The sequence below is a fragment of the Bradyrhizobium sp. genome, assembly GCF_035309285.1.
Taxonomy (GTDB): domain Bacteria; phylum Pseudomonadota; class Alphaproteobacteria; order Rhizobiales; family Xanthobacteraceae; genus Bradyrhizobium.
Genome location: NZ_DATGFH010000004.1, coordinates 55,590 through 99,303 on the forward strand (window position 1 = coordinate 55,590; position 43,714 = coordinate 99,303).

The 43,714-nt window shown below is 63.1% G+C and carries 54 protein-coding genes and 1 pseudogene (1 of these 55 running past the window's edge); 28 read left to right on the forward strand and 27 right to left on the reverse strand.

Going from position 1 to position 43,714, the window contains the following annotated elements; genetic code table 11:
- The 3 genes from VKR55_RS01340 to VKR55_RS01350 all read left to right on the forward strand — a co-directional run.
- Positions 1–295, forward strand: the end of a protein-coding gene (locus VKR55_RS01340; RefSeq protein WP_324398989.1) for an ArgE/DapE family deacylase. It extends 983 nt beyond the left edge of the window; 295 of the gene's 1,278 nt are visible here — the last part of the coding sequence; its start codon lies beyond the left edge, outside the window; its stop codon occupies positions 293–295.
- Positions 296–442: 147 nt separating this feature from the next.
- Entirely contained in the window at positions 443–841 is a 399-nt protein-coding gene (locus VKR55_RS01345; protein ID WP_324398990.1) for a PaaI family thioesterase, read from the forward strand.
- A gap of 129 nt (positions 842–970) precedes the next feature.
- Positions 971–1,591, forward strand: coding sequence for a GNAT family N-acetyltransferase (locus VKR55_RS01350; protein WP_324398991.1), 621 nt, complete (start codon positions 971–973; stop codon positions 1,589–1,591).
- Between the two features lie 61 nt (positions 1,592–1,652).
- On the opposite strand, the gene VKR55_RS01355 is transcribed toward VKR55_RS01350, so the two are convergent.
- Both VKR55_RS01355 and VKR55_RS01360 read right to left on the reverse strand, forming a co-directional pair.
- Entirely contained in the window at positions 1,653–1,958 is a 306-nt protein-coding gene (locus VKR55_RS01355) for a hypothetical protein (RefSeq protein WP_324398992.1), read from the reverse strand.
- Positions 1,959–2,144: 186 nt separating this feature from the next.
- Positions 2,145–2,816: a DUF2161 domain-containing phosphodiesterase gene (locus VKR55_RS01360; RefSeq protein WP_324398993.1), complete on the reverse strand. Its 672-nt coding sequence runs from the start codon at positions 2,814–2,816 to the stop codon at positions 2,145–2,147.
- A 133-nt stretch (positions 2,817–2,949) separates the two neighbouring features.
- Here VKR55_RS01360 and VKR55_RS01365 point away from each other — a divergent pair, with 133 nt between their 5' ends.
- Positions 2,950–3,297 (forward strand): GrlR family regulatory protein, encoded by a 348-nt coding sequence (locus VKR55_RS01365; protein WP_324398994.1) that lies wholly within the window; start codon positions 2,950–2,952, stop codon positions 3,295–3,297.
- A gap of 6 nt (positions 3,298–3,303) precedes the next feature.
- Here VKR55_RS01365 and VKR55_RS01370 read toward each other — a convergent pair whose 3' ends face one another.
- Positions 3,304–3,984, reverse strand: coding sequence for an SDR family oxidoreductase (locus VKR55_RS01370; RefSeq protein ID WP_324398995.1), 681 nt, complete (start codon positions 3,982–3,984; stop codon positions 3,304–3,306).
- 114 nt (positions 3,985–4,098) lie between these two features.
- Between VKR55_RS01370 and VKR55_RS01375 the strand changes: the two genes are divergently transcribed.
- Positions 4,099–4,797, forward strand: a complete 699-nt coding sequence (locus VKR55_RS01375) for an SGNH/GDSL hydrolase family protein (RefSeq protein ID WP_475386205.1) — start codon at positions 4,099–4,101, stop codon at positions 4,795–4,797.
- A 100-nt stretch (positions 4,798–4,897) separates the two neighbouring features.
- The gene (locus VKR55_RS01380) at positions 4,898–5,095 is read left to right on the forward strand and encodes a hypothetical protein (protein ID WP_324398997.1); all 198 of its coding nucleotides are present in this window, start codon (positions 4,898–4,900) and stop codon (positions 5,093–5,095) included.
- A 24-nt stretch (positions 5,096–5,119) separates the two neighbouring features.
- On the opposite strand, the gene VKR55_RS01385 is transcribed toward VKR55_RS01380, so the two are convergent.
- Together VKR55_RS01385 and VKR55_RS01390 are read right to left on the reverse strand one after the other, a co-directional pair.
- The gene (locus VKR55_RS01385; protein ID WP_324398998.1) at positions 5,120–5,863 is read right to left on the reverse strand and encodes a tyrosine-protein phosphatase; all 744 of its coding nucleotides are present in this window, start codon (positions 5,861–5,863) and stop codon (positions 5,120–5,122) included.
- A 205-nt stretch (positions 5,864–6,068) separates the two neighbouring features.
- The gene (locus tag VKR55_RS01390) at positions 6,069–6,281 is read right to left on the reverse strand and encodes a DUF2735 domain-containing protein (protein ID WP_324398999.1); all 213 of its coding nucleotides are present in this window, start codon (positions 6,279–6,281) and stop codon (positions 6,069–6,071) included.
- Between the two features lie 542 nt (positions 6,282–6,823).
- Between VKR55_RS01390 and VKR55_RS01395 the strand changes: the two genes are divergently transcribed.
- The 7 genes from VKR55_RS01395 (at position 6,824) to VKR55_RS01425 (ending at position 13,318) form a co-directional block, all read left to right on the forward strand.
- The gene (locus tag VKR55_RS01395; RefSeq protein WP_324399000.1) at positions 6,824–7,858 is read left to right on the forward strand and encodes a glutamine synthetase beta-grasp domain-containing protein; all 1,035 of its coding nucleotides are present in this window, start codon (positions 6,824–6,826) and stop codon (positions 7,856–7,858) included.
- 179 nt (positions 7,859–8,037) lie between these two features.
- A complete protein-coding gene (locus tag VKR55_RS01400; protein WP_324399001.1) occupies positions 8,038–8,664 on the forward strand; it encodes a substrate-binding domain-containing protein in 627 nt (208 codons plus the stop codon).
- Positions 8,665–8,774: 110 nt separating this feature from the next.
- Complete coding sequence (locus VKR55_RS01405; protein ID WP_414642280.1) at positions 8,775–9,596, forward strand: tetratricopeptide repeat protein; 822 nt, start codon at positions 8,775–8,777, stop codon at positions 9,594–9,596.
- Between the two features lie 99 nt (positions 9,597–9,695).
- Positions 9,696–9,845, forward strand: a complete 150-nt coding sequence (locus tag VKR55_RS01410; RefSeq protein ID WP_324399003.1) for a hypothetical protein — start codon at positions 9,696–9,698, stop codon at positions 9,843–9,845.
- Positions 9,846–9,922: 77 nt separating this feature from the next.
- Entirely contained in the window at positions 9,923–11,545 is a 1,623-nt protein-coding gene (locus VKR55_RS01415; protein ID WP_324399004.1) for an ABC-F family ATP-binding cassette domain-containing protein, read from the forward strand.
- Between the two features lie 69 nt (positions 11,546–11,614).
- On the forward strand, positions 11,615–12,490 hold the full coding sequence (locus VKR55_RS01420) for an MBL fold metallo-hydrolase (protein WP_324399005.1): 876 nt from the start codon (positions 11,615–11,617) through the stop codon (positions 12,488–12,490).
- A gap of 6 nt (positions 12,491–12,496) precedes the next feature.
- Positions 12,497–13,318: an aspartate dehydrogenase gene (locus VKR55_RS01425; protein WP_324399006.1), complete on the forward strand. Its 822-nt coding sequence runs from the start codon at positions 12,497–12,499 to the stop codon at positions 13,316–13,318.
- Positions 13,319–13,368: 50 nt separating this feature from the next.
- On the opposite strand, the gene VKR55_RS01430 is transcribed toward VKR55_RS01425, so the two are convergent.
- The 7 genes from VKR55_RS01430 to VKR55_RS01460 all read right to left on the reverse strand — a co-directional run bounded on the left by VKR55_RS01430 (position 13,369) and on the right by VKR55_RS01460 (position 21,430).
- Positions 13,369–13,617 carry a hypothetical protein gene (locus VKR55_RS01430; protein ID WP_324399007.1) on the reverse strand — a complete coding sequence of 83 codons (249 nt, stop codon included), beginning with the start codon at positions 13,615–13,617 and terminating at the stop codon, positions 13,369–13,371.
- Between the two features lie 125 nt (positions 13,618–13,742).
- A complete protein-coding gene (locus tag VKR55_RS01435) occupies positions 13,743–14,711 on the reverse strand; it encodes an alpha/beta hydrolase (protein WP_324399008.1) in 969 nt (322 codons plus the stop codon).
- Between the two features lie 1,210 nt (positions 14,712–15,921).
- The gene (locus VKR55_RS01440; RefSeq protein ID WP_324399009.1) at positions 15,922–17,703 is read right to left on the reverse strand and encodes an adenylate/guanylate cyclase domain-containing protein; all 1,782 of its coding nucleotides are present in this window, start codon (positions 17,701–17,703) and stop codon (positions 15,922–15,924) included.
- A gap of 463 nt (positions 17,704–18,166) precedes the next feature.
- Positions 18,167–19,213 carry an HD-GYP domain-containing protein gene (locus tag VKR55_RS01445; protein WP_324399010.1) on the reverse strand — a complete coding sequence of 349 codons (1,047 nt, stop codon included), beginning with the start codon at positions 19,211–19,213 and terminating at the stop codon, positions 18,167–18,169.
- A gap of 95 nt (positions 19,214–19,308) precedes the next feature.
- A complete protein-coding gene (locus VKR55_RS01450) occupies positions 19,309–19,605 on the reverse strand; it encodes a PilZ domain-containing protein (RefSeq protein ID WP_324399011.1) in 297 nt (98 codons plus the stop codon).
- Entirely contained in the window at positions 19,605–20,735 is a 1,131-nt protein-coding gene (locus VKR55_RS01455) for a DUF2336 domain-containing protein (protein ID WP_324399012.1), read from the reverse strand. The genes VKR55_RS01450 and VKR55_RS01455 overlap by 1 nt, the downstream gene beginning before the upstream one ends.
- Before the next feature lie 101 nt (positions 20,736–20,836).
- Positions 20,837–21,430 carry a hypothetical protein gene (locus tag VKR55_RS01460; protein ID WP_324399013.1) on the reverse strand — a complete coding sequence of 198 codons (594 nt, stop codon included), beginning with the start codon at positions 21,428–21,430 and terminating at the stop codon, positions 20,837–20,839.
- Between the two features lie 48 nt (positions 21,431–21,478).
- Between VKR55_RS01460 and VKR55_RS01465 the strand changes: the two genes are divergently transcribed.
- A complete protein-coding gene (locus VKR55_RS01465) occupies positions 21,479–21,907 on the forward strand; it encodes a helix-turn-helix domain-containing protein (RefSeq protein WP_324399014.1) in 429 nt (142 codons plus the stop codon).
- Positions 21,908–22,003: 96 nt separating this feature from the next.
- Here VKR55_RS01465 and VKR55_RS01470 read toward each other — a convergent pair whose 3' ends face one another.
- Entirely contained in the window at positions 22,004–22,246 is a 243-nt protein-coding gene (locus VKR55_RS01470) for a hypothetical protein (RefSeq protein ID WP_324399015.1), read from the reverse strand.
- Positions 22,247–22,478: 232 nt separating this feature from the next.
- On the opposite strand from VKR55_RS01470, the gene VKR55_RS01475 reads away from it, so the two are divergent.
- Both VKR55_RS01475 and VKR55_RS01480 read left to right on the forward strand, forming a co-directional pair.
- Positions 22,479–23,462, forward strand: a complete 984-nt coding sequence (locus tag VKR55_RS01475; RefSeq protein ID WP_324399016.1) for a DUF2778 domain-containing protein — start codon at positions 22,479–22,481, stop codon at positions 23,460–23,462.
- Positions 23,463–23,479: 17 nt separating this feature from the next.
- Positions 23,480–23,737 carry a hypothetical protein gene (locus tag VKR55_RS01480; RefSeq protein ID WP_324399017.1) on the forward strand — a complete coding sequence of 86 codons (258 nt, stop codon included), beginning with the start codon at positions 23,480–23,482 and terminating at the stop codon, positions 23,735–23,737.
- A gap of 97 nt (positions 23,738–23,834) precedes the next feature.
- Here VKR55_RS01480 and VKR55_RS01485 read toward each other — a convergent pair whose 3' ends face one another.
- Positions 23,835–24,218, reverse strand: a complete 384-nt coding sequence (locus VKR55_RS01485) for a hypothetical protein (protein ID WP_324399018.1) — start codon at positions 24,216–24,218, stop codon at positions 23,835–23,837.
- Positions 24,219–24,412: 194 nt separating this feature from the next.
- On the opposite strand from VKR55_RS01485, the gene VKR55_RS01490 reads away from it, so the two are divergent.
- From VKR55_RS01490 to VKR55_RS01515, 6 genes are all read left to right on the forward strand, one after another.
- Positions 24,413–25,198: an SDR family NAD(P)-dependent oxidoreductase gene (locus VKR55_RS01490; RefSeq protein WP_324399019.1), complete on the forward strand. Its 786-nt coding sequence runs from the start codon at positions 24,413–24,415 to the stop codon at positions 25,196–25,198.
- Between the two features lie 147 nt (positions 25,199–25,345).
- Positions 25,346–25,531, forward strand: coding sequence for a hypothetical protein (locus tag VKR55_RS01495; protein ID WP_324399020.1), 186 nt, complete (start codon positions 25,346–25,348; stop codon positions 25,529–25,531).
- A gap of 138 nt (positions 25,532–25,669) precedes the next feature.
- The gene (locus tag VKR55_RS01500; RefSeq protein WP_324399021.1) at positions 25,670–25,990 is read left to right on the forward strand and encodes an EthD family reductase; all 321 of its coding nucleotides are present in this window, start codon (positions 25,670–25,672) and stop codon (positions 25,988–25,990) included.
- 199 nt (positions 25,991–26,189) lie between these two features.
- Positions 26,190–27,035, forward strand: a complete 846-nt coding sequence (locus VKR55_RS01505; RefSeq protein WP_324399022.1) for a CmcJ/NvfI family oxidoreductase — start codon at positions 26,190–26,192, stop codon at positions 27,033–27,035.
- A gap of 108 nt (positions 27,036–27,143) precedes the next feature.
- Complete coding sequence (locus VKR55_RS01510; protein ID WP_324399023.1) at positions 27,144–28,316, forward strand: acyltransferase; 1,173 nt, start codon at positions 27,144–27,146, stop codon at positions 28,314–28,316.
- Between the two features lie 131 nt (positions 28,317–28,447).
- On the forward strand, positions 28,448–28,810 hold the full coding sequence (locus VKR55_RS01515) for a cytochrome C (RefSeq protein WP_324399024.1): 363 nt from the start codon (positions 28,448–28,450) through the stop codon (positions 28,808–28,810).
- Between the two features lie 9 nt (positions 28,811–28,819).
- Here VKR55_RS01515 and VKR55_RS01520 read toward each other — a convergent pair whose 3' ends face one another.
- Entirely contained in the window at positions 28,820–29,725 is a 906-nt protein-coding gene (locus VKR55_RS01520) for a hypothetical protein (RefSeq protein WP_324399025.1), read from the reverse strand.
- A 147-nt stretch (positions 29,726–29,872) separates the two neighbouring features.
- Positions 29,873–30,757 (reverse strand): hypothetical protein, encoded by an 885-nt coding sequence (locus tag VKR55_RS01525; protein ID WP_324399026.1) that lies wholly within the window; start codon positions 30,755–30,757, stop codon positions 29,873–29,875.
- A 214-nt stretch (positions 30,758–30,971) separates the two neighbouring features.
- Here VKR55_RS01525 and VKR55_RS01530 point away from each other — a divergent pair, with 214 nt between their 5' ends.
- Positions 30,972–31,202: a hypothetical protein gene (locus VKR55_RS01530; RefSeq protein WP_324399027.1), complete on the forward strand. Its 231-nt coding sequence runs from the start codon at positions 30,972–30,974 to the stop codon at positions 31,200–31,202.
- Positions 31,203–31,286: 84 nt separating this feature from the next.
- Here the strand turns inward: VKR55_RS01530 and VKR55_RS01535 are convergent, their stop codons facing one another.
- The 3 genes from VKR55_RS01535 to VKR55_RS01545 all read right to left on the reverse strand — a co-directional run bounded on the left by VKR55_RS01535 (position 31,287) and on the right by VKR55_RS01545 (position 32,521).
- The gene (locus VKR55_RS01535; RefSeq protein ID WP_324399028.1) at positions 31,287–31,676 is read right to left on the reverse strand and encodes a hypothetical protein; all 390 of its coding nucleotides are present in this window, start codon (positions 31,674–31,676) and stop codon (positions 31,287–31,289) included.
- A gap of 78 nt (positions 31,677–31,754) precedes the next feature.
- Positions 31,755–31,958 carry a hypothetical protein gene (locus VKR55_RS01540; RefSeq protein WP_324399029.1) on the reverse strand — a complete coding sequence of 68 codons (204 nt, stop codon included), beginning with the start codon at positions 31,956–31,958 and terminating at the stop codon, positions 31,755–31,757.
- A 137-nt stretch (positions 31,959–32,095) separates the two neighbouring features.
- Positions 32,096–32,521: a COG4315 family predicted lipoprotein gene (locus VKR55_RS01545; protein WP_324399030.1), complete on the reverse strand. Its 426-nt coding sequence runs from the start codon at positions 32,519–32,521 to the stop codon at positions 32,096–32,098.
- Positions 32,522–32,775: 254 nt separating this feature from the next.
- Between VKR55_RS01545 and VKR55_RS01550 the strand changes: the two genes are divergently transcribed.
- Positions 32,776–33,024 carry a hypothetical protein gene (locus tag VKR55_RS01550; RefSeq protein WP_324399031.1) on the forward strand — a complete coding sequence of 83 codons (249 nt, stop codon included), beginning with the start codon at positions 32,776–32,778 and terminating at the stop codon, positions 33,022–33,024.
- A gap of 393 nt (positions 33,025–33,417) precedes the next feature.
- The gene (locus VKR55_RS01555; protein ID WP_324399032.1) at positions 33,418–34,683 is read left to right on the forward strand and encodes a DUF2066 domain-containing protein; all 1,266 of its coding nucleotides are present in this window, start codon (positions 33,418–33,420) and stop codon (positions 34,681–34,683) included.
- Positions 34,684–34,740: 57 nt separating this feature from the next.
- Here the strand turns inward: VKR55_RS01555 and VKR55_RS01560 are convergent, their stop codons facing one another.
- From VKR55_RS01560 to pdxY, 4 genes are all read right to left on the reverse strand, one after another.
- Entirely contained in the window at positions 34,741–34,908 is a 168-nt protein-coding gene (locus VKR55_RS01560) for a hypothetical protein (RefSeq protein WP_324399033.1), read from the reverse strand.
- 11 nt (positions 34,909–34,919) lie between these two features.
- The gene (locus tag VKR55_RS01565) at positions 34,920–35,150 is read right to left on the reverse strand and encodes a DUF6894 family protein (RefSeq protein WP_324399034.1); all 231 of its coding nucleotides are present in this window, start codon (positions 35,148–35,150) and stop codon (positions 34,920–34,922) included.
- Positions 35,151–35,392: 242 nt separating this feature from the next.
- Positions 35,393–35,800 (reverse strand): hypothetical protein, encoded by a 408-nt coding sequence (locus tag VKR55_RS01570; RefSeq protein WP_324399035.1) that lies wholly within the window; start codon positions 35,798–35,800, stop codon positions 35,393–35,395.
- A gap of 84 nt (positions 35,801–35,884) precedes the next feature.
- The gene (gene pdxY, locus VKR55_RS01575; RefSeq protein WP_324399036.1) at positions 35,885–36,745 is read right to left on the reverse strand and encodes a pyridoxal kinase PdxY; all 861 of its coding nucleotides are present in this window, start codon (positions 36,743–36,745) and stop codon (positions 35,885–35,887) included.
- Positions 36,746–36,846: 101 nt separating this feature from the next.
- On the opposite strand from pdxY, the gene VKR55_RS01580 reads away from it, so the two are divergent.
- Together VKR55_RS01580 and VKR55_RS01585 are read left to right on the forward strand one after the other, a co-directional pair.
- Entirely contained in the window at positions 36,847–37,116 is a 270-nt protein-coding gene (locus tag VKR55_RS01580; RefSeq protein ID WP_324399037.1) for a DUF2312 domain-containing protein, read from the forward strand.
- A gap of 229 nt (positions 37,117–37,345) precedes the next feature.
- Positions 37,346–38,008 carry a methyltransferase gene (locus tag VKR55_RS01585; RefSeq protein WP_324399038.1) on the forward strand — a complete coding sequence of 221 codons (663 nt, stop codon included), beginning with the start codon at positions 37,346–37,348 and terminating at the stop codon, positions 38,006–38,008.
- A 41-nt stretch (positions 38,009–38,049) separates the two neighbouring features.
- Here the strand turns inward: VKR55_RS01585 and VKR55_RS01590 are convergent, their stop codons facing one another.
- The 3 genes and pseudogenes from VKR55_RS01590 to VKR55_RS01600 form a co-directional block, all read right to left on the reverse strand.
- Positions 38,050–39,102, reverse strand: coding sequence for an alpha/beta hydrolase (locus VKR55_RS01590; RefSeq protein ID WP_324399039.1), 1,053 nt, complete (start codon positions 39,100–39,102; stop codon positions 38,050–38,052).
- Positions 39,103–39,205: 103 nt separating this feature from the next.
- A complete protein-coding gene (locus tag VKR55_RS01595) occupies positions 39,206–39,601 on the reverse strand; it encodes an MAPEG family protein (protein WP_324399040.1) in 396 nt (131 codons plus the stop codon).
- Positions 39,602–40,514: 913 nt separating this feature from the next.
- Positions 40,515–40,736, reverse strand: a pseudogene (locus VKR55_RS01600) (lytic transglycosylase domain-containing protein); the annotation flags it as partial.
- Positions 40,737–40,972: 236 nt separating this feature from the next.
- Here VKR55_RS01600 and VKR55_RS01605 point away from each other — a divergent pair.
- Entirely contained in the window at positions 40,973–42,511 is a 1,539-nt protein-coding gene (locus tag VKR55_RS01605) for a WD40/YVTN/BNR-like repeat-containing protein (RefSeq protein ID WP_324399042.1), read from the forward strand.
- A gap of 237 nt (positions 42,512–42,748) precedes the next feature.
- Here VKR55_RS01605 and VKR55_RS01610 read toward each other — a convergent pair whose 3' ends face one another.
- A complete protein-coding gene (locus tag VKR55_RS01610; protein ID WP_324399043.1) occupies positions 42,749–43,546 on the reverse strand; it encodes a transglycosylase SLT domain-containing protein in 798 nt (265 codons plus the stop codon).
- Positions 43,547–43,714: the final 168 nt, after the last annotated feature.

Below are 43,714 nucleotides of genomic sequence, written 5' to 3' on the forward strand. Positions count from 1 at the left end.
ATGGTCCGGCTTCCTGTCGGAGGGCTATGATCTGAAAGATTCCGCCGAGCCGGAAAGCGCCTTCGCCAAAGCCTATGACGCCGTCTATGGCGGCGCGGTGCCGGAGCGCGCCTTCACCGCGCTCACCGACACGCGCTTTTATGGGCTGAACTACGACATCCCAAGCCTCTGCTTCGGCGCCAGCGGAGCGGCGATGCACGGCTTCAACGAATACGTCGAGCTGGATTCGCTCCGGAAGTCGACCAAGGCAACCGCGCTCTTCATCGCGGAATGGTGCGGCGTGGAGAAGGCTTGAGAAGTGCTGGTTATGGTTGCCATTACCTGAGAGGTCATTGCCGGGCTTGACCCGGCAATCCATCCTTTCAAAACTTTCTCCTCAAAGTTCGATGGATGCGCGGGTCATGCCCGCGCATGACAGGGGACATAAGGTCAGGGAGGGCCGATGACGCCGCTTGAGAAAATCCAGTCGATGAAGATGCCTTTTGCGGAGCTGCAGGGCGTGACCTTCGTCGAAGCCGACAAGGACCGCGTCGTCGCCAGGATGCTGGTGCGCCCCGATCTCTGCACGCTGTTTCAGACCGTCCACGGTGGTGCCCTCATGGCCTTCGCGGATTCGGTCGGAGCGGCGGCGACCGTCATCAATCTCCCTGAAGACGCCAAGGGCACCACCACGCTCGAAAGCAAGACAAACTTCATCGGTGGCGCAAAGGAGGGAACTACGGTTGTTGCCACCGCAACGCCCGTGCACCGCGGCCGCCGCACCCAGGTCTGGACAACACGGCTTGAGACCGAGGACGGCAGGCTTGTCGCGATCGTGACCCAGACGCAGATGGTTTTGTGAACCTCGCTCCGTTAACCAACTGGCTGTGAGCGGGAAAGTCCCGGCCTTGAATTTTGTGCTGCAACGCACAATATCTGAGGCCTAGGGATTCGACGCCTCCTCGAGGGATTCGTGACGAGGAGATTTGACGTGCCACACGACACCTTCCATCGCCCGAGGCCGGGCTTTGGCTACGTTCGGACCCTGAGCCAGCAGGAAGAGTTGCCGCTCTTGCGCGATCACCTGCTGCGCCTCGATCCGGACAGCCGTCGCGACCGCTTCAACGGCGTCATCGATGAAAGCTTCATCGAGCGCTATGCCAAGAAGTGTACCGACGACGGCACGATCATCGTGGCCTACATGGAAAACGGCATCGTACGCGGCGCGGCCGAGTTGCATCGGCCTGAGCAATCCGAGGATGGCTTGCCGGAGATCGCCTTCAGTGTCGAGAAATGCGTACGGGGCCAGGGCGTCGGCAGCGTTCTGTTCCGCCGGCTGCTTTCGGAGGCGAGCTGGAAGGGCCATCGCCGGCTACGGGTCACCACCGGCGCCGGCAATGAAGCGATGCGGGCGCTCGCCCACAAATTCGGCGCGCATCTCGAATTCCGCCATGGCGAATCCACCGGCACCATCGATTTGACGCCGCAGCCGCAGGCCGAATTCGCAAAGCTGATCGACGCGCCGCTGAACGCCGCGCGCGCGTTGATGAGCTTTAACCGAGCTTGCTGGAAGCTGTTTTCGAAAATGGTCGAAGGCGGACGCGCAGCGTAGCGCATCCGGTCAAATTCGCTGTCGTCCAGATTAGCTGAGGGTAAATCGGCGCGCGCGCTTTTCAGGTGCCCGTGCGCTTGTCGTTGCCAAAGCGGCGCACGACGCGGCGCTCGACCACCACGGAACGTTGAGCGCCGGCCTCGCCGGCAATGACGCGCGTAGAGGCGGCGCGCGCGTTGACGCGGCTTTGCTTCTTCACTTCGGCGAGTACGGTCTCGTACGGCATGCCGATGAGCGATGCTGCGATCTCGGCCTGTTGATCGACGTCGTCGGTGATGCCGATAGCCGCGAAAATCGCCTCGTCCAGCGTCGGTGGGTCGCGCCGGACGCGCCGCGGACCATACTTGGTATTCCAGTCTTCGCTCATGACAGTCTCTCGTTGGTCCGCGATACCTAGTGGGCAGCTTGTTGCATTGCAATATGAATTTGATGTGGCAGGTCAGCTATGCACTGCCGAAAATCACAGGCCGTCCACCGATCGCGCGTTGTGAAGTTGGATGTCCGGCGCGCTGCCAGCGAGCGGCTGCAGTGTCCGGCTTGATCTCCAACTCGTTCACGGCGCTACCCGTTCCATCGGCTGTTGCGGCCAGCGCCTCAGCGCGGCGCGGCCGGCGTCGGTCAGCTCATAGACGCCGCGCTCGGCGCGATCGAACCAGCCGTACACATTGTGCAGCAGGATCTTACCGGCATCGGGAATGTCCTTGCGCAAATCCCGGACGCGCTGTGGTCCGTCCGACAGCGCCGAGGCGCACGCGAGCGCCTGCTGCCGATAGGCTGTCATGATCGGCGCGCGGGTCGAGCCGCCCATCGCGGGATCGCCGATGCGGCGCTGGTGCTCGGCGACCAGCCGCGAGCGCTTCCGGGGATCGCGGCGCGGCGCCGTCGTTGGCGGCTTCACCAGGACCTCGACATCGCCGCGGCCAGTAACGCCGAGCATGCCGAAGCCGAGCCGCCGGCAGAGATTACGATAGCGCGCGTCGCTTTCGCGGCCCTTGCCGTTGATGGACATCTTGGCGGCGAGCCAGACCTCGTCGGCAGCAGCCGCGCGATCGACCGCCTGCAGGATCAGTTCGAGGTTGAATGACAATTTCAACTCGCCGATCACCACGATCGGCGGATCGTCACCGTTCAGCGCGACAAGGTCGCAGCCGCCGATCTCGCCCTTGACCGTAAAGCCGAGCTTTTCGAGGAAGCGTTTGACCGGGAGATAAAGCGCGGTTTCCAAATTGGCCCTGACGATCGGCAGCGACTCAGTACAGGCAGTCTAGCAGGATCGCGCATCGCAAAACGCAGGACATATGGTCCTGACAAAGGCAAGCGGGTATCCTTACCTTGGGACAATGTTGGGCGCGACAACGGTGACAATCAGGAACGGCCTCTACCACATCAGGATCGAGTTTCTCGACAGCGTCCAGGGCGGCAATCAGGGCGTCATGGTGTTGCGTGACGGTATCATGCGAGGTGGCGATTCCTTCTTTTTCGCCTATGGCAGCTACACATCGGCGGATGGCAGGTGGAAGGGCGAATTGACCAACGAGGAGCACACGCAGAGTTTTGGCGAGCGTCCGGTCTGGGGTCGCAAGGTGGTGACCATCGGCTTTAGCGGAACCTATAACGACAAGAGCGCGTATGGCGAGGGAATTGCGCTCGCCGGCAAGCAGAGCATCCGCTTCAAAGGGACTTTGCGCTTGCTGATCCCGGACTGAGAGGCTTCATACTCGTCCGCTCACCGGGATCAGTGCGCCGGTCACGGCGCTGGCGGCGTCGCTGACCAGGAACAGGATCACCTCGGCGAGCTCCTGTGGCGTCACCCATTTCGAGAAGTCCGCCTTCGGCATGCTGATGCGGTTGGCGGCGGTGTCGATGGTCGAGGGCAGCACCGCGTTGACCGTGATCTTGCCCTTGTGCTCGGCCGCGAGCGCTTCGGTGAGGCGATGCACGCCGGCCTTTGAAGCGGCATAGGGGCCCATGCCGGCGCCCGCCTGCAGCGCACCCATCGCGCCGATATTGACGATGCGCCCCGCGGGGGAAGCGAGGAGATGCAGGATCGCGGCGTGCGAAGCGTTCAGCGCGGTCAGCACGTTCATCGCATGCATGCGCTCCCAGCTCTTGATATCGCCGTCCGCAATGGTCTCGAAAATGAAGCCGCCAGCGATGTTGACCAGCGCATCGAGCTTACCGAAGTGCGCTACTGCCGCGTCGATCGCATGCTTGGCCTGCGCGGCGTCCGTCAGATCGACGTGGCCGAGCTCGATGCGCTCGTCGGTGGCGGCCGTCAGCGCCGGGGCATGGTCGATGCCGGCGACACGGGCGCCCCGCTTGACGGCGCTTTCCACGACCACTCTGCCAAGCGCACCCAAAGCACCGGTGATGACGATGACTTTTCCATTCATTTGAGCCTCTCCGCGACCGGCCGCTAAGCGCACACTATCGCCAATAGAAAATGACTTGCAATGCCCGTTCCCTTCGCGATGAAATGATCGTGCAACGTCAGATGGAAAATCAGAATGACTGATGCACCTCTCCATGCGGAGCTTACCAAGCTGGAATTCAAGCTCCGCTACTTCAAGGCAAGTCTTCTTTCGCAGCGAAAGATCAAGGTCGTGGCGATCGGGTCGTCGTCGACGGCAGGCGAGGGCGACGTCATTCCCTTTCCGCCGCGTCTGGAACTGGCTTTGCGCCGCCGCTATCCCGACCGCATGATCGATGTGCTCGACCGCGGCATTGGTGGGCAGGAGGCTCCGGAAGAGGCAGCCCGCTTCGAAAGCGATGTCATTGCTGAAACGCCGGCGCTGGTAATCTGGCAGGTTGGGACCAATGCAATCTATCACCGCGACCTTTATGACCCCGGCCGTGTCGCCGGCACGATCGCGACCTGTTTGAGCTGGCTGAAAGGACTGCCCCTGGACGTCATCCTCATGGACCTGCAATACGCTCCCGCGCTGCTCGGAGCCAAAGAGCCCGACACCAGGCTGATGGTGAAGTTGATTACGGCCGTCGCAGCGGAGGCGGGAGTCAATCTTTTTCCGCGCTTTGCGCTCATGGAGCACTGGGTCAAGAACGACGGGATTGATCAGGCTATGCTGATTGGTCCGGACGGACTGCATCAGACGGAATTTGCAACCAGTTGCGTAATGCTGGCGCTCGATGCCGCGATCGGCGCCGACATCGGGCCCGTTCCGGGTTCGCCCTTACCGACGGCGTAGCGCGGTTTTCGCTAAAATTTTCCGCTTCTCTGTAAGTGGATGGCAGAACCAGACCGTTATGGTGATGCTTCGACGTCCAAAAAGGGGTTGGAGTATTACGATGGGCAATCTGCCTGACCATGGCTTGCCGCTGGTTCAACTGAAGGAGCAACGGCGCGACCTCGTTGTGGCCTTGCAAAATCGCAATGGCCCGGTCAGTGGCTGGGAGCTGATGCAGATCGCTGCGATCCAACAGACGATCCAGGCGTTCGAGGACGTCATCGCCGACCTCGATGCCGAGCTGGAAGCCGCCGCCTGAAGGCGAAGCCTTCGCGTTGATGAGCTAAGCCTGCAAATAGCGCCGCTTGATCTCGGTGCGCTCGACCGTGCCGAGGCCGAGCCCATCGCGGAAATAGCTTTCGAGATCGCCGTACTGGGCGTTCACGGCATCAAAACCGGCCGCCAGGAACGAGGACTCCACCGAGCCGATCGCCTGCCGGACATCGGCGGGCAGGTCGGGTGCAGAATTGGGATCGCGGCGGTAGTAGCGATTGGTGAGCAGATAATCCTGCGAGATCACCTGACTGGGTACCCCGAGCGCATGCAGGATCAACGCGACGGCAAAGCCCGTGCGATCCTTGCCGGCCGTGCAATGGACCACCAGCGGCGCGCTCTCGTCGAGCAGATTGGCGAACAGCTCGCGGAAACTGTGCGTGTTGGTGCGGACATAGCCGCGGTAGGATTCGCGCATGATCTCCAGCGCGTCCGCGGATGACAGCGCCCGCGCCTGCAGTTTCGCGCGGAGCGCGGCCACGACCGTCGGCTCGATCGGCAGCGAATGCACCTTGATCTCCGGAATCACGCATTCGGCGGCCTTGCGCTCGTCGACGCCACGAAAATCGAACGCGCTCTTCACCCCCAATGCCCGCACGACGCCGACGTCGGCCTCAGTGAGATGGCCGAGGTGATTGGAGCGGAAGATCTGCCGCCAGCGCAGCCGGTGGCCGTCGCCGCTAGGATAGCCACCGAGGTCGCGGAAGTTACTCGCGCCTTCGAGGTTGAGGTGACGGGCATGGAGGTCTGTCATTGGCGGAGCTTAAGCCATCTGGTGCGGCGGCGAAATGACATTCGCACGGTTGGCACGCGGGTTCCGCTTTGCTCTACAAAGATCCGTGCGGGCAGACAGCAGGCAACGAAAAAGGGCCGAAACGATTTCGTTCCGACCCTTGTTCAATCTTCGCGGCTTGCGGGATCGCAGCAATCACGTGCCGCCGCGCATTTTGGGCGCGACATCAGTGCTCCCACGATGGCTTGAAGGAAGGATTGTCTTCCTGGATGGCTTCCTCGTGATACCAACTTCCGCTGCAAATCACCTCGTTCATGCGGGGGGTATTCCGGTCGATGGTCGACTTGGCCTCGCTGTAGCTGCGGCCGCCGAGAGCCGCACGGCCCCCGGGCGGGAATTGATAGATCTTGGCAGATCCCTCGTTGAAAGGTGCACTCATACCTGGCTCCTTCGGCCGGTGCGCTTTGGGTTGATGGTGCGCCCGACTCGTTCTCTTGTGGTTACCAATCCCGATATCGTTCGAACTCCCGCCGGCGCAATGTGATTAAAGACACATCACTTTCTGCTTCTTTTGTGGGCATCGCGGGCGCTGCCTTCCCGAAGGCAGCTTTCACCTGACCAACGTTTGAGCTGAAGGGAAGGTTGCCTGGAGACGTCGGCCAGCCGGAAAAGGCGTCGATCGGACTGGCGCGGGATTAATCGCGAGCTGTGGCCGCCGAGCCCGGTGCCGCGGAATCGAGCGGGAATCCGGCAATATTGCTGTCATTTTGCGGAACAGCCCGCGCTGGTTTGTCGCAGCCTCTTTGCCGCCAATTCCGAAATCGAGCCGGGCCTCACGAGCCGGTCCGCCGCGCCGCGCGCGACGACGCGGCTGGCACGTTCCATGCTTTGTGACAAACGGCTGACTAAGCCGGGTATGCGGTGGGAATGCCGCTTTTTCGGCCCTTCCCGCCTTCGAAAGACGATCAACAGAGAGGCTCAATGACGAAGTACAGGCTCGAGTACATCTGGCTCGACGGATACACGCCGACGCCGAATTTGCGCGGCAAAACCCAGATCAAGGAATTCGCGTCGTTCCCGACGCTTGACCAGCTTCCGCTGTGGGGCTTCGACGGCTCCTCGACGTTGCAGGCCGAAGGCCACAGCTCCGATTGCGTGCTCAAGCCGGTCGCCGTCTATCCGGACGCGGCGCGCACCAACGGCGCGCTCGTCATGTGCGAAGTCATGATGCCTGACGCCAAGACCCCGCACCCCTCCAACAAGCGCGCCACCATCCTGGACGACGCGGACGCGTGGTTCGGCTTCGAGCAGGAATATTTCTTCTACAAGGACGGCCGTCCGCTCGGCTTCCCGACCTCGGGCTATCCTGCGCCGCAGGGTCCGTACTACACCGGCGTCGGCTACAAGAACGTCGGCGACGTCGCCCGCAAGCTGGTGGAAGAGCATCTCGACCTCTGCCTCGCGGCAGGTATCAACCACGAGGGCATCAACGCGGAAGTCGCGAAGGGCCAGTGGGAATTCCAGATCTTCGGCAAGGGCTCCAAGACCGCTGCTGACCAGATGTGGATGGCCCGCTACCTGATGCTGCGCCTCACCGAGAAATACGGCATCGACATCGAATTTCACTGCAAGCCGCTCGGCGACACCGACTGGAACGGGTCGGGCATGCACTGCAACTTCTCGACCAAGTACATGCGCGAAGTCGGCGGCAAGGAGTACTTCGAGAAGCTGATGGACGCCTTCAAGACCGCGCGCGCCGACCACATCGCCGTGTACGGTCCGGACAACCACATGCGCTTGACCGGCAAGCATGAGACGGCGTCGATCGACACCTTCTCCTGGGGAGTCGCCGACCGCGGCGCATCGATCCGCGTGCCGCACTCCTTCGTCAACAACAGCTACAAGGGCTATCTGGAAGACCGTCGCCCGAACTCGCAAGGCGACCCCTACCAGATCGCTTCGCAGGTCCTGAAGACGATCGCCACGGTGCCGACCGGCGCCAAGGCCGCCGCCTGATAAAGGGTGCCGCCTGATTGGGCTGAGCCTGAACATGGTCCGCCTGAGCTTTGCTGCTCCGGCGGACCATTGCTTTGTGACATGCAATTCCATCGCTTTCCCGCGGCGGTTGAAGCGCGCTAGATGACCTTTCTCGCTGTATTGACGCTGATGCGGCGGGCCTAAGACAGGGGTCATGGATGGCCAATGTGCTGCGCCTGTTGTCGACGTTGGCCCTGAAGGGCGCGGTGGAGCGGCTTGCCGGGCATTATCAGGCGGCGACAGGAACGAGGCTGGATGCCGACTTCGCGCCGACCGTTGGATTGTTGAAACGCTTGCAGGAAGGCGAGAAGGCCGATGTGCTCGTTCTCACCCGCGAGGGGTTGGACGAGCTTGTCGCCAAAGGCTTGGTTGCGCCCGCAAGCAGGATCGATCTGGCCCGATCCTATGTCGGGATCGCGGTCAAGGCCGGCCAGCCTCGTCCCGACATATCGACCGAGGCTGCGCTCCGCGCCGCGTTGCTCGCTGCCCGATCGGTGGCCTATTCCAGGATCGGCGCCAGCGGAATCTATTTCGCCGAGCTGATCCAACGGCTCGGCATCGCTGCCGATGTCAACGCGCGCGCTACGATCACCGCGGGCTTCACCGCCGAGCGGCTCATTATCGGCGACGCCGACCTCGCCGTGCAGCAGCTCAGCGAATTGAAGCAGGTTCCGAGCGTCGAAATCGTCGGCCCGATCCCGCTCGGCCTGCAGACGCCCGCGGTGTTCACCGCAGGGCGGACGGCATCGTCGGAGAAAGTGGCGCGCCGGCCGATGCTCTCCTGAAATTTCTTGCCTCGCCGGACGTCGCACCGGTGCTGCGGGATAGCGGGCTTGAGCCTTGAATTTGCAGCCTTGAATTTGCCCCTGCGGCAACGCAACCTCGCATCACTATGGTGAACCGGCTCCATCTGCTTGCATGTGCCCTGTTCCTGGCGCTCGCGCCGTCGCTGGCGCGTGCGCAATCGGCCGAGCTCGTGCTGTGCGATCGCCTGGCCGCTGATGCTTCGGATCCGGACAAGCCGGCGGACGTGAAGGGCGTCCCGGTGGTCGCCGCATCCGACATCGCGACCGCCATCAAATTCTGCAAGAAGGCGGCGATCGGCTCGCGCCGGGCGATGTATGAGCTCGGCCGCGCCTATGCGGCCAATCAGCAGGTGAGCGAAGCGATAGCCGCCTGGCGAAAGGCGGCCGACAAGGGCTCGACCTCGGCCATGGTCGAGCTTGGCGTGGCCTATGGCACCGGCAACGGCGTCGCCAAAGACGAGGAGGCGGCGCGAAAACTGTTCGAGCGCGCGGCCGAGGCCGGCAATCCGCGCGGCGTCACCAATCTCGCGGCGCTTGGCGGCAGTGCCGCGCCGTCCGATCCCGCGCGCGCCCGCGAGCTCTTGAGCAAGGCGGCCGAGACCAACGCGGAGGCGCAATATCAGCTTGGGCTGATGCTCGCCGACGGCACCGGCGGTCCGAAGGATGATGCCGGCGCCCGGGCGCTGTTCGAGAAGGCGGCGGCGCAAAACCATCCTGGCGCGCTGGAGCGGATGGGCGCGTTCTCGGAAGAAGGCCGCGGTGGGCCAAAGGACAAGGAGGCCGCGAAAGCCTATTTCAAGCGCGCCGCCGATCTCGGCGACGAGCAGGCCAAGGCGGAGCTCAAGCGGCTCGATTGCCCGATCGCGATCAAGGACAAGCGCGGGAATTTTGTGACGGATCTGTGCTGGTAGGTCCGCGCGTTCGCGCCTTCGGATTCGAAGCCGGTCGACCTTGAGGGAACAGCAAGGCGCCACCATCGTTGCCAAGGAAAGTTCGCCAGGAGGCCTGCCATGATCCGCAAATTGCAATCGGGCCAGTACCGGCTCTATTCGCGCAAGGTCGATCCCAGAACCGGCAAGCGTCGCAATCTCGGTACCTTCAAATCGCGCGCGGCGGCGGAGAAGCACGAGCGCGCCGTGCAGTTTTTCAAGCGGCACTGAGAACAAGCAAATACTCTTCCACTCGGGTGCCAGATCGCCTAAGAGCGGCCGCGACGATTTCTCTCACCCGCGTGCCAATGATCCGCCTCGACAACATCTCCAAACAGCAAGGCCATCAGATTCTGTTCATCGAAGCCTCCGCCGCGCTCCAGAAGGGCGAGAAGGCGGGTCTCGTCGGTCCGAACGGGGCCGGCAAGACCACGCTGTTCCGCATGATCACCGGCCAGGAGCAGCCGGACGAAGGCCAGGTCGCCGTCGATCGCGGCGTGACCATTGGCTATTTCAGCCAGGATGTTGGCGAGATGTCGGGCCGGAGCGCCGTCGCCGAGGTGATGGCTGGCGCAGGCGCGGTCAGTGAGGTCGCGGTCGAGCTGAAGGAGCTGGAGGCCGCGATGGCCGATCCGGACCGCGCGGATGATATGGACGAGATCATCGCGCGCTATGGCGAGGTGCAGGCGCGCTTCGAGGAGCTCGACGGCTACGCGCTGGAGACCCGTGCACGCGAGGTACTGGCGGGCTTGAGCTTCAGTCAGGAGATGATGGACGGCGATGTCGGCGAGCTCTCGGGCGGCTGGAAGATGCGGGTGGCGCTTGCGCGCATTCTCCTGATGCGCCCGGACGTGATGCTGCTCGACGAGCCGAGCAACCATCTCGACCTTGAAAGCCTGATCTGGCTCGAGCAGTTCCTGCAAAGCTACGACGGTGCGCTGATGCTGACCTCGCATGACCGCGAGTTCATCAACCGCATCATCACCAAGGTGGTGGAGATCGACGGTGGCTCGCTCACCACCTATTCGGGCAACTACGAATTCTACGAGCAGCAGCGCGCGCTCGCCGAAAAGCAGCAGCAGGCGCAGTTCGAGCGCCAGCAGGCGATGCTCGCCAAGGAGATCAAGTTCATCGAGCGCTTCAAGGCGCGCGCCTCGCACGCGGCGCAGGTGCAGAGCCGGGTCAAGAAGCTGGAGAAAATCGAGCGCGTCGAGCCGCCGCGGCGGCGCCAGACGGTGGCGTTCGATTTCCTGCCGGCGCCGCGCTCGGGGGAGGATGTCGCGAGCCTGAAGAGCATCCAAAAGCGCTATGGCAGCCGCACCATCTATGACGGCTTCGATTTCATGATCCGCAGGCGCGAGCGCTGGTGCGTAATGGGCGTCAACGGTGCCGGCAAGTCGACGCTGCTGAAACTGGTCGCAGGCGCGGCCAAGCCCGATGACGGCACGGTGACTATCGGCGGAAGCGTCAGAATAGGTTATTTCGCCCAGCACGCCATGGACCTGCTCGACGGCGAGCGCACGGTGTTCCAGTCGCTGGAAGATGGGTTTCCGCAAGCCGGCCAGGGCTCGCTCAGGGCGCTCGCCGGCTGCTTCGGCTTCTCCGGCGACGACGTCGAGAAGAGGTGTCGCGTGCTGTCGGGCGGCGAGAAGGCGCGACTCGTCATGGCGAAGATGCTCTACGATCCTCCGAATTTTCTGGTGCTGGACGAGCCGACCAACCATCTCGATCTCGCGACCAAGGAGATGCTGATCTCCGCACTCTCGGAGTTCGAAGGCACCATGCTGTTCGTGTCGCATGACCGGCATTTCCTGGCGGCCCTGTCCAATCGCGTGCTGGAGCTGACGCCGGAGGGCATCCAACAATATGGCGGCGGCTACACCGAATATGTCGAGCGCTCCGGCCATGAGGCGCCGGGCTTGCGGAGCTGACCTGCAAGTCTCTCGCTTGAATGCGCGTGGCCCGCCCGCTAGGGTCCCGGAAAAAGCGGGGAGAAAACCATGAAGCAGCTTCGGATCGGCGACATCACCATCGACGCGGTGATCGAACGCGAGGGGCCGTGGCGCCGGCCGCAGGACTTCTTTCCCGCCTATGACGATGCCATCTTCAAACATCATCTGAAGGGCATGGAGCCGGAGTTCTTCGACGTCGCCTCCGGCATGATGGTCATGCCCTACCAGACCTTTGTGGTGCGCACGCCGCGCTACACCATCCTTGTCGATACCTGCACCGGCGAGGACAAGGGACATCCGCCGCCGTTCGATTTTCCCGGCAAGGAGCGCTGGCGCAAGGAGCTGTTTGCGCTCGGCGTCTCCTATGAGCAGATCGATTACGTCTTCTGCACCCATCTGCACATCGATCACACCGGCTGGAATACGACCTTGCGCGACGGCCGCTGGGTGCCGACCTTTCCGAACGCCAAATACGTCTTCCACAAGCGCGAGTACGCGGCGTGGGAGGAGCAGCACAGGAAGGGCGCCAATCCGCCCGGTACGGTGTTCCGCGACAACTGCCTGCCGATCGTGGAAGCGGGGCAGGCGCTGCTCGTCGACGACGACTACGCACTCGATGACACGATCACGCTGACGCCGACGCCGGGGCATTCGCCCTGCCATTGCTGCGTCAACATCTTCTCGAAGGGCAAGCGCGCCGTGGTCGCCGGCGACCTCATGCATCACGCGATCCAGTGCCGCGAGCCCGATTGGTCGGCGCGGCCGGACTGGGACCCGAAGCAGTCGGCGGTGTCGCGGCGGAAATTCTTTGCCTCCGTCGCCGACACCGACACGCTGATCCTGCCGATCCATTTCCCGCGTCCGACGGTCGGCCTGCTCAAGGCCGACGGCGACCGCTTCGATTATCGCTTCAAGCGGGATTAGGCTCGGATGAGGAGCGGCTCGAACACGAAGGCCAGGGTCGCCATTGCCGGCCTCGGCGCGATCGGCCGTGAAGTCGCAGCGGCGCTCGACAAGGGCATCGACGGGCTGGAGCTTGCGGCCGTATCCGCCGCCAACATCGACAAGCATAGCGAATGGCTTGGCAAGCTCGGCAAGATGCCGGCAGCCTTGCCGATCGAGCGGCTTGCGGATGCCGCCGATATCGTCATCGAATGCGCGCCGAGCAGGCTGGTCCGTTCGATCGTTGCGCCGGTGGTGTCGCGCGGCAAAACCGTGATCGTGCTCAGCGTCGGCGCGCTGCTCGAGAACGAGGACCTTGTCGCGCTTGCCCGGCAGCATGGCGGCCAGATCGTGGTGCCGACCGGCGCCCTGATCGGACTCGACGCCATGACCGCGGCCGCGGTCGGGACCATCCATTCCGTGCAGATGATCACGCGAAAGCCCCTCCAGGGGCTGGCGGGCGCGCCCTATCTCGTCGAGAACAACATCGACATCGACGACATCAAGGAGCCGCTCAAGATTTTCGACGGCACGGCGCGTGAAGCAGCGAAGGGTTTTCCCGCGAACCTCAATGTCGCCGTCGCGTTGTCGCTGGCCGGCATCGGCGCGGACCGCACGCGCGTGCAGATCTGGGCCGATCCCACGGTGACCCGCAACACGCATCGCATCGAGGTGGATTCGGACTCCGCGCGCTTTTCGATGGGAATCGAGAACATCCCGTCGGAAAACCCCCGGACCGGAAAGATCACCGCGCTGTCGGTGATCGCCTGCCTGCGCAAGCTGCGGGCGCCCTTGCGGGTAGGGACCTGAACAAAAGGCGGCCGGTCGGCCGCCTTTCTTGGTTGGCCGGAGCGGAGCGACTAGCCGCCGGCTTCGCACTTCTTCATGAAGCTGGTCTTGGCGGCGCCGGCGAGCTTCTTGCCGTCGGATCCGACCGCCTTGGTCTCGCAAGCGTCGTGGTTGCACTTCTTCATGAACGCAGTCTTTGCCGCGCCGGCAAGCGGCTTGCCGTCCTTGCCGACCGCTTTCGCGTCGCAGGAGGCGTCCTGCGCGAAAGCCGAGCCGGCGGCGAAGGTGGCGATGATGGCAGCCAGAATGATCCGCTTCATTGGGGTGTCTCCCTAAAAGAATAAGCAAGGGATTGGAACTTGGAATCCGCCTACGATCAAGCACCCCGCAGCCAAATGTCGCGCAAATAAATTCCCGCCAACAGGCCCACCCGTTCATCTTCCGGTCAGGATCGCGCACCTCGATCGAGCAGCGCCTTGAAATCGGCCCGCGCGCGCTGTGCCTCGGCCTTGGCGACTGCGGATGCATCGCCAAGGCCGAAATAGCCGTGGATCAGGCCTTCACCCGCATGATGCTTCACCGCCACGTCGGCGCCTTCGAGCGCTGCGGCATAGGCCACGCCCTCGTCGCGCAAGGGATCGAACCAGGCGGTGCAGACGATTGCTGGCGCGAGCCCGGCATGATCTTTCGCGCGGAGCGGTGACACGCGCCAGTCGGCGCCCTCGGCCCGGTGAGCGAGATAATGGCCGCAAAACCATTCCATCACCGCGCGGGACAAAAAGTAGCCGTCGGCGTTGTCGGTGCGCGAGGGAAAGCGCGCGTTCTCGGCCACGTCGGCGTAGTTTCCGTACGCATCGGTGACGGGATAGACGAGAAGCTGCGCGGCGAGCTTGATGCCGGCGTCGCGGCAGGCCAGTGCCGATGTCGCCGCGAGATTGCCGCCGGCGCTGTCGCCGGCTACGCCCAGGCGCGTGGCGTCGCCGCCGAATTCGGCGATGCGTGCGGAAACATCGCGCGTGGCGGCGAAGGCGTCCTCGAACGCGCCGGGAAAGCGCGTCTCCGGCGGACGCCGGTAATCGACGGAGATCACGACCGCGCCGGTCTCGATCGCAAGCCAGCGCGCCTGCCGGTCATGGGTTTCGAGATCGCCCGCCACCCAGCCGCCGCCATGGAAGAACAGCACTGTCGGCGATTTGCCTCCTCCGCTGCGGTAGAGGCGCGCATTCAGCGGACCGGCCACACCCTTGAGCTTGATGTCGCTCACGCTCTCGACCGGCGGCGGCGGGACCGCCGCGCGCGAGGCGGCGAGCGCGCGCAAGGCATCGCGCGCGCTTTGCGGCGTCATGATCGTGGGATCGCGGAGCGGCAAGAGCGGAATGATGTCGGCAATGACGGGATCGAGCGGAGCGGGCATTTGCAGGTTCCCTTGGAGTTTTCTTTGTTGTTGGACTCTCAGCATAAATAAGGCTCGCGTCGGCGACAATCGCGGTTGAGGAAGCAGGGAAGGCACTTCATCGGATTCAATCATCAAAAGTTTCGTCATTGCGAGGAGCCAACGGGTCCGCGCGAACGCGCGGCCCGTTGACAGGCTCCGCGACGAAGCAATCCAGACTATTTCCGCGGAGGTGGTCTGGATTGCTTCGCTGCGCCCGCAATGACAGAGGGGACACACGTTCGCATTCTCGCGGCACAAAATGCCCGAGTGATGCATCGTTCGTCGCCCTCAAAATCAGGAGGGCACAGGGAATGCCGGGTGCAGGCCGCACCCGCGAGCCTTGCGTGCAAAGAAAGAGTGCACTTACGCACGCAAGCAACAACAGGGCAGCCGGAACAACCGGCATTCCCTGCGCGATGGTTTACGGCTTATACGTGTTCTCCTCGGAGTGCCGGGCTTGTTAGCCTCCGTCCCCCCGGGCTCTCGGCGTGTCGGCCGAAGGCCGACATCGCTTGACCGGGGGTTGACGCCAGCGTCGGGGCGTCGGGACCGCACGATTTCGCTCGTCCGCGAGCGATGCTTTCGTCCGCGCGACATGCGCGCTGAGCACCTCACGTCCACCGCATCCCGCTCCCAACGTCCGTGACGATCGCGATACGCCCCTCCTGTGGAGGCGGGATGCGGGGAGATAATCATGATTTTCAGAAAAGCGGAAGAAGATTATTTTTCGCCAAGGTACTTGACATTGCTTCTGATAAACGGAAGGCGCTGCGAAAGCGATTTGCCCGTCGGGCAGCCGCCGGTTTCGTGCATTCAGGCGATTGCGAATCCAATTCAATAGGTTACGAGATCGCGCCACGTGACTGAATATCACGCGCCCTCACTTCGGCCGCTGACTGTGTGAACCGCGCAACATGGGCGCTCCGCGAATCATCTTAACCTCGCTCTTGCCGCTGCATGGGCGGCTCCCTGGAGACTTGCCCGCCGCCAATGGCGGGCTTCTTAGTGAAGCCCCAGACCGACGTCCGTCCGGCGTACTGCCGATTGGGGACGCACATCGATCGTCGGACTTGTTCGGCGAAGGGCCACGAGCGGGCGTTTCCTGCCTGCTAACGCGGTACGCCTTAATCTTGGCAGATTCCATGCCACAACGGCGGGTTCCCGAGCGGCGCGTTCCCGAGCGACGCGTTCATGCCTCCGGCATCCCCGCCTTACGCAGCCCTTCGTACATTCTTTCGCACTGCGCCAGGTAAGCTGGATTTTTTGATGTGCGAAGCAATTGTAGTTCGGAAATCGTTCGAGCGGACGGGCCGGTCCCGAGATAGTTGGCAAGTGCAGCGCATGCCTCGTCGGCGCGACCCTGCATGCCGTGAGCCGCAGCGAGACATAGGTGAGCCAGCGAATAGTTAGGGCTCAAGCCAATCGCCTTGCGCAGCATCTCAATTGCTCGGACATCATCGCCGAGCAGAAATTGAACCCAGCCAATGCCGCTGTACCCTCGGAACAGAAACGGGTCGCGCGGACTGAGGCGGATGAAGTCGGTGAAATGCACCAGGGCTTCCTTACCCAGACCCGAAGAGGCTTTCGCAGATCCAAGGCCACTGTGCGCGAAGTGCAAATTCGAGTTGAGCCGGATTGCTGCTTCAAACTCGTTTATAGCTTCCCGGAAGCGCCCTTGTAGAGAAAGCACGACCCCCACGACATGGTGGCAGTATGCGTCTGACGGATCCAGTGCCAGAGCACGTGCCGAAAGGGCCTTAGCCTGACACAAGTCTTCGTCGCGCGCTTCACTCCACAAGCTCGCGATGTTACCCGCGAGCACGTCCGCCAGCTCTGCGAGAGCCCGAACGTCGTCGGGGGCGAGTTGCAACGCTGCTCTATATTGCTGAATCGCCGCGACAGTGTTTGCACGAGACACGCCATGGTAAAGCCGTGCACGAGCGCGCATTATCAGGTCTACCGCATCCGGGTTTGTCGAACGCTCGCTGCGACGGCTCTCAGCTTCGACAAGCTGCACGTCGAGCGCGTGCGCGAGCTCGATGGTGATTGCATCCTGCAGCTCAAACAGCTCAGCGATTTCTCGATCGAACCGATCGGCCCAGAGATGAGCACCAGTTTCGGCGTCAATGAGCTGGGCACCGACCCGCACGTGCTGACCCGCCTTTCGGACGTTACCTTCAACGACGTAGCGAACGCCGAGTTCGCGCGCGACCTGCTTTACGTCTACCGACTTACCCTTGAAGGTAAAGGCAGTGTTGTGGGCGATCACGAACGAACCAGCGAGTCGTGACAGCTCTGTGGTAAGGTCTTCGGTGACGCCATCGACGAAGTAGTCCTGCCCTGGATCGCTGCTGAGATTGGCAAACGGCAGTACGACGATCGAAAGGCGCGGCACGCTTGGTACCGCCGACATGGCGCTGCTTAGTGCAACCGAGGGCTGCCCCCCAGTCCTGATCGCATAGGCATGCACTGGCCTAGCAATGTTCTTAAGCCGTTGCTCGCCGGCGTCCTCGAAGGGAATCTCGAGCTGGTCTCGTACGTAGTCGTGAACACGAGCCGAAATGCAGATGCCGCCGGGCTCCGCTATCCCTTCGAGACGTACGGCTACGTTGACTCCATCACCGAAAATATCACCACGATCGATGATGACATCACCAACATTGATGCCAATACGGAATTCCATCCTCCTCTCCGGCGGCAGGGCGTGGTTGCGTTGAGCCATGCCGCCCTGCACGTCGAGGGCGCATCGCACGGCGTCCACGGCGCTGCTGAACTCAGCCAACAATCCATCGCCGGTGTTCTTGACAACGTGTCCGCGGTGTTCGCTGATCTTGGGATCGATGAGGATACGCAGATGTTCCTTCAACTGAACGTGCGTGCCCTCCTCGTCCATGCTGGTCAGCCTGCTGTAGCCAGCGACATCGGCGGCGAGAATGGCCGTGAGCCGTCGCTCCAGGCGCTCCGTGGCCATGCCTATCTCCGGGATGGGGTGCGAGGCATTTTACTCGCCTTGGGTAGCGGAAGCCAGCAGTCGGTCTTGTAGAGCCGATATTGCGGGGGCCGGTCATTTCCCCCTGACCCTAGTAAGGGCGCGGCGGAGGATCACCCCGCCGTGTGACCGAAGATCGCGCCAGCCAGAAGCGCCAGATCAAGGTCCCACCCGAGCCCCCGTCGAAGATCGGCCACGTCCAGCGGCGTTAACCGCCAGAGCTTCGACGGCAGGACCGGCCACTCCGCGCGAAATGTCTCTAATGGGTCATTCGCGTCGATTCAGCCGCGCCTTGCCGGTTTTCGGTCTAACCCTGACAGCCGACACGGAATCCGGCGTCAGACTTGGTCGATCCGGGCAAGATAAGCGACACCGACCAATTCACGATCACCTCGTTGGCCCAGATCAGCGCTCTGGGTAGAGCAGCATCGTAGCCCGCGTGGCCCTATCTTGATAGCGCGACTCGCTTGAACGCTACCACGAGCGGCTTTTCCAGCTTGCCGGTCATTCCGCAGACGATGTCGTAAGCATCCGCGCGGGACATGGTTGCCCTGTAAGGTCGGGCTTCGATCAGTGCGGAGAAGATGTCCGCAATGGTCAGGACGCGAACCAGGTCGCGGATGTTTTCGGCGCACAAACCGTCGGGATAGCCGCTGCCGTCGAGATACTCATGGTGATGGCGTACCGCATCAAGGATCTCCGCGGAAATGCTCACGTTGTTCTTGAGAGCATCGAAACCGGCGACGGGATGCGTTTCGATGAGGGCCCGTTCCTCGGGCTCGAGGCGGGCCGGCTTGTCGAGAACGGCAAGCGGGATCATCGCCTTGCCGATGTCGTGAAACATCGCGGACGTATAGAGCCGCTCGATCTCGCAATTCGGGCAACCGAGGCTCAATCCGAAGTCGACGGCCACTCCGGTCACCAGCAAGCAGTGCTGATACGTGCCCTCGTGATGTCGCCGAACGGTCTTGAGCCAGTCATCCAACCCGTTTTCCTCGACCGCTGCCGCGATGGCTGCGCCGGCCTTCTTGGCGCCCGCGATATCGATCGGCGTGCCGCTGGCGACCGCCGTGAACATCGAAGCCAGCGCGACCTCGCCGGACGAGGCCGCCGCGGCGCTGCCGCTCTCCTCCATCAACCGCGTGTCGCCGTCCAGGAGGTCACCCACTTCCTTCAACAGTCTCGCCGGATCGAGCGGGCCGGTCAGGACGGACGTCGCGCCCAGCGCATAGGCCTGTGAAATTGACAGGTGAGCGGAGTCCTCGACCAGGAAAATGCGCTTGTCGACGGTCTTCAGGCTCGCGAGAGCCTTCTTGAGCGCGCAGATATTATCGATCGTGCGCAGGTCTGCCTTGACGACGAGCACGTCCGTATTGCAGCGCTGGACGCTCAACCCGCGCAGCAACTCCGACGTCACGGCGTGCTTGCGCTCGAGCACGGCCCGGACACTCGCAAGCCTTGCAGATGTGTCGGCTATCAGATGGACCGGCATCGATTTGAACCCTGTTCCGGCGAAGATCCGGGAGTCGAGGACATCAAGTGCATCTGAAAATCAGCTTCCGTTGGACATCAAAATATTGTCTTCGCTCATTTTGATTGTGGCGAGCGCTTCTTGTCATGGCTGGTGAACTTGACGCCGACCTGAGTCCCGTCGACCCACACCAGTTCGCAGCGCCGGAATGCAAGGCCAGTCGACGACAACAGCAGGAAGAACTCGCGTGCCCGCAAGACCTCGGGTGAGCCTTCTATTTCGAGCTTGGCGCCGCTCTCGGAAACGTCGAGCAGAACGCAGCTTCGTCGCCACGTGCCGTCGACGCCCATGAGATTGACGGGATGGGCGTGCTCAAATCGGACGCGCATCGCACGCCGGCTCTCTCCTCTCATCAGCGCCTCCCTGCAGCAGCGGCCACCTGACCGTTTGATGCCGATTTGTCGCCGGGAAGGCTCGGCGGCTCGAAGCGGATGGTGTATTGGGCCGATGAGACGAGGAGCATCTCGAATACTTCCCGCGCCTGATCGAGCTGTTCCTTTGAAAGCGGCGCCACACGCCGGTTGTTGAGAACCGCAAGAGTTGTCTGCCAGTTCAGGCGCGACGCGCGGCATGCGATGATCAATCCGCCGCCGCTCTCTTCGTCCATGAGCGGCGCGATGATGTCGATCGTGGCACCGGAAAGCAGCACCAGCGCGGCAATCACGTTCGGATATTCGCGCCGGATCGCAAAGCGGTTGACGGTGGAGTCGTTCAGCTTGCCGGTCTTGTTGAGGGCGACCACCGCGGCGTGGGCTTCAGCATGGTTTTGAGCTGGCGTCTTCGCGCCGGCCGATATGGGGACGGCATCAAGCGCCGCACGAACCCTCTCGCGCGCCGCGGGAGGACTGCCTTTCAGGAGCCGCGCGCGAACGGCTTCTGTCGTCCGCGCCAGCAGGCTTTGGAGTGCGTCGGCCGGGACGTCCGGACGCAATCCCAGGGACTCCGCAATGACCTCATCACGCTCTGTCGCCGCGAGCAGGCACGCGTAACCCTGCCCATTGAAGCGCGCGCCCGGGTTTTTGGCCAACAGGCGCTTGGCATCCTTGCCGGCATGTCGGAGGATGGCTTCGGTGACGGCTTCACCGAGCTGTGCGCGCTTCGAGATCGCGATCAGGTGTTGCTGGCCGCGGTTGTTCGTGATCTCGATGAGGTCGGCATCGGACAGGGCGGTTGACCTCATCAGGACGGGCCCCGCTACCGCCGGGTTTTCGTGGTAAGCCAGGCGGCGGATCGTTTTGTGCGGTACAGGGATAACGTCGGCGAGCACGGTGGAGAGCTCGGACAGCGCGCCGAGATCCACGCGCGAAGCCAGGCGAAGCATCACATCGTCGAAGACGCCAAGTTGCTCCAGGCTCAGCCGGTCGGAATGGGAAAGAAAGCAAGCGGCTATCTGCGCCAACATTCGCGCGCGGCGCGCGGGCGAGCAGTCCCGAATGGAGACATCAATTTCGCTGCTCAAATCGGCGAGGGCGGTGCCAGTCATAGCCGGCGCAATTCCATGTAGAAAACGTTCTGTTCTCGTCTTGGAAGTTCACGTCACGGTTGTTAAAATTTTGCATATTGATGATCGCGCGAGGTAGCTCGTTACCTCGCCCAAGATACTGAATTGATATCGAAATTCGGCAGTATGGATGTCGAGCCATCACCCACAGGGAAATCGCCGATAAGCAAATTCTGATATCTCAACGCTGCGGGGCAGATACTGGAATGAGCAACGAGGCCCACAAACCAAGCCTCAAACCCAAGGTATTTCGCTTCAGCGATATCGATCAATTTCGAAGTTCGATCCGAAGCCTGAGCGTCGACTTTACGCCGCTTGTCCGGCACATTTCCGCCGCGCAGATCATCCTGAACCTCGAAGGGTGCGACGTTACTTTCACGAAAGCCTTTCCGCGTATCGTCGACGCGCAGCTCATGCCCGATTGCACGGCAGTTGGATTCGCGATGGACGATGGCATCCCGATCCGTTTCAACGGTATCGAGATAGACCGATCGGTCGTTTTCATCGGAACTGACGGGGCCACCTACAGCGCGGTTGAACACGTCGAGAGGCGCTTCGGGGCGATCATGTTCAGGCCGATGATAGCAGATCGGGGCTGGCCGCAGGCGAACGCCAACTTCCTCATTTTCGAAACGAGCCGGGTTGCCCTGCAGCGGCTGTGCGAGCTTGTGGTCCATATCCTGTCGGCGGCAGAGCGATTCGACAATTCGATCAGCGCGAGAGACGTGTCATCGGCGATCAGGGAATCGCTGCTCGCCGCCGCGGATGCTGTCTTTGCCGATGTCGCTCCAACGAAGTGGGCTGCGCGCGCCAATGCGACGCGGACATTCAAGATTTTCCAGGACGTGCGGGCCGTATTGGCGGGAGGTCTGGGAAGGCCGATCTACAGCGAAGAGCTCGCACGACAGGTCGGCGTATCCGTTCGCTCGCTTCACGATGCGATCCAGCGCCACACCGGGATGAGCCTGCACCGCTATCTGCGGCTGCGAAGGCTTTGGCTTGTCCGCAAGCATCTGCTGGAGGGCGGCGCCGACAGCATCAAGGCTTGCGCGCTTGCGTTCGGCTTTTGGCATCTCGGCGATTTCTCGGCGAGCTATCGCCTGCAGTTTGGCGAACCTCCCTCGGAAACACTGGCACGGTCACGCCGGTCGTGATCGCCGATCACGTCGGCCGGCGAATGCGGCCATGGCAACGCCCGAGCGGGCGCCGCCAACCCTCTGACGCAGCCTGAAAAAGCAGGCAAGCGAGCTTCAGCGGGGCTCTTCCTCGGCGCCCTTGGCGGCCGGCCTGTGCTGGGTCTGCGTGCCGCCGGCTTCCTGGCAGGGAAGCTGGGTCCACGAGCCGTTCTCGGCCTGCTGATAGGCGTGGCAGGACGCCGTGGTCGATGATCGGTCGTCGTCGGTCTTCTGGGCTTCGGTGTGCTTCGCAAACGCCGGCATGGTCAGGGCGACCGCGAAGACAGAACCCACGAAGATCGCCTTGGCGATTCGCATCTTGAGTTCTCCCGATCGAACGGGAGCAAATTCTGCGGCCGATTGTGGTAATTTTTGGCCATGGCGCGACCCCGTGCCGGGGCTTGCTTAAGGCTCCGCAAACAATAGACTTTCGACTTATGCCCGCTCGGTCTCGATCTTGCCGTAGTTTGGTTTCTCATAATACGTTCGGCTGGTAAGAAGAATCCCTCTTCGAAGGCTGGGTACCTTCGAGGGTGGAGTTGGGGTCGTCATGGCTTATAGGGGTGCGACGGTCGACAGCCTGCTGCCGCGTCGCCGCATTGGCCGATCGGAACTGACCGCGCTGGTCGCGGCCGTGCTCGCTTGGGCGTTGGGCGCCGCGGCATGGCTGACTGAAGCCAGCTCTTCCACGATGGGCACGACGGCGGTCGCCGCCTCGTTCGAGGATCGTTTCGTCCCGCTGGCGCAGCCCCAATCGTTCCGTCCGAGTCCGGCCTTGCAGCCGCTGGATCGCTCAGCGTTGGCGGAGTTCGACTCCAAGCTGCGGGACGCCAAGGGCCTGCTCGCCCAGCAATTGCTGTTCTCCGACTGGCGCGTCGCCGCCGAGACCGAGGAGGAAAAGCCGGCAGGCGCCTCCGACATTCCGCTGCCGCGCTCGCGCCCGGCCGCAGCCGACGTGCAGGTCGCGCTCGACACTCCGCCGCCGCCCCCGCGGCCGGAGAGCCGGAGCATGCTGCAACGGCTGTCGGATCTGCTGCCCGACAAGCTGACGCTTGCCTCGCTTACGCCGAACAGCGGTCTATTCCAGCACGGGCCGGACCTCGCCGCGCTCGGCTATGACGGCCAGACCGCCGTCTATGACATCTCGGCGCACGCCGTGTACCTGCCGAACGGAACCACCCTGGAAGCGCATTCGGGGCTCGGCCGTCTCAGGGACGACCCTGACCACGTCGATCAGCGCATGGTCGGCGCGACGCCGCCGGCAACCTATGAACTGAAGCCGCGCGAACAATTGTTCCACGGCGTTCGCGCGCTGCGGATGCTACCGGTCGATGGCAGCTCGACGCTCGGTCGCGCCGGGCTGCTCGCGCACAGCTACATGCTCGGCCCCGAGGGCGATTCCAACGGCTGCGTCTCGATCCGGGACTATGACCGCTTCCGGAAAGCCTACGACAACGGCGAAATTTCGCGTCTCGTCGTGGTGCCTAGCCTCGCGACCGTTCAGGCCCAACAACGGGCGACCTCGCAATCGTGACGTTCTTTGCGCCGGATATGAGCGCGACGTCGAACTCCGAAACGCCGTTGCGGACAACGTTCAATATTCGCCTGAACGGCAAGACCGTTCCGATCGCAACCGTCGGCCAGGCCTACCAGTTCCTCACAACTCTGAGCTCGGTCGAATGGATGGAGTATCGCTCTCTCCACAATGAGGCTGTCGATCTCCTGGAGCGCGCCGCCGCCAACGCCATGCTGACGGTGCAGGCGACCAACGCGGTGCGCGCACTGTTCGTCAGCGCCAAGCTCCTGTGAGGGCTCGACGCCGGAGCTGACTCCGCTGTCACGCTTCGCGATCTCGCCCGCAGCGTTGACTGAGGGGTCCCGCTCGTCTTGCTTCGGATCTTCGATTCTACTCGAGCGTCTGCACCGGCGGCAGGCCCTGGGAGGGCCGGACGGTCGAGACGGCTTGAGGCGCGGGCGCGGCTGCAGGCGAGGGGGCAGCCGCAGACGGGCCCGCCTGCACAGCAGGCCGCATGTCGGGGCTTTGCGACATCTCGCGTGACGCTCTCACCCGTCGCGGCGCCGGTCGCGAGCCCCGAAAGCCCCAGGAATGCGCGATCGCTGGGCCGGCCGTGTAGCCAACAACCGCCCCTGCTACGGCGCCGATCGGACCGAGTACGACGGCGCCCGACAAGGCTCCAAGCGCGGCATCACCGCCACGATGTTCGCCGGCAACGGCTTGCGACGAAACCAGTGACAGCGCCAGAGCTGCGATCGCGATCTTCTCTCTCATCGGATTCCGCTCCATTTGACGCGATGCGTGGCCACACAATGCGGTGAGAACAGAGTCTAAATTGCGGCGTCCTGCTGGAAGAAGAGACCTTAGCCACGGGTTCCATCATGGCTTCGCGCAGGGAACCGCTTGGGCTAGGCTTTGGCACCAAAAGCGCGCGAGCTTGAGCGCCGCACCATAGGAGCGAACACGCGATGGGCTTGCTTGACTCTCCATTCGATCCCGAACGCGAGGCGGCGCTGGTCACTGGCGCCGGCAACGGCATTGGCCGCGCCATTGCGCAGGCGCTGGTGGGTGAGGGCGTGCGGACGATCTTTGCCGACATCAGTGAGGAGCGCATCGCGGCCGCGATCAAGGCTTTGGGCAAGCCGGAGCTGGCGGTGCCATTTGTCGGCGATCTCGCCTCGCGAGCGACCTGCGACGCCTTGCTGGCACAGGCGGAGAAAACGCTTGGCCACGTCACGCATTTCGTGCACTCGGCTTCACCGCCCAGGCGCGAGGCCGACCACGCCTTTGGCGTCAGCGAGGCGGCGTGGCGGCAGATGCACGCGGTCAACATAGACGCGGGCTTTCACTTGGGCCGCGAGCTGTCCCGAAAGCTGATCGCCGCCAGGGCGCCCGGCTCGTTTCTGTTTCTCACCTCCCTCCATGCCGCCACGCCGCGCAATTTGCCGCATTATTCGAGCGCCAAGGCCGCGATGGCGATGCTGGTCAAGGAATTGGCCAAGACGCTCGGCCGCTACAACATCCGCGTCAACGCGCTGGTGCCGGGCGCGATCGCGGCCGGCGGCTTTGTCGCCGATCCCGCGCTTGCCAGGCACATTCCGCTCGGCCGCATCGGCCAGGCGGAGGACCTTGCGGCAATGGCGCTCGCCGTGCTGTCGAACCGCATCTCGGCCTATGTCACCGGCGCGTCGATCGTCGTGGACGGCGGCCTGTCGCTCACCAACTGGTTCGATCCGCCCGCGCTCGAACTCTGAAGCCATCGATCGCATCGGCCGACCGCCAAAGGCGCCGATCGGACCGGGATTGCCGGGAACGACCCCGGGCCTGGACGGTTTTCTTGGGGCAGCGGCCATCAGAGCCAATTGCCGCGGCTTCGAGCAACACACCGACGGGAGAGCGACATGATCCCCGAAATCCAGGTTCACACCATTGCGCGCCAAATGTTTGAGAAGCATGGCGCCGAGGCGATCGCGAAGGCTGCCGAACAAGCCCAGCTATGCGAAAGCCGGGGCGAAAGCGACGAGGCCCGCGAGTGGCGCCATATCGAGGACGCCATGAAGATGATGCGGGGACCGCACCAAAGCTGACGACCTTGTCGTCGGCAGCGGCGTGTTCGCAGTTGCGGAACGGGCGAAGCTGACGCAAAGTCCGTGCAAGGGCCGGAGCACAACCGGCGAGGTCATGAAGGCGTCACGAGAGGAAGACGTCGCAGGAGGGAGCACGCCATGTTCAAGGTCAGCGTCATGTATCCCAACAAGGAAGGCGCGCGCTTCGATCACACCTATTACCGCGACAAGCACATGCCGCTGGTGAAGGAGCGCCTGGGCGACGGCTGCAAGTTCTATACGGTGGACAAGGGTCTTGCCGGCGGCGCACCGGGGGCACCGGCGACCTATGTCGGCATGTGCCACATCTATGTCGACTCGCTCGAGGCCTTCCAGGCCGGGATGGGCAAGCACGGCAAGGAGATCATGGGCGATATACCGAACTATACGGACATCGCCCCGGTGATCCAGATCAGCGAAGTCGTGGTCGGCGCACAGTGAAGGCGCGAGCGCTCTCGCCCTCGTGAACGATCCATCTCTCGCGAGAACAACCCTCCGCCTGGCCCTTGGCCGGCGGAAGGTTTTTTCTTCTGCCAGGCATGCAACGACAGCAACGTTGCTATTTCGCGCTGCCGCTTGCCGCTGACAGCGACCGGGCAAACATTTGGCCTTGAACCGTCATCAGTCGGAGACAAGGCAAATGGGCCTGCAAGAAACAAGAATAGAATCGCTTCCCTTCGTCACCGCCGAACTGAACTACCTGGCGCCAACGGAAGGCAAACCGCGCACCTATGCCTACGACCCGCCGCCGGGCGAGCCGAAATCGACCAATCTGCCGGAGCCGCATCAAGTCCCGATCTTCGATGGGCGCGCGCATGCCAAAAGCTTCTCGCTCGACCGTGAAGGCTTTGAGCTGGTGCGCCATCCGACCGCGGTGAAGGATTTTTACGACGAGGCCGAGATCAAGCGCGTCTATTATCCCGCGGTCGAGAGTTTTATGCGCGCGACGCTGAAGGCCGACCGCGTCCTCATCTTCGATCACACCGTGCGCAAGCGCGTCGAGGGCGCTCCCGATATCCGCGGCGCCGGCGCGCGGCAGCCGGCGACGCGTGTTCATGTCGACCAGACGCTGACTTCGGGGCCGAACCGGGTGCGCGAGCATCTGCCCGGCGAGGCGGACGAATTGCTCAAGGGCCGCGTGCAAGTGATCAATCTGTGGCGTCCGATCCGTGGTCCCGTGCGCGATGCGCCGCTCGCCATGGCCGACGGCACCACCGTCGCGCCGGACGATCTGGTCGCTTCCGACCTGATCTATCCGAATCGCAGCGGCGAGACCTATTCAGTGAAATACAATCCGAGCCATCGCTGGTTCTATTTCCCGGAGATGACTGCCGACGAGGCATTGCTGCTCAAATGCTACGACTCCGCGACCGATGGCCGCACGCGCTTCGGGCCGCATACGGCCTTCGTCGACCCGACCACGCCGCCAAATACGCCGCCGCGCGAGAGCATCGAGATCCGCGCCCTGGTATTTCACCGCGCCTGATGCGCCGGCGAGGACGGTGGCGACCAAGCGAGGGCGGCCGCAAGGCCGCTCTTTTTGTTGCAACCACATGCTAGAATTTTCGCGCAGGCGATCCTCACGCGAGAGCAGATGGCGATGCGGCGGGACAGCGACGGGCAGGGTGCGAAGGTGGCGGATCGCGTCGTTCCGCTCGACCGTGCGCGCACCTTCATTACGCTGCTCGTGGTGTTTTACCACTCGGTCATCAACTACACCTATTACGGCATCGGCGGCGACCGCATGCGCTGGATCGGTTTCGACGGCGTCGTGCTGTTCTGTGACAGCTTTTTCATGCCCTGCATGTTCCTGATCTCGGGCCTGTTCGTCCATGGCAGCCTGGCACGAAGGGGAGCCGGCAACTATCTCGCAAGCCGCCTCTGGCGAATCGGCGTGCCCTATCTCGTCTCGATCCTCGTGATCATGCCGCTCGCCTATTATCGCTATTATCTCGGGCAATTCGATTTCGCAGAGTTCTATTGGCATCTGATTCGCGTTGGCACCTGGCCGGTGGGATCGGCGTGGTTCCTGCTTGTGCTGCTGGCCCTTGATGCGGCCGCGGCGCTCGTGTGGGCGACAGCACCGCAGATCATCGAGTCGCTCGGGCGCGGCGCCGATCGGTTGCATAGGCGGCCGATGTCAGCCTTCGCGCTCTTCGTCGCCTTCTCGATCATCATCTACCTGCCGCTTCGTCTCACCTTCGGCGATTCTGCCTGGTTCACGGCAGGCCGCTATCCGATCGTGATCCAGACCAGCCGCATCCTGCTCTATGCCGGCTATTTTCTGTGCGGCCTCGCCGCCGGTGCGGCGGGCTTGCGTGAGGCGTTTCTGGCGGAAGGCGGAAGTTCGGCAAAACGTTGGCGCGTGTGGCTTGGCTTCGCGCTGGCCTTCTATGGCGCGATCGTTGTCCTCGTCTATGTGCACCATTCCGGTCTGATCGCGTTGAGATCGCCGCCGCTGTGGTGGCACACCGCTTACGGAGTCGCGTTTGCAGCATTCTGCGCGTCGATGACGTTTTCGGTGCCGGCGATCTTCCTGCATTTTGTGCGATCGCGGCTCTGGCCGCTCGATGCCATGCAGAGGCAGGCCTATGGCATCTACCTCCTGCATTTCATTCCGCTGCTCTGGCTGCAATATCTCCTCTCATATCCGCCGCTGCCGGCCTTTGTGAAATTCGCGATCGTGTTCGTGGTGACGTTGTCGACAAGCTGGGCCGCCGCGGCGGCGTTGCGCAAGATATCGGTCGTCGCGAAGATGATTTCGTGAGCATGCGACAATTGCGCCGCCAAGTTATGGAAGGAAGAGCCGGTCTGCTCGGTGAGCCGCCGTCACTTTGACAATGTTGGCCGCCATATTTCGTCCACGGTGGATGCAATTTGCGGGACAGAATGAGGGTGATGTTGTGGGCGCGTGGCTTGCTCGCGCCGGGCGCGGTTGCGCTGTCGATGATTGCAGCGGCGCATGCGCAAAATCTCGACCAGGGTAAATCGGGAGCGAAGCTGTTTGCCGACAGTTGCGCGACCTGTCATCACAGTGCGCGCGGATTGAGCAAGGGCCGCTTCAGCCTGTCGCTCTATCTCTTTCTGCAACAGCACTATGTGAGCAATTCGGGCTCCGCCTGGGCGCTCGCGTCGTATCTGGAAACGCTCGATGAGACGCCGCGCGGTCGATCACATCCCGCTTCGGCGAAACGCGCCCCTGCGCACGCATCCCAACCCAGCGCGCCGCCGCGGCCTCCCGCGTCGATCCCGCTGCGCTAGGATGTCAACTCATTGCACCGGCATGGGCGGCCGCACCACCACGGTATCGGGATCGGGCCGTGGCGCCGGTGCGATCTGCACCGGGGCAGCCATCGACGGCGGAGGCGGCGCATAGGCGGCCTGCGCCGGCGGGTAGTAGCTCGGCGGCTTCGGGCGATGCGTGACCAGCGTTCCGAGCGGCCGTGGCGGCGCGCCCAATTTGGTCGGGCGCGGCTCGACCGGCCTCGCCGCGGAAACTTTCGGCTCTCTGGCCACCATTTCATGGCTGAGCTGATCCTGGCCGGCCTTGAGCTCCGCGATGCTTGCCTTGAGCTCGCTGAGCTGCTGGTTCAGGCTCGCGACGTCGCGCGCCATCGACTGCAGCATTTGAACCGTCTCGGGTGGCAGCGCAGCCGGCGCAGCGGCCGCCGCCGGCGCGGCGCTGCTGTCTGCGGCCTGCTGGGGCGCGGGCGGGGGTTGCGAAACCTGGTCCGTCGCGGCGGCGGGCGCAGCAGGCGCATCCGCCGGCGTGGCAACCGCGGCTCTGCCGGTGATCAGCGACGTTGGCAGCAACGAGCTCAGCGCCACCTGCGGCGTGTAATTTGCAAGCGTCGCCCTCGCTTCGTCGCCGTAGCGCTCCCAACCGGCGGCCGCGAGCGCGCTGCAAAGCGCAAACACGAAGGCCATCGCGGCACTCCGCAGCCATTTGCCGTGCACAGACCGCTCGCCGGATGTATCAGAGGCGCGGAAGGTCGCATCGACCTTTGGCACCGCCGCGTCAGCGGAGCCCATGGAGGGCTCACGGTCGTGATGGCCCTTCACCTCCGGCGCGAGCGACGGAAAATCGGCCGCGGCGCGCGCGACCAAAACCACGTCGGGCGAAATCTCCAGCACGTCGTGCGGATCGTGTTCGCCGGTATCCAGCGTGGAAACCATTGGCGTCCCCTTGCAAGCCCAATGTCACCCATCCCTGCCGGCGGCCACAGCGCCAGCCGGGTTTGACCAAAGCAAGGCGAGAGCGTGGAGAGGTTGCGGCTTCGAACCCATTTTGCCGAAACCGTTAACGGCGCCCATCGCGGCTCCTCAGGCCACATCGGCCTCGGGACTCTGTTGCTCGGAAGCGGCGAGCGCGTCGAGATCGACGAGCTGCGGATCGTCTGACGAAGGCTCGGCCTTGGTCTCGCCGCTGCCGTGGACGTGCATCAAGGTCTGAACGCGCCGCGCGTTGAGATAGTCGACATGTTGATGTCGCAGCGCGAGCGGCAACAGCCCCTTCGGCAGCCGCACCATCGCGAACGCGGGCGCCGTCTTGACCTCGCTACCCTCGCGCCACAACAGCGGATTGAGCGTGTAGATCATCTGTCGCTCGATCTGGATCTGGGGCACCTGCTCGGCCTCGGCGGGGGCGGCCGAGGTGACGTTGGCATTGCCGGCGCGCGTGCGCACCGCAATGGTGCGAAGCTCCCAGCAGACGAGGTCGGCGGCGGAGAGCACTTCTCGCCGCACCGCGTCCACGCTGGCCGAAAATCGCGCGGCCTCGGCGACTTGTACCGCTCCCTTGGCGACGGCATCGACCAGCGCGGTGGCGCCGGCGCTGAAGCCCGGGACGGCGCCTTCGATCGCGGCAGCCAGCGTCTCGATCTTGTTGGCGAGCTGTTCGCGGTCGCGTTGCGCCCTCGCGTCACTCAAGGCGCGATCGGTCGAGGCGATCTGCTCGTCGAGGTCGGCGAGTTCCGTGCGCAGCGTCCGGGCGCGCTCCTCATCGGCGCGCATTTTCGTCTCGGCCTTTTCCAGCCTGGCGTTGCTCGCGCCGGCGACTGCAAGGCGCTCGGCGGCGGCGCGCTGCTCGATCAGCGCCGATTCGGCGCTGCCGAGCCGGCCGGCGAGCTTGTCGCGCTCCGCCTGCTTGATCTGCAAGACATTCTCGAACCGCTCGACCGGACCAAGCTCACGCCTGAAGAATGCCATCAGCAAAACCTCGCTTCAAAGGAGATCACCCGCCGAATCGGATGTAAGTTTAACGTGTCGGCCGAATATTCGGAAAGTTGGATGACATTGCGGCCGGTTCCGCACAGTAATCGGCGGTCGCGCCTGTACGGCTTACGCGTTCGTGATGGGGTCACGACATTCGAAAGCGGCTGGGTTCGTGGTATAAGGCTCCATTCGATCCGAGGAGCCGGCCATGAAGACGCTTGTCGCCGCTACCATGTTTGCCGCCGTCGCTCTGGCCGCACAGTCGGCCGTCGCCTGCGACTGGAACCGCCAAGCCAGCACCGAGCAGCAGGCCGCCACAGCTGCCGCCCAGCCCCAACCTGCCGGCTCGACCGCGACCCAGGCACCGTCGGTCGCCGCTGACGCCAGCAAGCCCGTCGCGCCGGCGGCGGGTGTCGTGCTCGTTACCGACCGCCACTGACGCGCCATTGCGCATCCCAAAGGCGCTGCTCGAGTCCGAGCGGGGCCTTTGTCCTGTGTGCGGTCTTTGGATGAATTGCGCGCGCTAATTCGTGGTGCGGATGAAGCCCGCCAGCTTCGTCTTCTGGGTGTCGCACCACGCTTCCATCCCCAGGCGCCTCTGGTCGAAGTCGGTTGTCTGCGTCGCAATAGCGACCTCACGCATCAGCTCGTCATCGCCGCGCTCGCCCATCTTGCCGCCGGTGAGGAGCCAGGCGATGGCCTTGCGCACGGATTCGGTGGTGCCGTCCGGCTGCTGCATGTCGTGGGCCTTCTGCACCAGATCCTGATAGACGACATCGGTGTTGTGGCATTTCACCTTGGCAGCGAAGGCTTGCAACATCATCGTTACGTAGGCGCTGCGAGGTTCCGCGCGAGCGGGTGCCGCAAGAGCGATCATGCCGATCGTCAACGTGATGAATGCGCGGTGCCGCATCGGTTGGCCTCCCTGTTTTTCGAGAGGCTAACGCGCCTCGCGCGCAGGACGCAAGGTGCACGCGCAAAGGCGAGGGCGCTATTTCTGTTCCGTGCGACGCTCCTGCTCCTTCAACAAGGCCTCCAGCTCGTCGTTCTGGACTGCGATGCGCTCGGCGGTGCGCTCCTCGTTGGCAGCGCCTGATTGCGCGGCTGCCTGCTCCATGAGCTGGCGGATATTGTCGCGCAAAATCGCGATACGGCGGTCGAGCTCCGGATTGGACAACGAGCTGAAGTCGGTCACGTCTGCTGTTCTCCCTTGAACCGTCGCGCGCCTCACGACATCGAGCAGCCAACATCATGTTGCGTTCGACGCCGCGTTTCAAGAACGTCGTGGGTACTTCGTCCCTTGCTGCGCTGCACTGACGCAGGCTTTCGCCATCAATACGCCGGGCGGGCGATGTGCCAGTCGGTGGTCGCAACGGCGCCGTTGGCGTCGCCCGGGGCCTTGTCGGCCTGCGAGGTGTAGAGCGGGCGAAAGCGATAGGCCCACATCTTGCTGCCGTCGTTGCGGTTGACCAGGGTGAAGTCGCCGGTCGCCTCTGCGTCGCCCGGCGCCGTGAACGGAATCCAGCGTTCTTTGCATTTACCGTTGCAATTCGACTTGTTGCCGCTGTCGTCCTTGTCGAAATAATACAGCGTCATGCCCTTGGGATCGACGAACATGGCGCCGCGTTCGGTCGTGACCACCTGAGCCGGCGACATTTGCGGGCCCTTGCGCGCCGGCGGAGCCGATTCGCCTTCATGCGCGACAGCCGCGCTCGCCGTAAGCCAAAGCACTGCCCCAACCATCAACGTCCTGAACATAAGTGCCCCCAAGGAAGGTGCAAAACACAGGGTTAATCGCGCGTTAAGCGCCGAACGGAGAGCGATGATAGCGCCTGATCGTTAGTTCCAGGTTTCGAGCGGCTGCGAGAAATGTGGGCAACCCCTGCGCCCATTTGTGGCGAACGCGCCTGTGCACTTCACCAAATCGCCACGCGAGCGGCGAATTGCGGCCAAAGCCGGCCGGCAGGCTCCACCGCGGGTGGGAACAGGCACGAAGAAGACGGGGAACAAGCGTGGCCTACAAGATGATCGCAGAACGCGAGAACGAGAAAGTCAATTACGAGCGGGAGAGCCGCCTGCTCATCGTCGCCAAGGCAAAGATCTTTTCGAGCGAGGGGTGGAAGGTCGTGGTCACCGATGGCGAGGGGAAGGCCTATCAACCGGAGGAGTTCGACAAGCTGCTGCCTGAGTGGAGCCTGCCGGTGCTAGGCTCGCGGCCAACGCCCGAACCCGCGCCGGAAGCGGCCGCCGAGGCTGCGTAACGGACTCGATTTTCAACGGCACTTGGTGCTTCTAGCCCGCATGAGCCATCGGGTCGCGCGAATGCGCGCCCGACGGTAAACTCTACGATATGCGGGATCGTCCCGGACACGTCGCTGATCCGGGCAACGGCGCTGTGGCGCCGTCACTAGCCATACCCCGGCATTCCCGCGTCACGATCTGCCCGAGTTTTGCGTCAGCATCACCCTCAAAACGAGGGCGCAGGGAATGCCGGGCGCCCTTTCTTGCAGCGCCGCGCGCCGCGCGCCGCGCGCAAATCCGTCGCACGCACTCCAGATTCTCGCGGAAGTGCGGTAGAAGGGGCCGGGGCACACGATGGCGCGTACCGGATCCGGATGAAGCCCAAACGGTCCTTTTGCCTGACTTGGCAAACGATGATCCGGCCGCTCGTGCCGGCCCTCCTGTTGGTGCATTTCGCTGCAATCCCTGCGGCCCACGCATCGCCGCGCTGGTACTCGCTGTTCGAGCCAATCTGCATCCATGTCTCCGAGCTGACGGGAGATGCGAGCCCGAAGACACGCAACGACCTCGCCGAGCGGGTCGCCGGCGCCGTTCACGTCAGGATCGAAGCTATTGAGCGGCGGGGAAGGAAGGTGTGGTGGGAGCCACGCTGCATCAAGCCGGATCTGCCGGGGTTCGATCGCCAGTTGATGCTGGAATTGTCGATCAAGCGGCAGCATATCACGCAGCAGGGCAGCGATTTGAATCTGGTGATCGCGGGCGGCTCATCCCCGAGCGGCTTTCTTCCTGACCGTCAAATCCAACCGGTGGTGCTATTGGAGCAGGATGCGATCTCCGATGACAGGGTCGTCGACGCGCTGGTCCGATTTGTCGACCGTATCTTTGTCGCAGAGCTGCACCAGGCTTATGGCCTCGGCTCGCCCAACACGGCCGATTATCTCTATCGCGCGCAGACCGCTGTGACGGGACAGGGGGTAGAGAACCGCACGACCGGCTTTGCGGCGTGCCTCGAGGAGGTGCTGGTCAAGGTGTCAGCCGACCCAAGCCTCGTGGGCGATCCGCGACTGGAGCCCTACAAGGCGAAGGCAGGACAGTTTGTTCACGACCATGAGTATCGCGATCAGATGGCCGGCACTCCCAAGCGCGACGAGCAGGGCAGCCGCGACCGGCCCTACGATCTCATCGCCTATTTCGATGAAACGAAGATCGACGCGATTCTGGGAGAGCTCGGCCGCAAACCCTGGCCTTCGCCCCGGCCGAGTCTCGGTGTCTTTGTCGTGATGGAGCAGGGCGGACACGCGAGGATCGTCACGTCGTCGGACGGCAAGTCGACAGATCTGCAGCGCGATTCGCTGCTTGCAGCCTCGGACCTGCGCGGCATGGTCATCGCGCTGCCAACGGTTGCGGCGTTGGCGCGATCGAACGTCAACGCGGCCGACTTGACGGGCACGCCATCGTCGAAACTCGCCGCCGTCGTGGCCGAGCAAGGCGGCGACATCGCTCTCCTCGGCCGCCTTGTCTGGAGCGACGACGATCTTGGATGGATCACGGAATGGCAGATGGACTGGCAGGGGCGGCCGCACCGCTGGCAGTCTCGCGGCCTCAGCTTTGATGAGACTTTTCGGCGCGGTATCGGCGGCGCGGCGCAAATCCTGGCGGGGAATGGCGATCCGCAATAGCCCTTCGGATCGTGTGTCGAGCGCGCCGGCCCGCGCGCCCGGAAATAACGGAAATGGTCACGCGCGCCGAGCCAGCCGGCCGGCTTGCGTGGCCCGGTGCTTGGCGTGCCATTTCGGGCCGGGCCCGCGCATATAGTGCAGCTCGGGCCGGTAGGGATTGAACACGACTCCGATCAGCGTTTGCCATTTCGAGATGGCCACGGTGAGACGTCGATGCAGCGGCATGGCGTCCTCCCCTAGTGCAGTCGACCGAGGACGGAGGCGAACGGCACCGCGAAGATTTCCGCGCCGAGATCGTCGGTGACGTGCAGGACCCACTCCCGCCAATCCTCGGTGCTCGGCGTCATCAGCATCGTGCGCACCATTCGCTCTGCGTGCTCACGTGCCTCGATGATATCCATGGCGGCACCGCGCCGATCGAGGAAGACATGTTGGGCGTCGGAGCAATGGAAATAGACCTCAGTCATCGTCCGCCTCCTGTGGCAAATCAGCTTCGCAGCACAGGGATAGCAGCGCCGATGGGTGCTTGAGAATCCGGATGATCCCCCATCGGGAAGTTACGGGGAATCCAGACGATTCGAATCAATTTCCAGAGATGTGTCGTGCGCCGCTCGGCCAACAGTCGCGTCCCGCAGGCGGCGCGTTCACCGCGGTAGGACAAATTTTCAGGTATCGCCTTCCAACGCCATGCCTTGCGGCTAACACACGCCTAGCGGTTCTCGATCCTGGACCGCCAGAGCGCGTCGAACGTTGAGGAGCCATCCGGCAGCGACGCCTCCGCATCCATGGGATCGCCACGCTGCTCCGGCGCAACGCTTGCAGCGTGCGCGGCGGATTCCGCATGTGCCGGCGTCTCGGCAGGCCATTCCAGCGACGACTTCGCCAGCATCGGCTTGCCCTGGTACCAGCATTTGCGCCCGTCGATCATGCGCCAGGACCAATAGCCGCTCGAGCCGGCTGCGGCACTGCATGCCTGCTTGGCCTGCGCAGGTGGTATCGCGATGAGCGAAAGGGCAACCACGCAAGCGGCGAGTGCGATCGATGGGATCGGCGTCGTGATTGGAAGCCGGCATGGCGCGCGGCCTGCGGCTCCAAGAGCCGACGACTGATCAGTCATTGCTTCTTACCTATCCAAAACATCAATCAAGTACCGCGCGTTTCGAGAGAAACGGAAAATCAAGTCGCGAATAGGGGAAGAAAATCAACTTTTTGCGAGGTAAGGGACCGCCTCGAACCGGCGCTTCGGATGCACGAGCTGTTCGGCGCTCTCGACGATGCGCATTTCTTCCGTGGCGCGCGCCGCGGTGCGCTCCAGCACGGCGAAGATCGCGGAGGCGGCGTGGCTCAGTGCCGCCGGCGTGTCCTTGCCCAGAACGCGAGCCGAGACGGTGAGCGCGGCGAAGAGATCCCCCGTGCCGTTCGGGCTGATCGGCAGCTTTGGCGTGCGCACGCGCCACGCGCGGGCCCGCTCGACGGCAAGGCTGTCGATCTCGCCATCCCTCGTGTCGGCAAGCTCAGCTGACGTGATCACGATCGTTGATGGAGCGCGCGCCATCAGCGCGCGCGCCTGCGCGATCACTTGATCGATGGTGCTCGCCTTTGCCCCACACAACCACTCGAATTCGAAATGATTGGGTGTGATGATGTCGGCGAGCGCGCACAGCCGGTCGCGCACCAGCGGCGGAATGTCGGCCTGCACGAACAGGCCGCGGTCGCGATCGCCGAGCACGGGATCGAGAGCATAGCGCAAAGCGGGGTTGCGCACCTTGGCGCGTTCGACGAAGTCCGCGACCACGCCCGCAATCTCCGCCGAGCCGAGATAGCCCGACAGGATCATGCTTGCGCTATCGACGGCGCCGCGCTCCTCGATGCCCTGCAGAAGTTCGCCGACAAACTTTGCGTCAAGCACCCGGCCGCGCAGCGTCGGATAGCCCGGCCGGTTGCTGAGCAGCGTCGTTGGCACCGCGATCACATCGATGCCGTGCATCTGCAAGGGAAAAACGGCGGCGCTGTTGCCGACATGGCCGTAGGCAACCTGGGACTGGATGGAAATGACGTTCATCATGCGCGCAAAAAAAGACTCCGGGTTCCCGAGCGGCAGGCTTAACACATTGGTGATTTCTTTGCGGTCATTTTCACGGCCTCATTCACGAGGGAGGCACCATGTCTGACGTCACCATTCCCGGCGGCAAGATTCGTTCGTTCGTCGAGCGGATCGAAAATCTGGACTCGGAATTGGCCGAGCTCAACGAGCAGAAGAAGGAAGTGTTTTCGGAAGCCAAGGCCGAAGGGTTCGATGTGAAGATCCTCAAGGAGATCATCAAGCTCAGAAAGCAGGACAAGGACGAGCGCGACGAGCGCGAAAGCCTGCTCGATCTCTACATGCGCGCGATGGAGCAGGCGGAGCCGGAGAAAGTCGCGAAGGCAGCGTGAGGGAGTCGTAGGGTGGGATCGCGCTGATCACGGTGGGCTAAGCGGAGTTTATCATCGGGCCGCGCCTAGCGCGGACCCGTTGGCGGACCCACCCTACGCCTTGACTGATTGTTGGGAACTCGGCCTAGTGTCGGTCGTTGTCAGGCCATAGTCATGGCTCACTCGCTGAGCGACAGGCGCGATCGTCACGATGCCATCTTACGGCCCACCAAGAGAGTCCGCAAAACGATTGGTCCTCAGCCTTCTTCACGTCATAGGTTACTATGTCCTGCTGAAGCGACCGGGCACGCGGCAGGCGCTTGTCGCGGGATTTCAGCTCACCATCCGTCCAACGGTTTACGATCCGCGTTACTACCGCGCGCCGGCGTTTTTTGCCGAGTTCATTGGCGGGCTTGATCTTGCCGGCAAGACCGTCGCCGACGTGTGCACAGGCTCGGGTCTGCAGGCGCTGGCGGCTGCGCGGGCCGGTGCATCGACGGTCGTAGCTGTCGATATCAATCCCAATGCCGTTGCCTCAGTGGCGGCCAATGCGCGGGCCAACGGATTCGAGCATCGCGTCTTTCCCCTCGCTTCGAATTTTTTTTCGGCGATCAGTCCGACGTCTCGGTTCGATACGATCCTGACAAATCCGCCCTGGTGTGACGGAAAGGCCTGGGATGTCGCTGATCGGGCCTGGCGCGCCGGACCAGGGTACAAGGATATCATGCCGCTGTTCGAGCAGGCCCGCGGGCGGCTCGCCGCCGACGGTGTCATGTATCTTATTCTGTCGTCCCATGCCGATCTCAAATTCATCGAGTCCGCCATGCAGCAAGCTGAATTTGTGGCGCGGATCATCAGGCAACAGCGCGTCTTGCTTGAAACGCTGGTGATCTACGAATTGCGTCCGGCGTGAATGCTTGCAAGTCGCTAACCCACCCTGCGTAGCTACGATCGTCACCTCGCGTTGTCCCGCTCGAAGCGGGCGATGAGCTCGGCGAGCGCACGCGGCTCTTCGCACGTTGTCAAGTGGCCGCCGGGAAGGCGCGCGATCGCAAGGCCGAAGCGCGTAAGACGTTGCTCCGCGAGGTCGACCTGGCGATGCTCGAACGCGTCGTCGTCGCTGCCGCCGACCAGGAAGGGAAAGTGCTCGCGCCAGGCCATGAAGAGGCGACCGAAGTCCAGCCGCTCGCCTTGCGCCCTGTGATCGGCCGCGAAGCCCGCCGCCGCGCCGAGGTAGAAGGCGCCATCGTGGCGGTTGAGAGCGTCGAGGACCGTGCGAACCTCGGCGTCCGTGAGAGCATAGCGTTTGGACCACATCACCCTCGTCGTCAGCTTGAACAGGGTGAACGAGCGTCCCAGACGCTTGCGTGCCCGCTCGGGCAGGCGGCGCAGGACCGGCGTGGTGAACCACGGGTGAGAGTGCCCGTCGGTGAAGAGCCCGCCATTGAAGATGAAGACGCCGCGGATCTCCGGTCCGCCCTCGCTCTCGCCGCGCGCGGCCCGCTCGAGCCGGCGACGCAAATGCTCGAGAACGACAAGCGAGGAGAAGTCGAAGGCGACCAGCGTCGTGGACCTGACGTTGAGATCACGCCAGATCGCCTCGATGAGGTCGGTGCGCTCGGCCGTGGAATAGGCGTAATCCCAGGGCTTGTCGCTGTCGCCCATGCCGACATAGTCGAGGAAGAGTTTCGGCATGACGGACGCGGCGGGCAAATGGGGCAGCACCTTCGCCCAGCCGATCGAACCATCCGGGTATCCCGGCAGGAAGCTCACCGCGTGCGAGGTGTCGCCCTCGGTCCGCACGAACACGCGGAGCGCGCCCTCGCGGCCGCCGATGGCGCGGCGCGTCGGGTCATAGGGAATCCGCTCGCCGCCGTCATACCAGGCCGAGACGTCGTCGCGCGCGATCGGACGCGTCGCGCCTCCGACATCCCGCGATGCGCTGCGGTCAGTGGTTGATCCGGACTCTGATCCGGACCTGGATAAAGCAAGGGTGTTCGTAGCCATGGCCGTCACTCCTTCTGATGAGGACGAACCTAGGCTTGCTTTCGGTGCGGCACTATCCTCACTAATGGAGATGGCCTGTGAAGCGAAGCTTCACGGTCTGCGTCTATGCCCACACCAGCGCCACCAGCATCAGCCCCATGCCGAGCGCTGCGACGTTCCAGACTAGGGAGCGGATGAGCGGCACGCCAAAGGCGTAGAGCGGCAGGTAGATCAGCCGCGCCACGAAATAGAGAACCGTGCCGTATTCCGTGAGTGCGGTGTGGCGGCCTATCGTCTGCGCGGCAAAGACCAGCGCCGCGAACAGGGGAAACGTCTCGGAGAAATTGCGCAGGGCCCGCCCGAGTCGGCCGGCAACGCCGATGAGCGGCGCCACCGCGTCATCGCGAGCGCTCGCCGTCCATCGATAGCCGCGCTGCAGGCTGGCGGCATGCGAGGCGGCGATGATGTGGACAAATCCGAGCACCACGCTGCAAATCAACATGCGAAGTTCGGTGGTCAAGGTTCTCCTCCGGGCATGAAGTCAGGGATGGTGGGAGATGACGACGCGTTCAGTCCGTAGGGCGGTTAGCGCCAGCGTAACCCGCCGACTCTCAGCAAACAAATGGCGGATTCCGCCTTCCGCCTTCGCTCGTTGAGCTACGGTGGACGCAGTCGGCCAATCCGCCCTGCAGTCTGTGCTTGCTGCGGAGCACTCGCGGGGGTTGGGTCGCGCCGTCGTAAAAAGGGATTCAACCTGTCAAAGAGCGAAAGAGGGCAGGCTTTCGCATTCCCGCGGCATGACATGCCCGGGTGATGCGTCGTTCCGCGTCCCTCGAAATCAGGAGGGCGCAGGGAAGACCGGGTGCGCGCCGCACCCGCGAGCCTTGCGTGCAAACTGAAGAAAGCACGCACGCAAGTTACACAGGTACGACGGGAGCATCCGGCCTTCCCTGCGCAATGGTTTTAACGGCTGCTCCGTGCTCTCCCCGGGGTGCCGGGCTTGATAGTCCCCGTCATCGGCGGATCATCATCCGCCAACTTGATCCCAGCGTCGGGGGATCAGGACCACACGGCTTGGCCGTCCGCAAAGGATGTTTTCGTCGACGCGCGTAAAGCGCGCTGAACACCTTCACGTCCACCGCATCCCGCCGCCAACGTCCGTGACGATCGCGAAACGCCCCTCGTGTGGAGCGGGACGCGCGGAGATAACCATTGCTTTCCGAAAAACGGAAGCGAAATATTTTTCGCGCGAGGCCTTGACATCGTTCTGATTAGGCGAGGCTGGTGGTCGACCGATTTGCCCGGTCGGGCAATCGCGGTAGTCCACACCCCGCCGTCATTGCGAGCGAAGCGAAGCAATCCATGTCTCCCCGAAGAAAGAATGGATTGCTTCGTCGCTGCGCTCCTCGCAATGACAGCGAGAGACCAGGGACCTAATTTCTGTCATCTCCCGCAACGCGCAGGAAATGCCGTTTCATCGCATTGACCTTGGCGACATAGGCTGCGACGAGGTGATCCCCGCAGTGCTCGCCGGCGATCATCTGGAAATTACGGCGCGCGAAAGCCGTGGCGGGACCCGCACCGCAGAGGTGGATGAAGGCGGCGAGATCCTGCCTTTCGCTCGGGCTTGCTGTCACATCGCCCGCGTATGTGAGGCCAGGTCAGATCGACACTGTGAGCCAAATCATACTCTTCATGTTGGGGCACGCGTAACCTGAAATTGTTGCGGAATGAAAGTTCCCGTTTTGCGCCATATGCGACCGGCAGGAGTCGCAGGCGTAAGGAACTTCCGATGTCACACGTGTGGCCGGCATCATTGTCTTGATTGACGGACAAACGGCCGGTTTCGCGTGACGCGACAACATATTGGCTCAAATCATTGGAGAGTAGCATGAGTTGGACACCGAACGTGCATTTCAAAAATCCGGATTCCGCCGTGCGTCCGACGGACAAGGAGATATCGAGCAGGTTGCTCGCAGGGCGCGTCAGCAATACCGCCCTGAGTATCCACCAGGCAAGGCAACGCGAGGGCTTTGGCGTCGGGGTTCCTTTCGCGCGACCGAAGGTCGCTCACGAGCATCATCCACACCACCCTCCGCACACGCACGCGATCGAAGTCAGCGATCCGTCATTGGACAGAAGCGACGAAACCGCGGTTGCCATCAATCCAAAAAATCCGCGCAACATCGTTGCGGGGGCGGCCAGTTTCAATGGAACACAATTCACCAACACCGCTTACGTCACCAAGGACCGCGGCCTGACGTGGAAGACGGTGACCGTCCTCACCAATACGGACGAGGGGGCGGGAATCGCTTTCGACGATTCACACAACTGTTACTATGCAACGATGCAGGGCGGCTTCTTTCCGGTGTGCGTCGTCAGTCAAGACGGCGGCTTGACCTGGAGTCAGCCGGCGGCTTTCGGTTTCGGCGACAAGACGGCTGTCGCGGCGCGCGGCAAGATCGCGCTCTGCGGCTTCGATCGCATCAACACCGAAGCCTGCGCATTCACATTGGACGGTGGCTTGAACTGGACCGTGCACGACTTCACCGATCGTGGCATCGGAACGGCGCCGTTGGTCAGTTATGACCACAAGCACTTCTACATCATCTATGCCGCATTGGATAACAATCTCAAGATCTACGCGAGCCACGATCAGGGCCAGACGTGGACCGGCCCGACTACGATCGTTGCCGGGAACGCGCCTGAGAGCGCGATCGCCGGCCCGCTCTCGTATGAAGGCGGGGCGCTCACCAGCCCTGGCACGAACGTGGCCATCGACAGACACGGCCGCCTTCATGTCCTGTACATCGACAGCACCAAGCGGGTGCCCATGTATACGTCGAGCCATGATCACGGCGCGACATGGAGCAATCCGGTCAATGTGAATCCGAAGCGAGCCGGCGATATCCACATGTGGCCCTGTCTCTCCTGCACCAGGCACGGCGATCTCCAGGGCGGCAGCGTGGTCTACGATCAGACGCTCGGCAAGTACTCGATTCTTCTGCACCTCAAGGCTGAAGATGAGGATGAGTGGAAGACCCTGGAGGCGGATAACGGTCCATGGTCGGCGGCAGGACCATCCCCGAACTTCCGGATTGGTTTCGGAGACTATTTCGATTGCGATAGCCTCCCGGAGTTCGGAATCTCCGTGATGGCGTGGTCGGAGACCGTCAACGGACAACAACCCTGGCAATCATGGGTGCGGATCGTGGACCGGTGGCAGTGGGAGGACGAGCGGGTGAGCTCGCTCGAGGCCGAGATCGAGCATTTGACGGAGGCCTTTGAACTTGGTGAGCTTCCATTCCCGAGGACAGACGAAAACGTCGCACAGTTCAACGCCCGCCTCGAGCAATTGCGCAAGGAGCAAAAAGCGGCGCAACTCACGCTGCAGAAGCGCCGGGAAGCCAATCCCGTGCCGGCTGAGTGATGGATGCCGACGACGCACTCGGTGCAGGGGGACTGAAAGGCTGTCTCTCAAAAACCTGGCGCGACTGCAAAGGCCGCCGCGCCATTTTCACAGCCCCGCATAGTTGGCGTCAGCCAATCGTCGCACCTGGAAAGGGGGTCATTGCGAGCGAAGCGAAGCAATCCATGTCTCTCCGAAGAAAGAATGGATTGCTTCGTCGCTGCGCTCCTCGCAATGACGGCGAGAGAGCCTTGAGGGCTAATTCCCGCCATTCGCCGCAAGGCGCAGGAACTGCCGTTTCATCGCATTGACCTTGGCGACATAGGCTGCGACGAGGTGATCGCCGCAACGCTCGCCTGATATCATCTGGAAGTTGCGGCGCGCGAAAGCGGTGGCGGGACCCGCGCCACAGAGGTGGATGAAGGCGGCGAGATCCTGCCTCTCGCTCGGGCTTGGCGTCACATCGCCGGCGCGGGCGAGAACATCAGCCACATTGCGGTCCAGGTACACCGACGTGAGCTCGATGGCATGGCTCGGGATCACGCGGAGGGTGAGGAGGGAAGACCCGCAGCCGGTATCGGTGACCGCGTTGTCGCGGATACAGAATCGCGCGGCCTCGGCGTAGGCCGCGTCCGTCATCTGATAGAGGCCGACGGCGCTGGAGGCGGGCCGGTAGATCGCGAACGGATTGAGGCTCCATCGCCAGCGCCAGTAGGTGCGCGCCACCGGATTGCCAGAGCTCTCGACCTGCGCCAGCGCGGCCAGCAATTCGGGCGTGATCGTATCAGTGGAATAGGTGCGGAACAGCGGCCCGTATTGCCGCCACGTCTCGGCCGGCTCCTTGTCGAGCGCGTGGTCGACAAAGACAAACAGCTCAGTCGGCTTGCGGATCACCTGATAGACGAGGTTCGTGAGCGAGAAGACCGCGAGCAGGATCACCACGGTGGCAACGATCCGAACCATCCGCGGCGCTCGCGCGAGCTTGCGCCACGCCCACCGTGCGCCCCGCCGCCAGCGGCGCAGGCGCGGGAGGAGGCTTTTGCTTTTTCTTGGCATGCGTCGTGTGGGAGAGCTCGTAGGGCGGGTTAGTCCTACTGAGTCATTCGGTCGCGTCCACGGGTGCCAAGGAATCAAGTAATTGAAGAGATTCATAATTTGGCAGGCGGAGGGCCGGATGGATCTCAGGGAAGGTGGGGATAGCGAAAGGCGGTTTGAGGCGTATGT

Coding starts and splice junctions, on each gene's coding strand:
- VKR55_RS01555 (WP_324399032.1), top strand. CDS start 33,418: ATGATCCGGCCGCTCGTGCCGGCCCTCCTGTTGGTGCATTTCGCTGCA.
- VKR55_RS01380 (WP_324398997.1), top strand. CDS start 4,898: ATGGGCAATCTGCCTGACCATGGCTTGCCGCTGGTTCAACTGAAGGAG.
- VKR55_RS01610 (WP_324399043.1), bottom strand. CDS start 43,546: ATGCCAAGAAAAAGCAAAAGCCTCCTCCCGCGCCTGCGCCGCTGGCGG.
- VKR55_RS01530 (WP_324399027.1), top strand. CDS start 30,972: ATGAAGACGCTTGTCGCCGCTACCATGTTTGCCGCCGTCGCTCTGGCC.
- VKR55_RS01435 (WP_324399008.1), bottom strand. CDS start 14,711: ATGCCCGCTCCGCTCGATCCCGTCATTGCCGACATCATTCCGCTCTTG.
- VKR55_RS01525 (WP_324399026.1), bottom strand. CDS start 30,757: ATGGCATTCTTCAGGCGTGAGCTTGGTCCGGTCGAGCGGTTCGAGAAT.
- VKR55_RS01440 (WP_324399009.1), bottom strand. CDS start 17,703: ATGGCCACGGAGCGCCTGGAGCGACGGCTCACGGCCATTCTCGCCGCC.
- VKR55_RS01460 (WP_324399013.1), bottom strand. CDS start 21,430: ATGGACCACAAGCTCGCACAGCCGCTGCAGGGCAACCCGGCTCGTTTC.
- VKR55_RS01535 (WP_324399028.1), bottom strand. CDS start 31,676: ATGCGGCACCGCGCATTCATCACGTTGACGATCGGCATGATCGCTCTT.
- VKR55_RS01560 (WP_324399033.1), bottom strand. CDS start 34,908: ATGCCGCTGCATCGACGTCTCACCGTGGCCATCTCGAAATGGCAAACG.
- VKR55_RS01415 (WP_324399004.1), top strand. CDS start 9,923: ATGATCCGCCTCGACAACATCTCCAAACAGCAAGGCCATCAGATTCTG.
- VKR55_RS01390 (WP_324398999.1), bottom strand. CDS start 6,281: ATGAGTGCACCTTTCAACGAGGGATCTGCCAAGATCTATCAATTCCCG.
- VKR55_RS01545 (WP_324399030.1), bottom strand. CDS start 32,521: ATGTTCAGGACGTTGATGGTTGGGGCAGTGCTTTGGCTTACGGCGAGC.
- VKR55_RS01570 (WP_324399035.1), bottom strand. CDS start 35,800: ATGACTGATCAGTCGTCGGCTCTTGGAGCCGCAGGCCGCGCGCCATGC.
- VKR55_RS01395 (WP_324399000.1), top strand. CDS start 6,824: ATGACGAAGTACAGGCTCGAGTACATCTGGCTCGACGGATACACGCCG.
- VKR55_RS01450 (WP_324399011.1), bottom strand. CDS start 19,605: ATGAGAGGAGAGAGCCGGCGTGCGATGCGCGTCCGATTTGAGCACGCC.
- VKR55_RS01420 (WP_324399005.1), top strand. CDS start 11,615: ATGAAGCAGCTTCGGATCGGCGACATCACCATCGACGCGGTGATCGAA.
- VKR55_RS01490 (WP_324399019.1), top strand. CDS start 24,413: ATGGGCTTGCTTGACTCTCCATTCGATCCCGAACGCGAGGCGGCGCTG.
- VKR55_RS01510 (WP_324399023.1), top strand. CDS start 27,144: ATGGCGATGCGGCGGGACAGCGACGGGCAGGGTGCGAAGGTGGCGGAT.
- VKR55_RS01455 (WP_324399012.1), bottom strand. CDS start 20,735: ATGACTGGCACCGCCCTCGCCGATTTGAGCAGCGAAATTGATGTCTCC.
- VKR55_RS01430 (WP_324399007.1), bottom strand. CDS start 13,617: ATGAAGCGGATCATTCTGGCTGCCATCATCGCCACCTTCGCCGCCGGC.
- VKR55_RS01400 (WP_324399001.1), top strand. CDS start 8,038: ATGGCCAATGTGCTGCGCCTGTTGTCGACGTTGGCCCTGAAGGGCGCG.
- pdxY (WP_324399036.1), bottom strand. CDS start 36,745: ATGAACGTCATTTCCATCCAGTCCCAGGTTGCCTACGGCCATGTCGGC.
- VKR55_RS01485 (WP_324399018.1), bottom strand. CDS start 24,218: ATGAGAGAGAAGATCGCGATCGCAGCTCTGGCGCTGTCACTGGTTTCG.
- VKR55_RS01425 (WP_324399006.1), top strand. CDS start 12,497: ATGAGGAGCGGCTCGAACACGAAGGCCAGGGTCGCCATTGCCGGCCTC.
- VKR55_RS01375 (WP_475386205.1), top strand. CDS start 4,099: ATGACTGATGCACCTCTCCATGCGGAGCTTACCAAGCTGGAATTCAAG.
- VKR55_RS01385 (WP_324398998.1), bottom strand. CDS start 5,863: ATGACAGACCTCCATGCCCGTCACCTCAACCTCGAAGGCGCGAGTAAC.
- VKR55_RS01470 (WP_324399015.1), bottom strand. CDS start 22,246: ATGCGAATCGCCAAGGCGATCTTCGTGGGTTCTGTCTTCGCGGTCGCC.
- VKR55_RS01480 (WP_324399017.1), top strand. CDS start 23,480: ATGAGCGCGACGTCGAACTCCGAAACGCCGTTGCGGACAACGTTCAAT.
- VKR55_RS01505 (WP_324399022.1), top strand. CDS start 26,190: ATGGGCCTGCAAGAAACAAGAATAGAATCGCTTCCCTTCGTCACCGCC.
- VKR55_RS01410 (WP_324399003.1), top strand. CDS start 9,696: ATGATCCGCAAATTGCAATCGGGCCAGTACCGGCTCTATTCGCGCAAG.
- VKR55_RS01500 (WP_324399021.1), top strand. CDS start 25,670: ATGTTCAAGGTCAGCGTCATGTATCCCAACAAGGAAGGCGCGCGCTTC.
- VKR55_RS01515 (WP_324399024.1), top strand. CDS start 28,448: ATGTTGTGGGCGCGTGGCTTGCTCGCGCCGGGCGCGGTTGCGCTGTCG.
- VKR55_RS01590 (WP_324399039.1), bottom strand. CDS start 39,102: ATGGCTACGAACACCCTTGCTTTATCCAGGTCCGGATCAGAGTCCGGA.
- VKR55_RS01370 (WP_324398995.1), bottom strand. CDS start 3,984: ATGAATGGAAAAGTCATCGTCATCACCGGTGCTTTGGGTGCGCTTGGC.
- VKR55_RS01475 (WP_324399016.1), top strand. CDS start 22,479: ATGGCTTATAGGGGTGCGACGGTCGACAGCCTGCTGCCGCGTCGCCGC.
- VKR55_RS01445 (WP_324399010.1), bottom strand. CDS start 19,213: ATGCCGGTCCATCTGATAGCCGACACATCTGCAAGGCTTGCGAGTGTC.
- VKR55_RS01605 (WP_324399042.1), top strand. CDS start 40,973: ATGAGTTGGACACCGAACGTGCATTTCAAAAATCCGGATTCCGCCGTG.
- VKR55_RS01565 (WP_324399034.1), bottom strand. CDS start 35,150: ATGACTGAGGTCTATTTCCATTGCTCCGACGCCCAACATGTCTTCCTC.
- VKR55_RS01345 (WP_324398990.1), top strand. CDS start 443: ATGACGCCGCTTGAGAAAATCCAGTCGATGAAGATGCCTTTTGCGGAG.
- VKR55_RS01580 (WP_324399037.1), top strand. CDS start 36,847: ATGTCTGACGTCACCATTCCCGGCGGCAAGATTCGTTCGTTCGTCGAG.
- VKR55_RS01495 (WP_324399020.1), top strand. CDS start 25,346: ATGATCCCCGAAATCCAGGTTCACACCATTGCGCGCCAAATGTTTGAG.
- VKR55_RS01355 (WP_324398992.1), bottom strand. CDS start 1,958: ATGAGCGAAGACTGGAATACCAAGTATGGTCCGCGGCGCGTCCGGCGC.
- VKR55_RS01520 (WP_324399025.1), bottom strand. CDS start 29,725: ATGGTTTCCACGCTGGATACCGGCGAACACGATCCGCACGACGTGCTG.